The 47,591-nt window shown below is 43.9% G+C and carries 42 protein-coding genes, 1 tRNA gene and 2 pseudogenes; 24 read left to right on the forward strand and 21 right to left on the reverse strand.

Features of this window, described 5'->3' with window-relative positions:
* Positions 1–122: 122 nt before the first annotated feature.
* The 9 genes from asnB to ilvN all read right to left on the reverse strand — a co-directional run bounded on the left by asnB (position 123) and on the right by ilvN (position 12,932).
* Positions 123–2,072 (reverse strand): asparagine synthase (glutamine-hydrolyzing), encoded by a 1,950-nt coding sequence (gene asnB / locus ABF638_RS15235; protein ID WP_435023568.1) that lies wholly within the window; start codon positions 2,070–2,072, stop codon positions 123–125.
* 245 nt (positions 2,073–2,317) lie between these two features.
* Positions 2,318–3,538, reverse strand: coding sequence for an O-antigen ligase family protein (locus ABF638_RS15240; RefSeq protein ID WP_435023570.1), 1,221 nt, complete (start codon positions 3,536–3,538; stop codon positions 2,318–2,320).
* Complete coding sequence (locus ABF638_RS15245) at positions 3,519–4,667, reverse strand: glycosyltransferase (RefSeq protein WP_435023572.1); 1,149 nt, start codon at positions 4,665–4,667, stop codon at positions 3,519–3,521. The genes ABF638_RS15240 and ABF638_RS15245 overlap by 20 nt, the downstream gene beginning before the upstream one ends.
* A 108-nt stretch (positions 4,668–4,775) precedes the next feature.
* The gene (locus ABF638_RS15250) at positions 4,776–5,912 is read right to left on the reverse strand and encodes a glycosyltransferase family 4 protein (RefSeq protein WP_435023574.1); all 1,137 of its coding nucleotides are present in this window, start codon (positions 5,910–5,912) and stop codon (positions 4,776–4,778) included.
* A 22-nt stretch (positions 5,913–5,934) separates the two neighbouring features.
* Complete coding sequence (murJ, locus tag ABF638_RS15255; protein WP_435023576.1) at positions 5,935–7,296, reverse strand: murein biosynthesis integral membrane protein MurJ; 1,362 nt, start codon at positions 7,294–7,296, stop codon at positions 5,935–5,937.
* Between the two features lie 170 nt (positions 7,297–7,466).
* Positions 7,467–8,261 (reverse strand): hypothetical protein, encoded by a 795-nt coding sequence (locus ABF638_RS15260; protein ID WP_435023578.1) that lies wholly within the window; start codon positions 8,259–8,261, stop codon positions 7,467–7,469.
* Positions 8,262–8,316: 55 nt separating this feature from the next.
* A complete protein-coding gene (locus tag ABF638_RS15265) occupies positions 8,317–9,348 on the reverse strand; it encodes a glucosamine inositolphosphorylceramide transferase family protein (RefSeq protein ID WP_435023580.1) in 1,032 nt (343 codons plus the stop codon).
* A 48-nt stretch (positions 9,349–9,396) separates the two neighbouring features.
* Complete coding sequence (locus ABF638_RS15270; RefSeq protein WP_435023581.1) at positions 9,397–11,415, reverse strand: polysaccharide biosynthesis protein; 2,019 nt, start codon at positions 11,413–11,415, stop codon at positions 9,397–9,399.
* A gap of 998 nt (positions 11,416–12,413) precedes the next feature.
* Positions 12,414–12,932, reverse strand: a complete 519-nt coding sequence (ilvN, locus tag ABF638_RS15275) for an acetolactate synthase small subunit (protein ID WP_069069184.1) — start codon at positions 12,930–12,932, stop codon at positions 12,414–12,416.
* Between the two features lie 270 nt (positions 12,933–13,202).
* On the opposite strand from ilvN, the gene ABF638_RS15280 reads away from it, so the two are divergent.
* Positions 13,203–13,571, forward strand: coding sequence for a phospholipid-binding protein (locus ABF638_RS15280; RefSeq protein WP_435023584.1), 369 nt, complete (start codon positions 13,203–13,205; stop codon positions 13,569–13,571).
* 133 nt (positions 13,572–13,704) lie between these two features.
* Here ABF638_RS15280 and ABF638_RS15285 read toward each other — a convergent pair whose 3' ends face one another.
* From ABF638_RS15285 to ABF638_RS15295, 3 genes are all read right to left on the reverse strand, one after another.
* Positions 13,705–14,610 carry an alpha/beta fold hydrolase gene (locus ABF638_RS15285; protein WP_181929063.1) on the reverse strand — a complete coding sequence of 302 codons (906 nt, stop codon included), beginning with the start codon at positions 14,608–14,610 and terminating at the stop codon, positions 13,705–13,707.
* Positions 14,611–14,765: 155 nt separating this feature from the next.
* Positions 14,766–15,785 (reverse strand): (S)-8-amino-7-oxononanoate synthase BioU, encoded by a 1,020-nt coding sequence (gene bioU, locus ABF638_RS15290; protein ID WP_435023586.1) that lies wholly within the window; start codon positions 15,783–15,785, stop codon positions 14,766–14,768.
* Between the two features lie 258 nt (positions 15,786–16,043).
* Positions 16,044–16,667, reverse strand: coding sequence for a class I SAM-dependent methyltransferase (locus ABF638_RS15295; protein ID WP_435023588.1), 624 nt, complete (start codon positions 16,665–16,667; stop codon positions 16,044–16,046).
* 93 nt (positions 16,668–16,760) lie between these two features.
* Here ABF638_RS15295 and hemH point away from each other — a divergent pair, with 93 nt between their 5' ends.
* Positions 16,761–17,927, forward strand: a complete 1,167-nt coding sequence (gene hemH, locus ABF638_RS15300; protein WP_435023589.1) for a ferrochelatase — start codon at positions 16,761–16,763, stop codon at positions 17,925–17,927.
* A gap of 182 nt (positions 17,928–18,109) precedes the next feature.
* On the opposite strand, the gene ABF638_RS15305 is transcribed toward hemH, so the two are convergent.
* The 4 genes from ABF638_RS15305 to ABF638_RS15320 all read right to left on the reverse strand — a co-directional run bounded on the left by ABF638_RS15305 (position 18,110) and on the right by ABF638_RS15320 (position 22,013).
* The gene (locus tag ABF638_RS15305; RefSeq protein ID WP_069069179.1) at positions 18,110–18,661 is read right to left on the reverse strand and encodes a DUF4126 domain-containing protein; all 552 of its coding nucleotides are present in this window, start codon (positions 18,659–18,661) and stop codon (positions 18,110–18,112) included.
* 350 nt (positions 18,662–19,011) lie between these two features.
* On the reverse strand, positions 19,012–20,307 hold the full coding sequence (gene purB / locus ABF638_RS15310; protein ID WP_435023591.1) for an adenylosuccinate lyase: 1,296 nt from the start codon (positions 20,305–20,307) through the stop codon (positions 19,012–19,014).
* Between the two features lie 40 nt (positions 20,308–20,347).
* Positions 20,348–20,899, reverse strand: coding sequence for a DUF421 domain-containing protein (locus tag ABF638_RS15315; protein ID WP_435023593.1), 552 nt, complete (start codon positions 20,897–20,899; stop codon positions 20,348–20,350).
* Between the two features lie 97 nt (positions 20,900–20,996).
* Positions 20,997–22,013 (reverse strand): YihY/virulence factor BrkB family protein, encoded by a 1,017-nt coding sequence (locus tag ABF638_RS15320; protein ID WP_435023594.1) that lies wholly within the window; start codon positions 22,011–22,013, stop codon positions 20,997–20,999.
* A 329-nt stretch (positions 22,014–22,342) separates the two neighbouring features.
* Here ABF638_RS15320 and ABF638_RS15325 point away from each other — a divergent pair, with 329 nt between their 5' ends.
* Entirely contained in the window at positions 22,343–22,984 is a 642-nt protein-coding gene (locus ABF638_RS15325; RefSeq protein WP_435023595.1) for a type I restriction endonuclease, read from the forward strand.
* 214 nt (positions 22,985–23,198) lie between these two features.
* Here the strand turns inward: ABF638_RS15325 and ABF638_RS15330 are convergent, their stop codons facing one another.
* The gene (locus ABF638_RS15330; RefSeq protein ID WP_435023596.1) at positions 23,199–24,728 is read right to left on the reverse strand and encodes a YifB family Mg chelatase-like AAA ATPase; all 1,530 of its coding nucleotides are present in this window, start codon (positions 24,726–24,728) and stop codon (positions 23,199–23,201) included.
* 164 nt (positions 24,729–24,892) lie between these two features.
* On the reverse strand, positions 24,893–26,122 hold the full coding sequence (locus ABF638_RS15335) for a tetratricopeptide repeat protein (RefSeq protein ID WP_435023597.1): 1,230 nt from the start codon (positions 26,120–26,122) through the stop codon (positions 24,893–24,895).
* Positions 26,123–26,337: 215 nt separating this feature from the next.
* Here ABF638_RS15335 and ABF638_RS15340 point away from each other — a divergent pair, with 215 nt between their 5' ends.
* The 3 genes from ABF638_RS15340 to ABF638_RS15350 all read left to right on the forward strand — a co-directional run bounded on the left by ABF638_RS15340 (position 26,338) and on the right by ABF638_RS15350 (position 28,678).
* Positions 26,338–26,928, forward strand: coding sequence for a chromophore lyase CpcT/CpeT (locus tag ABF638_RS15340; protein WP_181928984.1), 591 nt, complete (start codon positions 26,338–26,340; stop codon positions 26,926–26,928).
* Between the two features lie 207 nt (positions 26,929–27,135).
* Positions 27,136–27,206: transfer RNA gene (locus tag ABF638_RS15345), tRNA-Cys, on the forward strand.
* 233 nt (positions 27,207–27,439) lie between these two features.
* A complete protein-coding gene (locus tag ABF638_RS15350) occupies positions 27,440–28,678 on the forward strand; it encodes a tyrosine-type recombinase/integrase (protein WP_435023599.1) in 1,239 nt (412 codons plus the stop codon).
* 60 nt (positions 28,679–28,738) lie between these two features.
* Here the strand turns inward: ABF638_RS15350 and ABF638_RS15355 are convergent.
* Both ABF638_RS15355 and ABF638_RS15360 read right to left on the reverse strand, forming a co-directional pair.
* Positions 28,739–29,378, reverse strand: a pseudogene (locus ABF638_RS15355) (ISAs1 family transposase).
* The gene (locus ABF638_RS15360; RefSeq protein ID WP_435023601.1) at positions 29,329–29,721 is read right to left on the reverse strand and encodes an ISAs1 family transposase; all 393 of its coding nucleotides are present in this window, start codon (positions 29,719–29,721) and stop codon (positions 29,329–29,331) included. The pseudogene ABF638_RS15355 and the gene ABF638_RS15360 overlap by 50 nt, the downstream one beginning before the upstream one ends.
* Before the next feature lie 98 nt (positions 29,722–29,819).
* On the opposite strand from ABF638_RS15360, the pseudogene ABF638_RS15365 reads away from it, so the two are divergent.
* A pseudogene (locus tag ABF638_RS15365) lies at positions 29,820–29,939 on the forward strand (ATP-binding protein); the annotation flags it as partial.
* On the opposite strand, the gene ABF638_RS15370 reads toward ABF638_RS15365, so the two are convergent.
* On the reverse strand, positions 29,918–30,223 hold the full coding sequence (locus ABF638_RS15370) for a hypothetical protein (RefSeq protein ID WP_435023603.1): 306 nt from the start codon (positions 30,221–30,223) through the stop codon (positions 29,918–29,920). The pseudogene ABF638_RS15365 and the gene ABF638_RS15370 sit on opposite strands and share 22 nt — an antisense overlap.
* A 332-nt stretch (positions 30,224–30,555) precedes the next feature.
* On the opposite strand from ABF638_RS15370, the gene ABF638_RS15375 reads away from it, so the two are divergent.
* The 17 genes from ABF638_RS15375 (at position 30,556) to ABF638_RS15455 (ending at position 47,553) form a co-directional block, all read left to right on the forward strand.
* Positions 30,556–31,026, forward strand: a complete 471-nt coding sequence (locus ABF638_RS15375; RefSeq protein ID WP_011316759.1) for an Hsp20/alpha crystallin family protein — start codon at positions 30,556–30,558, stop codon at positions 31,024–31,026.
* A gap of 45 nt (positions 31,027–31,071) precedes the next feature.
* The gene (locus ABF638_RS15380) at positions 31,072–31,494 is read left to right on the forward strand and encodes a DsbA family protein (protein WP_435023605.1); all 423 of its coding nucleotides are present in this window, start codon (positions 31,072–31,074) and stop codon (positions 31,492–31,494) included.
* A 242-nt stretch (positions 31,495–31,736) separates the two neighbouring features.
* On the forward strand, positions 31,737–33,626 hold the full coding sequence (dnaK, locus tag ABF638_RS15385) for a molecular chaperone DnaK (protein ID WP_435023607.1): 1,890 nt from the start codon (positions 31,737–31,739) through the stop codon (positions 33,624–33,626).
* A 189-nt stretch (positions 33,627–33,815) separates the two neighbouring features.
* Positions 33,816–34,589, forward strand: a complete 774-nt coding sequence (locus ABF638_RS15390) for a ChaB family protein (RefSeq protein ID WP_435023609.1) — start codon at positions 33,816–33,818, stop codon at positions 34,587–34,589.
* 277 nt (positions 34,590–34,866) lie between these two features.
* The gene (locus ABF638_RS15395) at positions 34,867–36,063 is read left to right on the forward strand and encodes an alcohol dehydrogenase catalytic domain-containing protein (RefSeq protein ID WP_435023610.1); all 1,197 of its coding nucleotides are present in this window, start codon (positions 34,867–34,869) and stop codon (positions 36,061–36,063) included.
* A 95-nt stretch (positions 36,064–36,158) separates the two neighbouring features.
* On the forward strand, positions 36,159–36,830 hold the full coding sequence (locus ABF638_RS15400) for a BON domain-containing protein (RefSeq protein WP_435023611.1): 672 nt from the start codon (positions 36,159–36,161) through the stop codon (positions 36,828–36,830).
* A 78-nt stretch (positions 36,831–36,908) separates the two neighbouring features.
* Entirely contained in the window at positions 36,909–37,562 is a 654-nt protein-coding gene (locus ABF638_RS15405; RefSeq protein ID WP_179075973.1) for a TMEM175 family protein, read from the forward strand.
* A 158-nt stretch (positions 37,563–37,720) separates the two neighbouring features.
* Entirely contained in the window at positions 37,721–38,560 is an 840-nt protein-coding gene (locus ABF638_RS15410; protein ID WP_435023612.1) for an aldo/keto reductase, read from the forward strand.
* Positions 38,561–38,748: 188 nt separating this feature from the next.
* On the forward strand, positions 38,749–39,585 hold the full coding sequence (locus tag ABF638_RS15415) for a YfdX family protein (RefSeq protein ID WP_179075971.1): 837 nt from the start codon (positions 38,749–38,751) through the stop codon (positions 39,583–39,585).
* A 216-nt stretch (positions 39,586–39,801) separates the two neighbouring features.
* Positions 39,802–40,797, forward strand: coding sequence for a YfdX family protein (locus tag ABF638_RS15420; protein WP_435023613.1), 996 nt, complete (start codon positions 39,802–39,804; stop codon positions 40,795–40,797).
* Positions 40,798–41,120: 323 nt separating this feature from the next.
* On the forward strand, positions 41,121–42,128 hold the full coding sequence (locus tag ABF638_RS15425) for a DnaJ C-terminal domain-containing protein (protein ID WP_435023614.1): 1,008 nt from the start codon (positions 41,121–41,123) through the stop codon (positions 42,126–42,128).
* Positions 42,125–42,442, forward strand: a complete 318-nt coding sequence (locus ABF638_RS15430) for a chaperone modulator CbpM (protein WP_435023615.1) — start codon at positions 42,125–42,127, stop codon at positions 42,440–42,442. The genes ABF638_RS15425 and ABF638_RS15430 overlap by 4 nt, the downstream gene beginning before the upstream one ends.
* Positions 42,443–42,486: 44 nt before the next feature.
* Positions 42,487–45,108: an ATP-dependent chaperone ClpB gene (gene clpB, locus ABF638_RS15435; protein WP_435023616.1), complete on the forward strand. Its 2,622-nt coding sequence runs from the start codon at positions 42,487–42,489 to the stop codon at positions 45,106–45,108.
* 105 nt (positions 45,109–45,213) lie between these two features.
* Complete coding sequence (locus tag ABF638_RS15440; protein ID WP_435023618.1) at positions 45,214–45,774, forward strand: HdeD family acid-resistance protein; 561 nt, start codon at positions 45,214–45,216, stop codon at positions 45,772–45,774.
* Between the two features lie 186 nt (positions 45,775–45,960).
* Positions 45,961–46,515 carry a hypothetical protein gene (locus ABF638_RS15445; RefSeq protein ID WP_435023619.1) on the forward strand — a complete coding sequence of 185 codons (555 nt, stop codon included), beginning with the start codon at positions 45,961–45,963 and terminating at the stop codon, positions 46,513–46,515.
* 47 nt (positions 46,516–46,562) lie between these two features.
* Positions 46,563–46,808, forward strand: a complete 246-nt coding sequence (locus ABF638_RS15450) for a hypothetical protein (protein ID WP_435023621.1) — start codon at positions 46,563–46,565, stop codon at positions 46,806–46,808.
* Between the two features lie 430 nt (positions 46,809–47,238).
* Positions 47,239–47,553 (forward strand): transposase, encoded by a 315-nt coding sequence (locus ABF638_RS15455; RefSeq protein WP_435023622.1) that lies wholly within the window; start codon positions 47,239–47,241, stop codon positions 47,551–47,553.
* Positions 47,554–47,591 lie beyond the last annotated feature (38 nt).

Below are 47,591 nucleotides of genomic sequence, written 5' to 3' on the forward strand. Positions count from 1 at the left end.
GATAAATCGCCGTCTCTACAAGGATCAATCTTTCGTCTTGACGGCGATTTATCGCGTCTCCTGTCTTAACCGAACCGTATTGTGACAGCCCCTACCAGTTAGCTTTAATTACGCCGACTTACTTAATGGTTTTCTTCTAACCACGCCTGAAACATCAACACATCCCACAAATAATTTTGCCAGTCTTGCTCAGATGAAAGATGTTCTGCCCATTTTTGGCGAATCGGCTGCGGATTCAAAAATCCTTGTTGCTGTAGCCGATTTTCATCTAGTAGGTTTTCAGCCCAGTCTCGTAAAGGAACGCGCAACCAACTATCAATCGGCATCCCAAACCCCATTTTTGGGCGCTCAATCAAGTTTTGAGGTACATACTTATACAAAATCTGACGCAATAGCCATTTACCCTGACCATTACGGATTTTCAGAGACAATGGTATGCGCCAAGCTAATTCCACTACGCGGTGATCTAAAAATGGTATTCGACTTTCTAAACTCACAGCCATGCTGGCTCGATCAACCTTGACTAGGATATCGTCTGGGAGATAATTCACTGTGTCAAGGTACATCATCTGGTGAATGAAATCGGGTAACTGCGATAATTGTTGGCGATCGCAGTAGTTCATCAAAGGCTTTAAACTATCTACTACTAATCCTTCTCGCTCCTTCCAATGAGAAATCATTTCTGTGTACAAAGCTTGGGCATCAGGAACAGCCAAAATTTCCGCAATCCAGTGCAATTTATCCCCAGGAGTAGGTTGCTTGAGTTTACTTGGTAGCAAGTCTTGAAAGTTAGCCAAAGCACAATTCCAAGTTTGAGGCGATAAGCTAGACAGGGTACATGCAGCAGTCTGGCGCAAGGTTGGAGGTATCCAGCCAATCTTTTGCCAAGTGCTGTCACCCCAAAAATAGCGTGTGTATCCCGCAAAGAGTTCATCGCCACCATCCCCAGAAAGGCTAACTGTTACGTCCTGTTTCGCAAGCTGGGATATTAAGAAAGTCGGAATTTGGGAACTGTCAGCGAAGGGTTCATCATAAAGTGTCGGTAGCTTTGGGATAACAGCAAGTGCATCTTTTGGGGTTACATAAAGTTCTGTATGGTCTGTACCTAAATGCTGTGCTACTGCTTTGGCATAATGTGCTTCATTGTAACTATCTTCATCAAAACCGATGGTAAATGTTTTCACCGATTGGTTACTTTGAGCTTGCATTAAAGCTACTACTGTGGAGGAATCAATCCCTCCTGAAAGAAAAGCTCCTAGTGGCACATCTGCAACCATCCGTAGTCCGACTGCATCTTGTAATAACGCCTCCATCTGTGCAACAGCTTCCATTTCCGACCCGGTGAAGGGTTCATTAACACCGAACTCAGCGGCTTTGATTGCAAACCAGTAGGGCACTGGATTGGGATGAGTATCCACGCCGTTCCAAGTGAGGATGGTTCCCGGTGGTAACTTATAGATACCTTCGTAGATTGAATAGGGTGCAGGAACGTAGTTATTTCGGAGATAAACCGCTAAAGCATCACGGTTGATTTTTGCTTGGAAAGCGGGATGAACTTTCAAAGCCTTTAACTCGGAACCAAATAGAAAAGTTTGGCCCATCCAACCATAATAGAGAGGTTTTTCACCCAAGCGATCGCGCCCTAAATGCAAAATTCGCTCTTGACGATCCCACAAGGCAAAGGCAAACATCCCATTAAAGCGCCCAATTGCCTCATGTAACCCCCACTGACTAAAACTAGCCAGCATCACCTCAGTATCAGAACGTCCCCTAAAATGATGGCCTAGTGATTCAAGTTGACGCTTTAACTCCAAAAAGTTATAAATTTCGCCATTAAAAACAATTACATAGCGACCATTCGCAGATATCATCGGCTGATGTCCTTCTGGCGAAAGGTCTACAATCGCCAGTCGTCGATGCCCCAAAGCCATACCTATCTCTGCATCAACCCAACTCCCGCCATTATCTGGCCCTCGATGTAAAAGCGTGTCTGACATCTGCTGAACTATGTAGCACAGTTCATCAGAGTTGACTTGTCTAGAGATATTCCAAAAACCAGCAATGCCACACATGGAATTTTAGCCTTCCAATTGAGTTTTTTTGTAAGAATTCAGCACCCAAGAGATCCTGAATTCTTAGAGGTTGTTTGAAAAGTGTTTCACTGTGACTTTAGGCACTTTTTGATCCCCCCTAACCCCCCTTGCAAAGGGGAGAACCGGAATCAAAGTCCCCCTTTTTAAGGGGGATTTAGGGGGATCTAAAATTTTTGATACCAACAAGATAACTTTTCAAACATCCTCTGACATTTTTTTGATTTTCATGATGAATTTCCTACTTTAAATCTTTGCTCTAACTCACTCGCCGCAGTCATAGCAGCCATTAATGAAAACATGATTAGGATGTAGCGTTCTTCTAAAATATTATGGCTAAATAGCCCCCAAAGAAGAATAAAAGCAGCAAAAGCCAAGCCAATATATTTAGTTTCACCGTGGGCATCTTGTATTACTGCATATACTAATACAGGTAAAATCAAAGCACCTAAAAATCCGTGGTCTGCCATGTAGTATAAATAGATATTGTGTGTAGATATGTTCATATTCCAGGTTAAAGTTGAAGCAATTCCATTACCAAAAATTGGATGCTCAGTAAACATCTGCCAAGCTAATTGAGCTACTTCTAAACGCGAATCAGCAGAATCTTCAGAATCAGAAGTTGAAACGTTTTGGAACCATGAAATTCTTTCAAGAGAGTTTTGACTCAAGCTCAAATTTCGTAATAGTTCTTCTGACCATTGTGAGCCTAAACTAATAATTATTGTTCCTACTCCCAACACCCAATAAAGTAATTTATTCAGATGCAGTACACGGGTGATAGTAAAAATAATAACTGTAACTAACCAGCCAAGAATAGCTCCTCTAGAAAATGTCAACAGCACCCCAATACCGATGATAGATACGAAAGGTAAACGATATATTGGTTGCAATAGACTCACACTAAAAATCATGCCAAGTACTAATGCAGCCCCATCATTATTGGGATTTAGATAAAATCCGGCAGACCGCCCACCAGTACCTAATGAATTAAATGCAATTGGATTAAAAAACTCATAAATGTTGTTGAATACAGCCATTAATACTGCAATAAAAATTGCCCATCTAGTCCAGAGATGAATATTATTATTTTTGGAGAAAATCAGGGACATTATTATGATAAATATCACTGACAAAATTCTTTTCCTTAATTCTTCAACAATAATTTCAGTAGGTATTGAAAATAGTATGAACCATAAACAAGAGACAACGAGAAAACCAAGACACCAAATAATTACAGGGCGTGGGATGTATTTTTTATTTGAAAGAAGCAATGGGGTGGAGGCAATACCAAAGAAGATAATCCAATACAACGGAGGTTGAGAGAAGATTCCTGATGTATACAAATAAGAATTAATTTCTGTGAAAAAAGTGAAAATAGCAACTATTGCCAGGGCACATTGATAATAAAATAGTAAATCTATTTTTTTACTTAGAGATGAATTCATGAGATAGACCAAGTAAAGCTGCTTCGGTTTTAAGGGCTAATTGAGCTACTGAGAAATGGTCAATAATTCGCTGTCGAATTTTGGTGCGATCGCACCCATAAATACCAATAGTTTCTATCAGCTTTTTCATAGCATTTTTCAAAGCCTCTGGATTTTTAGGAGGTACTACTACATCGATATCACCAACAATCCAAGCAGAATCACCTACATCTGTCACCACACAAGGTACACCGCAAGCCATCGCTTCTCCAATTACATTGGGGAATCCTTCTGTATAGGATGAAGAAACAACAATATCTAGGGCATTGTATATTGCAGGCATATCTGTACGCGCTTTTACCCAGATCACTTGATCAGAAATACCTAATTTATTAGCCAGTTCGTACAACTCCTGTGCATATTTTTCTGAGCCACTACCCACACAGACGAAACGGATATCCTGTCTCTCTTCAAAGAGTAATGCTGCTGCTTTAAGAAATGTGGGATGGTCTTTTCTTATATCTAGTCGCCCCACTAAACCGATTAAAATAATGTCTTGATAAATTCCCCATGAGCTTCGTATTTTTATCCGATCTTTTTGATCAGGTTTAAATAATTCGATATCAATACCATTAGGAATTACCGTCATCTTGTTAGCAGGAAATCCATGAGTGAGGTAATATGCTCGACCAGCATAAGAATTAACAATAATTAGGTCAGCAAAGCGAGATAAAAGACACTCTAACTGGAAAAGCAAACTACCTAACCAATCGTAAAAATTAGGTTCTACGTTAGATGAGCGTATTCCCCAAATCATGCGGGTTGAGGGAAAAAAAGGCTTCAATAAGATAGTGATTAAATTCGGTATTCCAATATATCCATGCAATATATCAGGATGTATACGTTGAAGATGCTGAAGAAGATCCCAAAAGAAGCCAAATAAATGCCAGCGCCCTTTTTTATCCAAACAGATTATAGGTATTCCATTATCTTTTAAGTCTTTATCTAAAGATAATAAACTACTAGGGTAAAAGCATAAAACAGTTATATCAAAGTATCGTTTTTCAAGAGCTTTTGCTAGTGTTACTAATTGTCTTTCGGCTCCTCCATAGTTAAGGTCACGAATGAGGAATACAATCTTTTTTTTCATGTATTTGAAAATATAAATTAGTTGCTAAATCTGGAAAACCTCTCTCTAAATCTCTCTCCTTTTAGGAGAGAGACTTTGAATTTCCCCCTTCCCGCGACGAGTTGGGGGTTAGGGGATTAGGTTTTTCATCGGCTTTTCCATACGTGAAAAGTCAGTAATAACTTCAGCTAACACTTCTTCCCACATTCCCATAATTTTCTCTACGCTAAATCGTTCGATTATTTCTGGCGCACGAACAGCTAAAGATTTCCGTTGTTCTTCATCAGATATCAGTCGTTCCATTGCTGCGGCTAATGCTGACACATCTTCATTTGGAACCAAGATGCCATCTATGCCATCACGAATAATCTCTCGTGGGCCACTGGGACAATCTGTAGAGATGACTGGTAATCCAGATGCCATCGCTTCGCAGAGGGCATTAGGAAAACCCTCAAAGCGGGAAGACATAACAAAAATCTCCGCTTGCTGCAAAAAATCATAGTTATTTTTCACCATTCCAGGGAAATAAACGCGATCGCTCAATCCAAGTTGGTTACGCAAAGATTCCAAGTCTGGGCGTAGTTTACCGTCTCCCAAAATTGTCAATGTCCATTCTGGATAACGATTATTCAGTTGTGCAAAGGCTTGCAGCAGTAAATCAAAGCCTTTCTCTGGGACAAAGCGTCCCATTGCAACGAGCGATCGCTCTCTTAAAACTTTGTCTGATGATTGTTTTTCTATCGGTGGTAATACAACCATATTAGGGATAATACAGCTATTATTTTGTAGCTCTAATGGGAAACAATCTCTTGCTCTTTTAGTTTGAAAAACAATCCGATCTGCAAATGGATAAGTCTGTTGTCGTAGTTGTTTCCAAGCCCCACCTAAATAACTTTTTATTGGATTACTACGTTCAGATATCACCACTGGTATATTCAACCATCGCGTTGTTAATAAAGTGATCGCATTAATTTTAGACATGAAACTAATCACAACATCTGGTTTGCTGTTGATAATTGCATTCCGTAATGTTCCGATGCGGTTCAAATTATTATAGATACCAATAATCGCATTGGGAGATTTACTAGCGATGCCTAACGGAGTGTACAGAACACGACTATCTAAATCAAATTGGGATATTTTATTATCATCAAATGTCAATATAGTAATTTGCCATCCCTTGGCTGCCCAGTAATTTGCCATGATTGACATGACACGTTCTGCACCACCATAAGTCAGTGAATAAATAATCAGTGTTAGTCTCATTTTTGTAAATAGTTAATTATTTTCAATTTGCTGAAAAATCTATTAGTTTTTTATTGGCAAAATAGGTTAAAAAGAAGAATGAGAAAATATAAACACAAGCAGTAGATAAAGCGATACCTGTAACACCCAACCATTGCATAAACACATAATTCAGAAAAATATTGATGCTTAAGTTACAAGCAGAACCCCACATCAATATATGATTTAATTGCATTGCAGAAATTAACCTAACAGCCAAAATTCCTGCGACATAAAAAGGTATTTGTAAGGCAAATGAATTTTGGATTTGAGCTACTAATTGAGTATCGTTAGCTGTAAACGAACCTCTTTGAAAGAGTATCTGGACTATAGACTCAGAAAATATAAACAAGAATCCTGCCAGTAAAGTAGTCGTGACAAAAATGATTTGCATATATCGCTTAAGTGTGCGATGTGTACCTATCCAATCCTTAGAAGCTACCATTTTGGAAAAATAGGGAATCACAGCAGTACTTAATGCTGTGGTAGCTAAAGATATCGGGAAGGCAATGAGCTTGTTACCGTAACTCAGTGCTGCTACACTACCAGGTGATAGCATTGCTGCCATAGATTGATCTACTAGATTTGTACTACACATCAGAAAGCCACCTGCAATCATTGGGAAATACTGGCTAACAACCTGACGTAGATGAGTATCAAACCCATACCATTTGGGAAGCCATGAAATGCCTTGTCGGTGTAGTGCTGCTCCTAAAAGAGTTATTTCTACTGCTGCACCGCAGACTAACCCCGCTGCTAAAGCGAAAATACCCCAAGATTTGAGCATTAAGAGCAATAAGACGCTAATAGTTGGAGTGAGAATAGGTGACAAAGCTGCTAGAGCAAAACGCTCTCCTGCGTTCAATACAGCGCTCCAGATGATAATAATCCCACTTAAGAGAACAAAAGGTGCGATCGCACAGAGCAAATGAAAAGTCATATCTAACTTTTCGGGACTGAACCCAGCAGCAATATATGGTAAATACAGGTGGGCGCTAGCTAGCATAACTATTGTCGTGATTCCTAATAGTCCCAAACCGCTGATTGTGGCTCCAGAGAAAAGCCTTTGGGCTACTTTTATACCTTCCTGCTCTCGTACCTGCATATAGACGGGTATAAGAGCAGTATTAAAAGAACCAGCAACGACATTAATGATAAAAGAAGGAACCAACAAGGCAATTAAAAATGCATCTAAGTCGTCTCCAGTACCAAATCTTTGAGCAACCACCAATTCTTTACCTACAGCCGCAACTTTCACCAATCCTGTTAATAAACCAACTATCATCGCTGCACCAAAAATTTGGCGATTGATAGAGCCGCTAGTCAGTTGCTTCCAGTAGTCAACTAAGCTTTGCAAACGCCACATTTTCATACCGTATTGGGAAGAATTTAGGGATTTCCAAGAAATAAATTATCCAATCTTGTGGGGTGGGCATCTTGCCCGCCTTTGACTATGGGCGGGCGAGACGCCCACCCCACAATAAATAGTTGTATATTTTTTATTTGGGAGTCCCTTAGAATTATTCAATCCGAAATCTAAAATCTAAAATTCGATAAGCGTAATAAAGGTAATTGAGATAAACTCATATAAATTTTCAACAAATGTAAATATAGTTTGCCCTTGATTGTGATGCCATTAATACAGTTAAAATTCTTGACAATTTCTCCACCAAATTTTTCTTTAAACTGATTAATACCTAATTTCTCCTGATCAGTGTTTCCGGTATACCAGCCTCCAAAATCATAAACGGAAATTCCTAAATTTTTAAATCTCACTATATCTTGCCAGTGGTGGTAACGATTCGCTCGTCCTAAAATCGATTGATAGGAAGTATCATTACTATTTTTAAGTGAAGCAGAATGCAAAAGGCGAACTCTATTATTACTACGATAATAAATGTGCCAAATTAAAGATTCTCCATTTTGTAACTTGATCCGGGAAATATCAATTGCGCCCGCATCTACACGATTTTGTAGCTGATTTCTATTAATCTTAGATAATCCTTTTTGAGAAGCAAAGGAATCATAAAAATCAGAAACTTGGTTGATAATATCAGAGTTTATATCCTCAAAATATTCATAAACAACCTGGTCTTTTTGCTCTGCTCGACGAATCTTATATCTATCATTGCTACTAATACTTTCCCATAGTTCATCCTGACTTTTAGTTAGGGCAATTAATCTTGTATGAAATTCATCAGACTGACCACCTTTAATAGGCTGTATCCATTGCCTATAATGGAGTACATCTACATTACTTAATTCTGGTGGATCTTCATCAAACCAGACTTCTCCTACTGAAAAGATAAATTTCTTTGTAACAATCAACATCTCTTTTTTCCTCACTTGATGATGAGAATTCAATTCATTAATACAGTAAAAATTCTTAATTATTAACCTTGAAACGAGCATTTATCCGTTTTTGCAAAATTGCTAATATTGAATTTTGTTTGATAACTAATCTATCTCGCTTTCCATCCACACATGCTATCCATTTATTTGTACCAATTTTGTGAGGATCAATATGGTGCATACCTATTTGATTCCAACCCATTCCACTTGCTTTGATCACTGGATTTCCTTTAACTGCTTTCTCTTGATAACTTGTCGTTGTCAGTTCAGTGATTTCAAATGCTCGAACTTTATTCCCATAAATACGCTCACAATCTTGGGTATATCTAATAATTTTGTCATCGAGTACTACAACTCTACCGGCTGGTCTTGTGTTGTTTTTATTTCCCTCAATAACAGGACTTTTAGGATGCTCAATCCAGCCACCTGTCAAATCTTGAGAATAATAAAGACGCAGAATATTCCGGTCTTCTGATGTTGCAGTCAATAGCCACCACAGATTATTGTATTGAAAAATACTAGGATCTACAAAATCTTTGTTATCAAGTAAGGTTTTGATAAACGTCCATTTTTTTGGGAAATTAGTTGCTTTATATAAACGAATAGAATCGGCTTGAGAAGTTTCTGGAATCATATAGTATTCGTTTTGAAATTTGAACACGTATGGATAAGATAAGTGAAACGGTTCATCAAGTACAATTTGTTGGTAATTCCATTTATATGCATCGTTGCTAGTTGCTAATCCGATTACTCCTTTATTTTGAAAACTATTTAGTACTTCAAAAAACATATACCAAATGCCATCCTCACAAACCATAAATGGGTCAGCAACAAAGTGAGCGGGGACATCTGTGATATCCTTAGCAGTCAAAACTGGATTACTGATTTTTTCTGGACAAGCAAAATCAAAAAGAGATTCACCTGTATAGATTCCAATTGACCAGTCACTTCTTCTTGTGACAAAAGTCTTGGCTATATTTTTAATTCCAGTCAAATATCTATCGTTAACTCTAGAGAATTTATCCAATGCTTGTAATCTACTATTAGTTTGATAGTTTTTGTACATATTTATTCTTCTACCTTCCATTTTAAATTTGTCATTGTTGTACCCTATTTACGGTTTTACCTGTGCCAGTATTCTGACAGAAGTATTGCTGGGAATATTTGCTGCCGCATAACTTTCTAAGTGTTTTGGTTTATATCCTGGCACTAGTTCTTCAAGCAAACGCAGAATAAAACTCGTATCGTTTTTAGCTGCTGCTTGACATAAAGTCGCTACAGTAATAGACAAATTTTCTGGAATCATCTTACTAGCATTTTTTACTACTAACAGTTTTTCGTGTTGGGTTGGTTCATATTCTTCTCCAGGAATAAATAATTCCTCAAATAACTTTTCACCTGGACGTAAACCAGTAAATACAATCTCAATATCTTGGTTAACTTCGTATCCTGAAAGGCGAATTAGTTCTTTAGCTAAGTCAACAATTTTCACAGGTTTACCCATATTCAACATTAAGACTTCACCACCACGACCAAGTACAGTAGCCTGCAAAACTAGTTGAACGGCCTCTGGAATTGTCATGAAATAACGACGAATCTCTGGATGGGTAACGGTTACTGGCCCGCCTGTTGCAATTTGTTTTTTAAAGGTGGGAACTACACTACCTCGACTACCTAAAACGTTGCCAAAGCGCACCGTAACGTAAGGCTTACCACTTTCTCTTGCGGCTTGCAGCACTAACATTTCGGCGACTCTCTTACTAGCACCCATAACATTAGTAGGATTAACTGCTTTGTCTGTAGAAATCATCACGAAATGTTTCACATCATATTGCAGTGATAGTTCTAGTAAATTTTTTGTCCCCATGACATTGTTGGTGATTGCTTCTACTGGATTTAATTCCATCAGAGGGACGTGTTTATGAGCCGCAGCGTGAAAAATTACATCAGGTTGGAATAGCTCGAATGCATGTTCTAATCGAGACTTAAAGCGAATATCTGCAATAAAAGTGGAAATACGAGGAGTGTCTCTTGAAGATTTACCCTCATTTTCGATAACTTGAATAAGTTGTTCTAGTTCTTGTTGGATATTGAACACAGAATTTTCTCCATGTCCTACAAGGATCATTTCAGCAGGATTGCATTTAAAAATTTGGCGGCAAAGTTCGCTACCAATTGATCCACCTGAGCCTGTGATCAGTACTGTTTTACCTTTGAGAAATTGAGCAACTTGATCAATATCTATTTGTACAGGTTCTCGTCTGAGTAAATCTTCAATTCGTACATCCCGAATGCTGTCAACTCGCACACGACCATTGAGGATTTCATGTATGCCTGGTAAAGTGCTAGTTTGAGTTCCAGTTGCTTTGCAAATATCTAGAATTTCCCGAATGACTCTACCTGTAACTGTAGGCATCGCAATGATAACTTTATGAATTTTGAGAGATTTTAAAACATCAGGAATTTGATAGCGATCGCCTACTACAGGAATGCCACGTATATATGCGCGAAACTTGCGCGGATCATCGTCAATAAAAGCAACGGGATGAAACCCTAATTGAGGATTTCTTTGCATTTCTTGTACAAGAGAAACGCCAGCATTGCCAGCACCAACTATCAACACACGGTCTTGTGGCTTAAATACTGTACGTTGCTGGCTGATTCTTTCTACAATCCGAATACTGAAACGCAAACCACCAATAAAAAGAAACGAAAGTAAACCGTCGATTAATGGTAGTGATTGTGGCAGTTTATCCATTGCTAAATACGGTATAAATCGCATAGCATCAAAGAATACAGCTTGAACTATTACCGCAATACCTATTAGCACAGTTATATATAGAAGTTCTTCAATACTGGCATAGCGCCAGTAAAGTCTATAAAAACCAAAATTCCACAATACAGTTAGTTTGACTGCTAAAAAAAGTATTGTTGCAATTCCTAGTCTTGCTTTATACTCTTGAATGGAAAAATTGCCATTTAAGCATAGATTGAGAGCAAAAAAGGCTGTAAATGAAAAAACAATAGTATCAAAAAGAAACAAATGTTTGTTTTTTAAATCTAGCAATTTTATCAACAAGCTGCTAATTAATTTTTGAGGTAGCCAGTGAGAAACAAATAATAAGCAATCCATGTATGTAAAAGCCTCCAAGATAATTTAAGTAAGTAATCATCTCAATTAATTAGAAATATTCCAAGTTTTTCTAGACAAGTAAATATAGCCAGTTAACACTATTTTAAAAATGTTGTCACTGTCAATCTACCCTATGAATATAATCGTTTTAGGGAATTTTAACCTGTCACATTTTACTAAATCAGCATTAGACTATTAATGTCTATAAATAGCTTCTATAAATCAATACATTTTAGTTAATGATTATTTTTATATCCTTCCAAACATGTTGCAAATAGCTCGATTCTGTATTATTTTGTTCAATGAGTTATTGTGGTTAAATCAAACATTTTAAATCAAGCAATAGCTATGTTCACTACTATTAGGAATAGTATAGAAATCATATTTAATTTATGGAAAAATCTCAGTTGTCTTGTAGGGTGTGTTAGCAGAGCGTAACTCACCACAATATTGGAATGATGCCGTACTCTCAGCGATGACACACTCTACGTGTATTTCAAAAATCAAATACTAGTCCTATAGCTGTTGTTAATGTTTTATCTTTCAAAGCTTTTCCAGATTAAATTTGCATAATTAGGGTGGACAAGATGCCCACACAAGAGTTATATAAATTTTAGATATGCAAACTAAATGTGGTTTAGCTTATTAACTTTGTAGCAGTTTTTTATTAGTCGCGTCATGCCAATTTGGCGTAACTTATGCATATAAAAAGACATAACCGCATATGCTTAATTGTATGCTAGTAGTTATTGTTACTTCTCTATTGATTTAAACTTGCAAAAGTCCCTGATCCCCCTTAAAAAGGCTTGCTCTAATTCCCTCCTTTTTAAGGTTAGAGAGAATCAAGTTTTAACCCAAGCGTATTCTCTTAAGGAAGATATTTATTTTTTTCAGTTCTCAAAGCAGAAGTCATAGTAACAATTGCCACTATGACTTCTACTGTGTTTGATTTATGTGGTTGCTGTTGAGTATTTCTGAGTCTTGATTTAAATTCCCAACTAAACCTTTGCTTCCAAAGATTTGAGTAACTCGGTATTCACGCCCGACTCACGAGTTAGGGCAATTTTGCCAGTGCGGGCAATTTCTTTCAAACCAAATTTTTGCAACACCTGCACGATCGCTACCATTTTACCTGGATCTCCCACAACTTCTAAGGTGAGAGAATCTTCCGCCACGTCCACGACTCGCGCCCGGAAAATCTGAGACAGTTCGATCACTTCTGAGCGATTGCTGCTACTAGCATTGACTTTCAAAAGCATCAATTCCCTCTCGACGCAAGGAGTTTCGGTAATGTCCTGTACTTTTAGGACATTGACTAACTTGTACAGTTGCTTGGTGAGTTGCTCGATAACGCGATCGTCACCAGGGACAACCATCGTAATTCGGGAGACTCCTCCTTGTTCAGCAGGGCCAACAGCAAGGCTTTCAATATTAAAGCCGCGACGCGCAAATAAACCAGAAATGCGGGAAAGAACACCCGCCTCATCTTCTACAAGAACCGAAAGAGTATGTTTCATCTTCGCCAACAGAGGCTAGAGCAGGAATTGAGTAACGCAGACACTAGCTAAGGGCTACGCTAGAGGTACTACCGCACTAAATTGTTAGTGCGACCTTCTATTTTAAACTTAATGGTTGCACTCATTGCATTCTCTAAAGAGAAATTGGACAGAAATCATACTCCAAGCATGAATTGAATGGAATGTATATCTTTTCATTGGCAGATGCCGAGCTTCTGTAAAACTTTTATACTTACGTTTAATGAGTCTCTAATTAGGAGAAAAGTTTATATGAGTTGGTTAAAAAGACTGTTTGGAATGGAAAAACCTCAAAATGCACAGGTAAATCCGACTGCACAGGCCATACCGCAAGCTCCAAGTACTAGCGTTGCACCTACTGCTACTCAATCTATACCCCCAGAACGTCTGGGATTAAACGGGGAATACGACCAAAGTGGGTTGGCAAAGCGGGTAGCGTTGGCATTTGATGAAGATCCCCAACTCGATGATGTTAACACCCTTTGGGTAGCTCAAACGGGTAGCACTGTAGTGTTGAAAGGTAAAGTTCCCAGTCAAGAAATTCTTAATAAGATGGTTTCTGTGGCTAATTCTGTGCATGGCACTACAGATGTTGACACTAACCAAGCCACGATTGGCTAGGTGTCAAAGAATTTAAAGGTATTAGTGATGCGATCGCTCCCATTGCATAATATTTAGGGGATATTAGAGAATAACCAACGGTTGGCGATGCCTGCGACGGGCTTCTCTACGAGACGCTACGCGAACGCCTACGCTAACCCATCTTCTCAATCCAATCTAAAATAGCTTGGTTGACTTGTTCTGGACATTCATCATGGGGACAATGCCCTACATCCTCTAGATTCAGCACTTCCAGTTTCTCGTTGTACTGGGCAAATTGGCTAGCAAGGGCTGGCGGAACAAACCGATCTTTTTGTCCCCAAATTAACAGCATCGGAATTGTTAAGGTTGGTAACACTGTCTTGACACTGGGACTAAAATTAATTCCGATCGCAGCTTTGAACAAAGCACTAAACGCCCTAGCAGAACCCCGGTCTTGGGGAGGCCCTGCTAAAATTTCGATCAGTTCATCGGTAATCGCCTCTGGGTTAGCGTAGGCGAGACTAGCCCAGCGGCGCAGCACGCCAGGACGGCGCACGAAGTTAAACACAGGTTTAAGTATCAACGGCGAAGCGACAACATTTTTAATTGCTCTGACGAGTGGGCGCAGCACAGGAGGAATTGCTTCTTGTTCTAATGACGGGTCGGGTAAACTCATCATCACCATACCCCGCACCATATCAGGATGGGTGGCAGCAGCGGCCATAGAAATCAGTGAACCGTTGGAATTACCTATTAATATTGCCGGTTGACGGATAAATGTTTTCCAGAAGTCGTAAACTTGCTCTACCCAGAGTTCAATGCTGTAATTAGCTGCGGCTTTTTCAGAAGCGCCAAAACCCAGCATATCGATGGCGTAAACTGTGTGATGCTCACCCAACACCTCTAAATTATGTCTCCAATGACCAATGGAAGCACCAAAGCCATGTAACAGAATCAGAGGTGTTGTATTGTGGTGATTTTGGCTAGGGCGAATGTAAGTGTAGCGGGTTTGCCAGCCGTGCCAAATCCAATCTCTTTGATTACCAACTCGTTCCTGCCAGTGTAGCGTAGTGGTCACACTTACCTCCGATTTATCAGCGTTGAAATCCCATTATTAAGAATTGGGGATTGGGGATTAGGGATTGGGGATTAGGGATTGGGCATTGGGCATTGAGCATTGCTTATTCCCAGTCCCCAGTCCCCATTCCCCATTCCCCAGTCCCCATTCCCTATTTACTTAACAAATTGCGGCATAATTTCGGCAGCGGTGAAGATTCCATAGATGCCGCGTTGATGCAATTGTCTACCAGCTTTGAGATAGCCGAAAGCAGGGCCGCAGACATTTGCTGCCATGCTGGTTTCATCTCCAAGAGTAAAAGTATGGGTAGAAATTTTCCCTTCAAAGGTACGTCCTGTTACCTTCACATTGGTGCTGAGGGGCTTTTTGGGATTGCGGGTATCGACTACACCACCAACTGTAACGCGATCGCGCCCCACTATCCCTGCCACTTCTAACATCACATCATCAGCATGTTCCATATTTGTCAATGTCAGCACACCATTAGTTTTATCTAGTAGTGCTTCTACTTCGGCGTCAGTCATCGCCCTAGCAGTTTCCACTGTATAACCAGGCATGTGGCCGATGTCCTCCCGAACGGTGGCGCGGTAAGCTTCCCAGTTAGCAATTCCCACCCCAAAGGTAATTTCAACTTGATGAATTTCGGCGTAGCTTTGGGCGGCTAAAGCTGCTGCTGCTGTTAGTAGTCCAGGTGTAGCACCACATCCTGTCATGTAGGTAATCCCAGCGGCTTGCAGTTCCTCTTTCATCGCGAGGAGTTGTTCTACAGCAGTGGTGCGTTTAATCGCATCTACTAATACTCCACGCCAACCAGATTTGATAAACTGCTTGGCGACAGTGGGAATAAAGTCATTTGGCAGGTTGGGTAAAGCCAAAAAATACCCATCTACTTCAGCTATTTCGATTAAATCCTGAATACTTTGATTTGTTAAAGTACCAACTGGCTCTAAATAACCCACCGAACCTTCGGATTGATAGGTTGCAATGGATGCCTCAGTATTTAAACCGTCAGCAGCATAAGCGTAGCCTTTTTGATCTGCTGCTGCGACTAAAATCATTTCCCGTTTGCCAGCAACTACCTTGGCGGCTGCTTGTCCGAGTCCGCCGAAACCCAGTACTCCCACGCGTATCGCTGGTGAAATATTTAGAGAATTTTTGATTTGTTCAGAATTCATAGTCAATTCGTTAAGTTGAATCAAAAGGCTTTGACACTCTGCATCCCAGCTTCCGGCTTTTAACTGGTGGCTGATGGCTGATAGCTCAAAGCTATAGAGATTAATTATGATTCATTATCCTGGGTTCTTTGGCTTGATATTGCAGATATTTATCTGTTTCTTGACACTCTCCTGGCTCAAGCCACGGAAATTCTTGGTTTAACGAGTCCACAATGAATAAGTTAGCGTTTGCACAAGCCTATACAAACAAATTATCCTTCACTTCTTCGCCTGTATTACTTGTAAACTACCACCTGCATATAAAGTTGGCTTACCCACTTCAAAGCCAGTCTTAGTTAACAACTCAGCTAAATCAGTTTTGAGCAATTCCCAAGCTGTTTCCGTCTCAAACAACCACAAAAACATTGATACCCCAGGCCAAAATATCGGATTTGTCGGAGCATGAAAATCCACTAGCGTAAACACCCCTCCTGGCTTTAGCACCCGATAAATTTCATTAATAATTTTTCGTAATTGCTGAGGCTGCATTTCATGTAATGCAACACTGGTATGCACCACATCAAAGAGATTATCTGCAAATGGCATCTCCTCGGCAAAAGCTTCTATATATGAAGCTGAGGGTACATTTTGCCGCGCCCGTTGTAAAGACTTGGGTGAGGCGTCTAACCCTGTTACATTTTGTGAAATTTTTACCAAAAATTCCGTCGTTTGACCACTGCCGCAACACAAATCTAATATCTGAGTATCTGAGTGAATTGTTAAGCCTTGCAAAGCAAGTTGCCGAAAACGGGTTTCACCACCTACACTTAAGGCTGCTAAACGAGAGATACCATCATATAACCACTGATAGCGGTAACTCCAATCCCTTAAAATTGTTGCCATTGCATATTTCCTTGCTATTAAGCTTTATATTTAATAAAGATATATTGTTAACATTAGTAAAAAACCTGAAAAGATTGGGGGAAAGTAACTGCTATGGGTCGTGTAGGCGTCTTATTACTCAATCTCGGTGGCCCCGATAAGCTAGAGGATGTCGGGCCGTTTTTATACAACCTATTTTCCGATCCGGAAATTATTCGCCTACCATTTCGCTGGTTGCAAAAACCCCTAGCCTGGTTTATTGCCACGCGGCGAACCAGAACATCTCAAGAAAATTATAAGCAAATCGGTGGTGGTTCACCATTGCGGCGGATCACAGAAGCCCAAGGTGAAGCTTTAAAAGAACAGTTAGGTTTTCTGGGGCAAGAAGTTAAAATTTATGTGGGAATGCGTTATTGGCATCCCTATACAGAAGAGGCGATCGCACAGATCAGCCAAGATAACGTAGAACACCTGGTAATATTACCACTATATCCCCAGTTTTCTATCAGTACCAGTGGTTCCAGCTTCCGGCTTTTAGAAAAGCTTTGGCAAGAAGACCCAAAACTTCAACCGATTGATTACACCGTCATTCCTTCTTGGTACAAACAACCAGGCTACCTGCAAGCAATGGCGCAACTCATAGCCCAGGAACTTGAGCAGTACCCTAACCCGGATGAGGTTCATATATTCTTCAGCGCTCACGGCGTTCCAAAAAGCTACGTTGAGGAAGCAGGCGACCCTTACCAGGTAGAAATTGAAGAGTGTACTGCGTTGATTATGCAGACACTCAATCGGCCCAATCCCCACACCTTAGCTTACCAAAGCCGTGTTGGCCCAGTAGAATGGCTCCAACCCTATACTGAAGATGCCCTCAAAGAACTAGGCGCAGAAGGCGTGAAAGATTTGGTTGTCGTGCCTATCAGTTTTGTCTCAGAGCATATCGAGACACTACAAGAAATCGATATTGAGTATCGAGAAGTAGCCGAAGAATCAGGAATTCACAACTTCCGCCGCGTACCGGCTCCCAATACCCATCCAGTATTTATTAATGCACTAGCCGAATTAGTGATTGATGCGCTGAGAAACCCCAGTTTCAAGCTTTCCCAAGCTGCTCAAATGAAAAAAATGGTAAAGATGTACCCTCAAGAGCGTTGGGAGTGGGGTCTGACGACTAGCGCTGAAGTATGGAATGGTCGGATTGCTATGCTCGGTTTTATTGCCTTAATCATCGAGCTAATTACTGGTCATGGCTTCTTGCACATGATTGGAATTTTGCAATAAAGGGCATTGGGCATTGGGCATTGGGCATTGGAAAAATCTTCCTTTGTCCTTCCGTTTGCATAGCGTCTCCGTTATAAAAAGTTTTGTACCCCGTTGGGGATGACATAGCCATCAAAGGAAGCCTGATTTTTAGACTTCTCTGCTTGCCCAATGCCCCATGCCCCATGCCCCTGCTCCATGCCCTACGCCCTACGCCTTGTACCCTTGTTATACCAGCCATACCACTGTTTAGCACTACGAACTGCAAACCAGAGCAGTATTAAAGCAATTACTCCTCCTTGCCAGGGAGCATCAAAGGCAAAAAGCACTAGAGCAATACACAAGGTATCTTGAAGAAATACTGCCCACAACGGTAAGCCACGTAACCGATAGAACCAACCAACTTGGACTAACTGGAGTACCAAAGCTAGCAAACCCCCAATTATGGCAATCAGCCAGTTTGGCGTTGCTGTTGCGGTAGCTACTCCTAACCCCATAATTGCGCCCACGAGGGGAGACATGAATAACTGAATCAGTTGGAGCAATCTTTGCCCCCATAGCTTTTTTGAGACTAATAATTCAATTAATGACCAACTGGTGAGGCAGCCTAATAATATTGGTGGAGAAATGTGGGATAAAATTGGAACTTGTGACCACAAGTTACTACCCTGCAATAGTCCAATAATTAGCAAAGGTATGCCTATTCTCATTCCTGCTGCGGCAGATGCAGAAAGTGTGGCTAGGATTTCAATCATCAAAGCACTGGTAACACTAATAAATAAGTAAGTATTTGTTGTGTATACTACCCACTATGAGCAATAATTCCAGCATCAAACAAATTGCAATACTAAATTTTGTTGGTATCTTTATATAGGAATCTGCTTTGATTTTTGAACTTACTTGCGTGGGTAGGCAAGAAGGCAAGAAGGCAATAGGCAAGAAGGCAATAGGCAATAGGCAATAGGCAAGAAGACTTTTTGAGTTGTAAGGTGTTTTTTCAAAAATCAAATAAGAGTCCTATATATCTTTTTTTGTAATATCTGCGTATTTTTTAGGTAACAAGTTAGTAGTAAGCGCTTAAGCGCTCACTACAAGCAAATTAATCCTAAATACCTAATCGTTGGTAAACTTCTTCTAAATGCTGGAGATGTTGCTGGGGGTCGAAACACACCTCTAGTTCTTCTGGAGACAACTTTTGAGTAACACGCGGGTCTTTGCTAATCAAGTCTTGGAAATTGCCTTCTGGCTTGTTCCAAGCAGCGTGAGCGCTTTCTTGAACGATCGCATAAGCATCTTCTCGGTTGCTTCCCTTATCTATCAAAGCCAGTAGCACTTTTTGACTGAACACAACACCGCCGTAACAGTTGAGATTCCGTTTCATGTTCTCAGGATAGACCAATAGGTTTTTCACCAAGTCGGTTATTTCTGACAACATAAAGTGGGTCAAAGTGCAAGCATCTGGCAAAATTACCCGTTCTACAGAACTGTGGGAAATATCCCGCTCATGCCAAAGAGCAACGTTTTCTAAAGCTGCACCGGCATGACTTCTGACGAGTCGTGCCATTCCCGTCAGGCGTTCCGAACGGATGGGGTTGCGCTTGTGTGGCATTGCTGAGGAACCTTTCTGACCTTTGGCGAAAAATTCTTCAACTTCCAGAACGTCTGTTTTTTGCAGATTGCGAATTTCTACAGCAAAGCGTTCGATGGATGCGGCTAGCAAAGCTAATTGTTGCACGTAGTCGGCGTGGCGATCGCGGGAAATAACTTGGGTTGAGGCTGTATCAGGTTTGAGTCCGAGTTTTTCGCAAGCGATCGCTTCTACACGGGGTTCAACATTGGCATAAGTTCCCACCGCACCAGAAATCTTACCCACAGCGATCGTTTGGCGGAGTATTCTCAGGCGTTCTTGGTGTCGCAACACTTCTGCTAACCAACCAGCTAGCTTGAAACCAAAAGTAATCGGTTCAGCGTGAATACCATGCGATCGTCCAGCCATCACTGTATGACGATGTTCCCGTGCTTTTTGGCGAATTACCTGAATCAAATCTTCCAGACGTTGCAATAATAGATCCAGGCTGGCAACCAATTGCAATGCTAAAGCCGTATCCAAAACATCCGAACTAGTTAAACCCAGGTGAATATAGCGTCCGGCATCACCAACATATTCATTGACATTTGTCAAGAAAGCGATGACATCATGGCGGACTACAGCTTCAATTTCCAGTACCCGCTTCGGGTCAAAATCTGCCTTGGCTTTAATTTCCTCAACTGCCTCAGATGGAATGTAACCAAGTTCAGCTTGAGCCTCACAAACAGCAATTTCGACTTCCAGCCAAGTTTTTAGTTTATAGGCTTCACTCCACAGATTAGCCATTTCGGGCAAAGTATAACGCTCAATCACAGTTCGGCACAGAATACAACCGTCATATTCTACAGTCTAATTAATGTAGATCACTTTTTAATGCTACTTTTTGCTGAGGGACGGAGCTAGTTTTTGCATCCGACATGATGATACTAATCCTGCCGTCAGCTTCCATATATGCAAACTTCACATCGGCTATAAATTCTACACCTTGCTGACGTAACTTGCTCATCAATTCATCATCTGTAATTAACTCTCGTTGCAAATGACGCTGAATCATCCGACCATTTTTTACCAATAGCAGTGGTGGCTGATTCATAAAACGTTGGAATTGGGGTATTTTGTAGCCTAACCAGTTCAGCAAGTAACTCCAAAAAATCACAGTTCCTACCAGGATAGCACCCTCAGTAATCGATGTATAATTACTTGCCATAGCATTTTGAGCAGCTTCAGCAAATAGCACAACCACGAGTAAATCAGTGATTCCTAGTGTTCCTAGTTGTCGGCTAGGAAGCACACGTAGCACCGAGAACAGCGCTAAATAGACCAGCGAACCACGGATAATCAACTCAAAGACGCTGATGCTAGGAACAAAAATTGCCTGCCAATTGATAAAAAACCATTTTTCCATTAGCACTGATTTTCTCCCTGGTTCAATAGAATTCTGGAAAAAATCCAGTATAAGGTTATTTACGTAAAACAGGCTTTAAGCCAGGGTTTGAGACTGATTAAAATCGCTGATTTTTTCTTCTCTGTTGTAAGCGTTTGGGCTTTCTAAAAGACTGGAATAAACGATTCATAAAGCGAGAAAATGGCTTTTTATTAGTTGATGATTGCCCTTTTGGAGCCGTGCCATTATATTCCGTGTTATCAGATATAGGGATGGCGTGTTTAGTTGGGGTTATGCCGCTGCCGTATCTTCTGGAATAAACTTGAGTAAATTCAGCACCGAAGAAAAGAATCTGTGCGGCATAGTTAACCCAAGCTAAGATTACTACCAGTGAACCAGCTGCACCATAAGCTGAACCAAAACTGCCATTACCTAAATACTGTCCTAATAAAAATCTCCCAATGGAGAATAAAAAGGAGGTGAGCATGGCTCCAATTAAAACATCACTCCAAGCAATTTTGACATCTGGTAGGACTTTAAAAATGAGTCCGAACAGGAATGTAGTGATGGCGAAAGAGAGGATGAAATTGAGAATCTGCCAGATAAAATCAAGACCTGGGAGCAAGTTGCTAAAATATGTTACTAATGCTGCTAAGGCCGTACTAATTACCAGAGAAACTAAAAGTAAAAAACCAATACCGATCACCAGTGCAAAGGACAAAAAGCGTAGGCGAATAATGTTAGTTACGCCGCGTCCAGGTTTCGGTTTCACTTCCCAAATCGTGTTAAGGGAGTCTTGTAACTCAGTAAATAAACCAGTAGCACCTAAGAGCAAAACTACAACACTAATAATGGAAGCGATCGCTCCTGTTTGTGGTTTGTTAGCATTGTTAATAGCTGTTTGGATAAATTCTGCGCCATCTTGGCCGACTAAACCTTGAATCTGTCCGACGATTTGACCCCTTGCCGCCTCTTCTCCAAATACTGCCCCTGCGATCGCAATTACAATAATTAGCAATGGTGCAATAGAAAAAATTGTGTAGTAAGCCAACGCCGCCGCTAACCGTGAGGCTTTATCCTCACTCCATTCTTTAAACGTCTCTTGGAAAAGCTTCCAAATTGCTTGCAAATTCATCCAATCAGTCTCCTTTTAGGGGATGTTGCTTAGTCCCTGATATATTGGATACTGATTGACTGGGTGGTGACATCCTCCCAAGGGAGTTTGTGCAGCATTCTGGAGGAGGAATTTAGAATTTTATAGGGACAGGACAATGCGATGTCTACGACAGGCGTAGCTGCGGCGATAATAAAGATGACTCTGTTGGCGAATTGCAATCGCTATCCTCAAAGCCTTGAGATGTCATAGCGCCTCACGCCAAAAATTGTGGTTTAGATGAATTCGCCAACAGTCTCTAAAGATGGGCTGATAGTTGATATAGCAAAGCATATTTTTACCTAGAAGCAATGACACAGACCGCAGCAATTACAGAAGCGATTACCACTTTTGAGGATGCAGAAAATCGATTTGGTTTTGTCCGTGTTGAAAACGAGCAATTTTTCCCAGAGTGGTATGAGGGATTGTCTGAAATTACGGAAGCGGAAAAAGCCTCTGTGGATGTCGTGCGTCGGAGGTATCTTTATCACCGTGCCGGAGGTGATTTACTAGAAGGGACAGTCATATTGTTGTTGGTGTCACCAATACTTGCACTTTCTGGATTTTATGATCCTCCTTTCAGAATTAAGGCTGAATCATCCGTGGCACTCATGCTGAATGATGGCGAGGAGATACTGCGGGGACGGATTGATGTTTTAGTGTTACAAGATCAATTATGGGTGATGGTGTTGGAGTCGAAAAAAACCACACTCTCAGTTTGGTCGGCTGTACCACAAGCCCTAGCTTATATGATGGCTAACCCCAATCCCAGTAAACCTGTGTTTGGGATGGTGACAAATGGAGACGATATTTTATTTGTCAAAGTGACGCAAACAAATATACCACAATACGATTTGTCAAGAGTCTTTGCTCCGTTTGCATCCGCGAGAGAACTGTACGCCGTTTTGCAAATTCTCAAGCGTATTGGTCAGTTAATTTCTCCTACGTCTTAGAGGTTGTTTGAAAAGCCCTGATGTAGAGACGGCGATTTATCGCGTCTTCAAAGACCAATTATCTACACCAAGAACCCTTAACCCAGGCGTATTGGTTTCTAATACCAATTAAATTAATGATTGCAACACATCCTTGGGTAAAGACGCGATTCATCGCGTCTCTACAAATGGTCTATTTGTGGCATTCTTTTTTCAAATTGGTATAACCAATCTTTCATTGCATTCTGTCGATTGTGCGATACTGAATCGCTTCCGCTACATGATTAGTTTTTAGTTCATCTTCTGCCGCTAAATCTGCAATAGTCCGTGCTACTTTGAGAATGCGATCGCTAGCTCTTGCCGATAAACCTAATTTTCTAATTGCTACTTCTAATAAATTCCGACTAGCATCATCTAGTTTGCACCATTTCTGGAGATGACGACTTTGCATGTGGGCATTACAACGCAGATTTGCTTCTCCTTGAAAGCGGGTAATGGCGCGATCGCTTGCTTGTTGAACCCGTTCGCGGACTGATATTGATGTTTCTCCCGTCGGTTGTTGGGTAATTTCTTCTGGTTTCAAGCGATTCACTGCAACTTGTAAATCAATTCGATCCATCAATGGCCCAGAAAGCTTGGCCCAATATTGCTCGCGTTGGCGGGGAGAACAAGTACATTGTTGGATGGTATCGCCATAGTAACCGCATGGACAAGGATTAGTACTCGCCACCAAAGTAAATTGTGCAGGAAACATTACCGATAATTTGGTGCGGGAAATTGTGACGTAGCCATCTTCTAAAGGTTGACGCAGAAATTCTAAAACATCTCGTTTAAATTCTGTCAACTCGTCTAGAAAAAGTACACCTCTGTGAGATAATGAAATCTCTCCAGGACGAGGGAAGCTACCACCACCTACGAGAGAAGGCCCGGATGCCGAGTGGTGGGGACTGCGAAAAGGGCGATCGCGTACCAATGAACCACGATTTTTCAGTAAACCAGCCACCGAATGAATGCGAGTCACTTCCAAAGATTCGGCAAAGCTCAAAGGCGGTAAAATTCCCGGTAAGCGCCTTGCTAGCATGGTTTTCCCACTACCAGGTGGCCCGACAAAAATTAGATTATGCCCACCAGCCGCAGCAATTTCTAAAGCACGACGCGCGTGAGCCTGTCCTTTCACATCATGCAAATCTGCGCCAGGGTAAGATTCTTTTGTGATCTCCGTTGTACTATCCATCTGTACAGGTTTGTAACGCCCCGGATTATTTAAAAAATCCACCACCTCAGACAAATGTTTGCAACCGAAAACAGCCAAGCCTTCGACTACTGCCGCTTCTTGGGCATTATCAGCAGGGAGAACTAAACCGGCAATTCCCATCTTTTGGGCTGCTGCTGCGATCGGTAATACACCAGCCACAGGGCGTAAGCTGCCATCCAAAGAGACTTCGCCCAAAAATAGATAATCCCCCAATAAATCAGCGCTAACTTGCTCAGAAGCCGCCAAAATTCCCACACTAATAGGCAAATCGAAACAGGGGCCTTCTTTGCGTAAATCTGCCGGAGTTAAATTAATTACTATTTTTCGCATCGGAAAGGCAAAGCCAGCATTTTTCAAAGTTGCTTTGACTCTTTCTCTTGATTCTTGAATCGCTGAATCTGGCAGTCCCAAGACAACAATTCCCGGTAATCCCCCTGACACATCGACTTCCACGCCTACTTTAACGGCATCGATGCCCACAATTGATGCACTCCAGACTCTAGCAAGCATTTCTTATATAAGAGTAAACCTTTCAAATCTCTAGCAAATGAGTTGGTAGATTGGCATTAGTGAAACCACATAGACGATTTCTCCACTTACCGCTTGCAGCAAGTGTAGGCTTCCCAATTCATTGGTAGTCTTTGTTTGGCAGTAGTGCCAAACTGTAGTATCAATTAAAAATTTGCTTTCGAGAGTTTTTCAATTTGTCCGGTAAAGTATGCTTCCTCATGTTTGAGTTGTTGCGCCAGTTCTAGCCCTTTTTGAAAAGCTGTTAGTGCTTGCGGAAACTCTTTGCGTTCTAGATACAATTGCCCAATTTGGTCATAAGCTTGCATCATTCCGTAAAAGTTGGCAGCTTGTGTCTGTGTCTGCACAAGAATTTGGCTAGCCTGCAAAGCCTCGTCTGTTTGTCCTTGAGAACGGTACAGCGCAATTAACTTCTGCAAAGCTTCACCAGCACGAGCATACTCCTGTAATTGCCAAGCAGTGGTATAAGCTTCTTGATAATTGTTAAAAGCTTCTAGCAGTAAGTTAGGATCTTTCTTGGCTAGAAGTTCGTAATCTGAGGCGATCGCTAGTTTTAATTCTGGTATTTCAGTAAGCTTATTCTCATTGACATAAATTTCTACTAGTTTATTAAGTACATTCAATGATTGCTGTGGTTGTTGGCTCTGCTCGTAGATGTAAGCTAGTCGTTGCAGATATGTTACCTCGTTTACACGTTCACCTTGGGCAGTAGCTAAACTCAATAATTCTTCGTAGATTGGCGCAGCTTTGGGATAATCAAACCAACTCAAATGCAGTTCTCCAATTATTTTGAGGGTTTCTACTACGGCTGTTGTATCTTGTTGCTGTCGTATTACTAGCAAAACTTGGTCGTAAGCTTCCAGAGCTAGTTTAGGCGATCGCACATTTTGGTAAGCTTGACCTAGCGATCGCCACAATTCTAAATCAATTGAAGCAGTTGTTTTCTGAGATTGGGCCTGCTTTTGAATCGCTTGCAATCGTTGAGTAATATATTGTACTTCTTGTCCGTCATTTTGATTCCAAGCGATCGCCCCAACTCGTGATAGTGCTTGCACCTCTGTTAATGAACCAAAAAATCGCCGCAAACGCAGTTCCCGGTTCCAAATTTCAAACGCCCCTACCTTATCCCCTGCTTGCAGTTTCGCCGCAGCTTCTTGATTTAACGCATCTAACGCTGGCTCTAACTTTTGCCGTTCTTGGAGAGTTAACGGCTGTTTATCTTTAGGCGATCGCGGTAGCAGTGGATCAGGTGTGGTAATCTCAAGAGGACTAGGAGGAAATTTATCCGGTGGTTTGGGCTTCTTACTCTGTGCCAGCGTCAAGGAACTGCTAAAGAGTATAGTGGCAGTAACGATTACAATTAAGCGCCTGAGCATGGGTACTTTACTTTGCCTTGAGTTGGTTACATAAGGTAATTCTACGATTCATCTAAAGCATCCTGATTTTCTACAGTTAGAGCATCCATCTTATATCTAAGTTCAATAATTGCGTAGGCAAAGCCGGCCAAAGGTATCGCAGTCGGGATTTTTGAGTCGAGAAAGTGTCAAAATAATTCTAGATAATTTTTAAGCAACTAGTTAATCGTTTTGTAATGACTCATTCCACTGATATCGCCACCTTAGCCCGCTGGATGGCAGCTGACTTTAGCAATCAAGAACAAGCTTTTGAAAATCCGCCTTTTTATGCCCATATCCGCGTCTGTATCCGTCCTCTTCCCTTGGAATTGTTCTCAGGGGTAAGTTTGTTTCTCGAACAAGCTTATGATTTTATGCTCAATCAACCCTACCGGATGCGGGTAATGAATTTGATACAGGCAGAAAACCATATTGCTATTGAACACTACACCGTTAAAGAAGAACAAAAATTTTACGGTGCATCTCGTGAACCCGAACGCCTCAAAGAGTTGTCTGTTGAGCAATTGGAAAAAATGTCAGGTTGTAACATGATTGTAGAGTGGACAGGTAAGAGCTTCAAAGGCAGAGTTGAACCTGGTAAAGGCTGCATAGTTGTACGTGACGGCAAAAATACTTATCTGGATAACGAATTTGAGATTGACGCTAAAGAATTTTTCAGCCTCGACCGGGGAAGAGATTTAGACACCGACGAACGTCTCTGGGGTTCTATCGCCGGCCCCTTTCACTTTGTCCGTTGGAGTAATTTTGCCGATGAAGTAAAAGTTTAAAACTCATAACTCTAATCTGCTAAGAGTTTTTTGTGCAGATAGTCAACCCGTCATTAGGATTTTCTAGCGATCGCCTAAATACTACTAGAAACATCCAGTTAACCCACTATCTCTAGCTCAGAATCCTATGCTATCATGGTTTAACTAGCGCCCAATGCCTACTAAAATATCTTAAAAAGATTAGAGTAGTTCCGGGAATCCCGCTGTGGCGGCATAGCCAAGTGGTAAGGCAGAGGTCTGCAAAACCTCCACCCCCGGTTCAAATCCGGGTGCCGCCTTTAAATAAATATAATCATTACAGGGCTTTGAAGCCCTTTTTTGATGGGAGTTGTAAGGCTGGTTTCCAGAGCCTTACAAGATTTTTGGGGTAATTTTGGGTAGTTTGGGGAAACAACTGGGGTAAAACTGGGGTAAATATGTAAGGTAAAGGTGTTTACCCCAATAGACATTTCTGGGGTAAAACTGGGGTAAAGTGGAAAAGTAAAAATGTTTACCCCAGTTAATTAAGCTTATGGAGCCTAAAAAATCTCAAAGTATTGCCAGTCGGGGTTCGGTGCAGATAAAGAACTCTAACGGCAGTCTCCAATTAGTTTTTTCTCATCCTATTATTACGCCCACTGGAGAGCTAAAAACCAAGCGTTTCTATCTTTCAACAAGGCACGATGATACACCTTTTGGAAGACATCAAGCATCGGCTTTGGCGACAAAAATCCAGAGAGATATTGACTATGGAGAGTTTGATGCCAGTTTAGTTAAGTACAAACCAGCAGCGTCATTAAGCACCGTTACCCCAATTACCCCAATTACACCTTCACCTAAACCCCAACCAGACTTGGGAGAATTATGGGAAAAATACACTGAATTTAAAAAACCACAGGTTAGTCCTTCTACTTATGCGGTTGACTACCGCAAGTATCGCAATCACATTGCTAAGTTACCAACTAAAACTTTAGATGATGCGATCGCAATTCGAGACTATTTAGTTGCACATCTCAGTGCTAATGCAGCTAAACGTACTTTGACAAATATAAATGCTTGCTGTGATTGGGCACTCAAGAGCCAGCTAATTGAATCAAATCCCTTCCCAAGTATGGCAAAAGATATCCAAATACCGAAGTCAGAATCGGCAGAATATGAAATTAATCCCTTTACTAAGGAAGAACGGGATAGCATAATTCAAGCGTTCGAGGAGAGTAAGCTCTACAGCTACTATGCTCCTTTAGTAAAATTATTATTTTTTACTGGATGCAGACCATCCGAAGCGATCGCTCTACAATGGAAGCATATCAGTGATAAATACATTACCTTTGAGCAAGCAATTACCATCAGTACTAAAGGGTTAGCTCTGAAAGATGGATTAAAAACCCAAAGCCAAAGACGTTTTCCGATTAATAATCAGCAACGTGAAATTTTAAACTCTATCAAACCTGAGAACTCTAACCCAGATGATTTTATCTTTAAAAGCAAGAAAGGTGGCATAGTAGACTTTGGAGATTTTCTCAATCATGCCTGGAAAGGTTACAAAAATCATCATGGTACACATATAGATGGAATCGTAACTCAACTTGTAAAACAGGGTGTAGTCAGCGAATATCGCAAACCTTACCAATGCAGGCACACTTTTATTACTCTTTGCCTTGAAGCTGATATTGATGCGAAGGATGTAGGAAGGTGGGTTGGTAACTCTCCAGAAATTATTTACAAGCATTACGCAGGTAATAAACGTAACCTACAGGTGCCAGAACTATAAATTTGTTGAATTAAAATATAGGCAGGGTTAGCGCGTCTCAAACCCTATTGACAGGGGGATTTATGGCAGAGGTACTGAGTTTGAGAGAGCCGCAGCTAACACAGAAAGCATATAGCGATCGTTCATAGCTGCCCGTCGTGATTTTTGGCGAATACTGCGACGAAAAGACGATTCTCGCTCTAATGCATTAAGAGCAATGCGACGTAGTAAAGCAAAGTTTTGTGGACTGTGTAAAGAACGAATTCGGCATTCAACAAGAGTGGAAGGTAACATCCAATGTCCAATGAACAGAATTTTCTATTCCCCAATGCTGTCGAATTGCACTAGCAATCTTGTTTGCATCATTAATAAGGCTAGTAATGTAAAATTGTACTTCGTGTGTTGTTTTATTCCAATGCTGAATCGAACGTACTACCATGACTATTGTTTTTAGTCCTCCCCATAAATCTAGTTGATAAAGTCCAGGAATCTGCGACACAGGTACGGTGTAAACTGTACGTTTTTCGATGCGGTAATGTCCTTTTTCAATACGTTGACTAATACCGATATCAATATCTTTAAATCCAATGGATTGTGCTGCCTCAAACCAATTTTTTACTTGTTGATGGAGTGTTGGGTGATTATCTTTCAGACTCAGAATATAATTCGCATTAGCTGCAATAATTTTCTCGGCAATCAATTTCTGTGAACACAAAAGCATCAATGGTAATGATGCAGCCAGAGATGTCTAATATGTCCAATAGTGCTGGAATTGCAGTGATTTCATTTGATTTAGAACTGACCTTTGTTTGTCCCAAAACTAAACGATATTCACTCGACCAGGCACTCACTGTGTGCAAGGCTTTTAGTTTTGATTCTCGGTTATAAGACCCTCTATGAGTTTTGCCATCTATAGCTACTACTTCTACTCCCAATTTCTCAACCAAGGATTGAACCCACTGCCGAAAACATTGCTCAAATTCTTTTGGGTTAATTCTTTCAAATACCCTCCTAAAAGTATCGGGGCTGGGTATTCCCAATGGTAGTTCCAAAAACGTTTTCAACCACTCTTGTTTACTTTAGCGACGTTCTTCCCCTATGGGGGATATTTTTGGGTAGTGAGCGAAGACCACGACCATGACAACCGCACCGAACTACGGTGCGTCATACTGGAGGGGCTGGACTAGGATTAGCCATTGCACAGGCGATCGTACAAGCTCATCAAGGCACGATCCAAGTACAGAGTGAGCTAGTGGTCTGTCAATTTGCTATTTGTGGATAAAGACGGTTGAGACGGATACGGGCATCCGCTGTTGTGAACCGATTATTGAGGAGACTGGGTATTGGGGAGCCAGTCGCGTGCAAAGAGAAGTGCGGTCTTTGGGAGACACTGCGTTGCGGTGAGGCACTTGCTGTCTTGGCGGTTTCCGTCGATAGCAAAGTGCCGAACCCGGAGGGAGGTTCCCTCCGTTGTAGCAAGTGTCGTCTTTGCCCCTTCGGGTGACGCTCCTGCGTCGCTAACGCTACGAAGATCGGAAGTTTCAACTCGACGGGAACCGGAGCCACTCCGGTCTTGGGGTCTCCCCAAGTGGAGGATGTGGCATCCAAGACTTGAACTTCCTCACCAAATGGAGCAACTTCGGAGGGTTTCCCCCGTTGAGCGAACTGGCGTAACTGAGAAAGGTTAAAGGGAAGTTATTTGTTTTTCCCCTTACAATTTTGCCTTGTCCCAATCCCCAATCATCATAATTTCCTCAGAAAGTCCTTAGATTTCTTCTCTATAGTGTCAACAGAGTTCAGCACTGGCATGATAGCAACGCTGTTTCAGCGACTGACAAAACCCAGTCTAATGCAGAATTCTAAACACTCAAGTATAGATCATCAGGAGACTTAAAATTATGGCACTCGTTCGTTGGGAACCTTTCCGAGAAGTTGAAAGTTTGCAGCGGCAGTTAAACCGCTTGTTTGATGAAATAGCACCGACAGGTCGTAGAGAAGAGGAAGGCATTGCCTTTATTCCCTCCGCAGAGATTCAAGAAACCCCTGATGCGGTTCATCTCAAGGTAGAAATTCCCGGTGTAGACCCCAAAGACCTAGATGTGCAGGTATCGCCAGAGGCAGTATCTATTTCCGGTGAGCGCAAGTCAGAAATCAAAACGGAAGAAAGAGGCATCACCCGCACCGAATTCCGCTATGGCAGGTTTCAGCGCGTAATTCCGTTGCCTACCCGTGTCCAGCACGATCAGGTGCAAGCAGAATACAAAGATGGCATTCTCAAGCTGAGGCTGCCCAAGGCTGAAGAAGATAGGAACAAGGTTGTGAAAGTAAACTTAGGTGACGGGCACAGGGGCAACGGGCAAGGGCAGTGACGCAATGTTTTCCAAAGCACTCCCTTAAGAGCAGGAGGTGACAACATGATCACAACAGCAACAGGCGAACTTAGCCTCCCAGTTAGCGATGCCTTCTCTTTCAGAGACGCTAGCGCGAACGGCACACCTGAAAGTGAACGCGACCATATCCGAGGGTCAAAAAACGCACCCGTCACCCTCGTGGAATACGGCGACTATGAGTGTCCCTATTGCGGTCGTGCCCATTTCATCGTCAAAGAACTCCAGCAGTTGACCGGGGATCTCATGCGCTTTGTCTACCGCCACTTCCCGTTAAGCAGTATGCATCCCCACGCCGAGCAGGCAGCAGAAGCAGCAGAAGCCGCTGGGGTGCGAGGTAAGTTCTGGGAGATGCACGACCATCTCTTTGAACATCAACAGGCGCTTGATCGCAAACATCTAATAGAATATGCCGCTAACCTCGGTCTTGATGTGCCAGCCGAATCCTGAGTGCTAAGGAGCCAGGGGCAGAAGGTTCAAGGATAGATTCTTCCCTCTGCCAAAAGGTCACAAGCCCACGCCAGTTTGCTCAAGTCGGGAAACCCTTACTTTCAGAAGCCGTTGTTAAATCCCCTAAATTTATTTATGGGGATTCCCATTCTGCCCTCTGCCTTCTTAATACCATTTATTCAACTTGTCCTGAATCCAGACTATCAATTTTTTATCCCAATCTTTGAAGGAGGTTGTTAACGATGGCAAAAATCGTTGGTATTGATTTAGGAACTACAAATTCCTGTATAGCCGTAATGGAAGGTGGACAACCCATCGTCATTCCGAACACAGAAGGCGGTCGCACAACTCCGTCTGTGGTTGCCTACACCAAGAAGGGCGAAAAACTTGTCGGGCAAATTGCCAAGCGCCAGGGTGTAATGAACCCAGAAAACACCTTTTACTCCGTTAAGCGGTTCATCGGGCGCAGGTATGATGAAGTCACCCAAGAGGCAAAACAAGTTACTTACAAAGTGGCACGTGACAGTAATGGCAATGTCAAGCTACACTGCCCCGCTCTGAACAAGGAATTTTCACCCGAAGAAATCGCGGCTGAGGTAGTCCGCAAGCTGATAGATGATGCCAGCACATATCTGGGGGAACCAGTGAGGCAAGCGGTAATTACCACCCCTGCCTATTTCAATGACTCTCAACGGCAGGCTACCAAAGATGCCGGTAGAATTGCCGGGATTGAAGTTCTGCGAATTATCAACGAGCCAACGGCGGCTGCCCTCGCTTACGGACTTGACAAGAAAACTAACGAAACTATCTTGGTATTTGACTTAGGTGGTGGAACGTTTGACGTGTCTATCCTAGAAGTGGGTGATGGTGTGTTTGAAGTGAAAGCTACCAGTGGCGACACCCACTTGGGCGGTGATGACTTTGATAAGAGAATCGTAGACTGGCTAGCAACCGAATTCCAGCGTAACGAAGGCATCGATCTGCGTAAAGACAAACAAGCCCTGCAACGCCTCACCGAAGCAGCAGAAAAAGCCAAAATTGAACTGTCAGGCGCAACACAGACGAACATTAACTTACCTTTTATTACCGCAACCCCGGAAGGCCCGAAACATCTAGATATGACCTTAACGCGGGTACAGTTCGAGCAAATGTGCGCCGACTTGTTCGATCGCAGCCGCATTCCTGTCGAACAAGCTCTGCGCGATGCTAAACTGAGTCCCGCAGATATTGACGAAGTAATCCTAGTGGGTGGTGCAACTCGAATGCCGGCTATCCAGCAACTGGTGCGGCAGATAATAGGCAAAGACCCACACCAGGGTGTCAACCCGGATGAAGTCGTAGCAGTGGGTGCAGCGATTCAGGCGGGTGTGCTTGGGGGTGAGGTAAAAGACGTACTGCTCCTAGATGTCACGCCGTTGTCGCTGGGTGTTGAAACTCTAGGTGGTGTGACGACCAAGATTATTCCGCGCAATACCACTGTCCCAGTGAAGAAGTCTGAGGTGTTCTCAACGGCGGCTGACGCACAAACAAACGTAGAAATCCATGTTCTGCAAGGTGAACGCGAAATGGCATCCGACAACAAGAGCCTGGGAACCTTCCGACTAGATGGGATTCCTCCAGCTCCCAGAGGTATGCCACAGATCGAAGTTACCTTTGACATTGATGCTAACGGGATTCTGTCAGCAACTGCCAGAGAAAAAGCCACAGGTAAAGAACAGTCCATTAGCATCACAGGTGCGTCTACCCTCGACAAATCTGAAGTCGAGCGGATGGTGAAAGAAGCCGAGCGCAATGCGGAAGAAGACCGTAGGCGGCGCGAACAAATTGATACCAAAAACATGGCAGATTCTGTTGCCTATCAAGCCGAGAAACAACTTCAGGATTTGGGCGACAAAGTGCCACCAGCAGACAAGTCCCGCGTGGAAGGCTTAATTCGAGACTTGCGTCAGGCAATTGAGCAGAACAACATCGATCGCATGAAGTCCCTCACCAACGAAATTCAACAAGCCTTGATGCAAATCGGCACTGCGGTCTACTCACAAGCAGGTGCATCTCCAAACGGTGGTACTTCTACAGACCGTCAAGGCGGCGGTGAAGATGTCATCGATGCAGACTTTGTGGAACAAAAGTAACAAGACGCAGCGAGCAGTCCGTTGCTCTGGTTTTCAGAGTTAAAAGAACTGCTTTAGCGAACCTGCGTGCGTCACCCAGAGAGAGGATGACGCAGTGAAATTATCAAATACTCTCTTCCTATCCCCGCGTCCTTAAATCTGCGCCACATTTCGTGATGTTATCTAGTTTTTTAATTTGGAGTAATTTTTATGACTTCTACATCTGAAAAAACCGCCCTCAAAAGTGTCTCTGCTATCTTCAAAGATGAGAAGAAGATGCAAGAAGTGGTTGAGCGTGTAATCGATCGCGGTATTCCCAAAGATCACATTTCGATTATTGGTCGCAATTTCCACGCTGAAACTCGCATCTCCGGATTTGTGACTAAACAAGATGTGATCTTGGATGGACTCGCCACCGGAGCGATTTTTGGATCGCTGTTTGGTTCTCTGTTGGCTTTACTTACGGGTGTGGGTGTGTTGTTCATTCCCTTTTTGGGAACCGTAGTAGCAGCAGGCCCTTTGGGAGCAGCATTATTAGGAGCGGCAGGCGGTGCTTTATATGGTTCCTTGGGAGCAGGCATTGGAGCTGCCTTAATCGCAATGGGTATGCCGGAGGACAAAGCTGCTATTTACGAAACACGCCTGAAAGCAGGTGAGTTTTTACTGGTCGCGGAAGTGCCACAAGAACAAGCAGACGAAGTTGTCTCACTGTTAGAAAGTGCGGGTGCGGAAGAAGTCGCTATCACTGACATGAAGATTCCCCGTCAACCAAAAGGTGAACTGGCAGATAATGAGCAGATTTCACCAGAAATTAGAGCAAATCTGTCGGACGACGCGCAAAAAACTTTTGTTGATACCTACAATCGGTCGTTCAGAGAAGCCAATGGAAAAGATAATGCCTTGACGAAGGCTTGGGATCGGGTCAAACAGGTGTTCGATCGCGACGAAAAAGGCACTTATTCCAGGTCTAAAGTCAGATCGTAAATTTCCAGAGTTGCGATCACCTACGGTGGGGCGTAGCCCATCGCGACGAACAAGGCACTTATTCCAGTCACAAAACAACTTAAAAAACTAGGAGAACCATCATGAACTGATATCACCGACTCCTTAAAGGGCTGCAAGTTTTGATCGTGGGCTTTCTTTTTTCCTCCCTTGAGTACTTGTGGCAGCCAATGCGATGTTGTTGCGCCCCGTGAAACTAGCTGAGGGGGCCTGAAATGAAATTTAGTAGTTCAAACCATAGAAAGAGGATGAACAAGCTATGGTAAGCAATCGTGGAGTAGTCTATGTGGGTCCTCGGAAAGTCGAGGTTCAAAGTATCGACTTCCCAAAACTAGTTGACCCTCGTGGCAAGAAGTGCGAGCACGGTGTCATTCTCAAGGTGGTCACCACGAACATCTGCGGTAGCGACCAGCACATCTACCGGGGCCGCTTCGCCGCTCCAGAGGGGATGACGCTGGGTCATGAGATTACTGGTGAGGTCATCGAGGTGGGCCGGGACGTGGAGTTTATTAAGGTCGGCGATCTCGTCTCGGTTCCATTTAACGTCGCCTGCGGCCGCTGCCGCAACTGCAAGGAGCGGCACACCGACATTTGCATGAACACCAACCCTGACTTCCCGTGCGGAGCCTACGGCTTCAACCTGGGCGGCTGGCCAGGCGGGCAGACCGAGTACCACATGGTCCCCTACGCTGACTTCCAACTGCTGAAGTTCCCCGACAAGGACCAGGCGATGGAACGCATCCATGACCTCACCCTCCTCTCGGACATCCTGCCCACGGGCTACCATGGGTGTGTCATTGCGGGAGTTGGAACGGGCTCCACGGTGTACATTGCAGGGGCAGGACCGGTGGGTCGGTGTGCCGCCGCCAGTGCCCGCCTCCTAGGGGCCTCCGCCATCATCGTCGGGGACGTGAACCAGACCCGATTGCAGCTGGTGAAGAAGTCGGGTTACGAGACTGTGGATCTGACGCAAGACGTGCCGCTGGCCGATCAAATCGAGTCGATCCTTGGCGTTCGCGAAGTGGACTGCGGGGTGGACGCCGTGGGCTTCGAAGCCCACGGCCATGGGAAAGACGCTGGCGAGCAGCCGGAGGCTGTATTGAACGACCTGATGTCGGTGGTTCGCTTCGGCGGGGGAATGGGCATCCCTGGCATTTATACTAGCTCCGACCCCGGTGGTCCCACGGACCTGGCTAAGCAGGGGAAGTTGATCCTCGACTTCGGCAAGGCATGGATCAAGTCGCAGTTCGCCATGTGGGGGCAGTGCCCGGTGATGAAGTACCACCGACTCCTGATGCAGGCCATCCTCGGGGGCCGGATGGACTACCTGAGCGAGGTCACAAACATCGAGTTCATCTCGCTCGACCAAGCACCAGAGGCGTACCGGACATTCGACCAAGGGGCACCGAAAAAGTTCGTCATCGACCCGCACAACAGCACCAAGAAAGCTGCATAGAGCAGGATCATCCTGTGGCAGAAGCAGGTGTTAGAGCCTTTGAAATGAAGTTTAGCAGTTTTAAACCATAAGAGTAGCTCAAAGGAGAAACAACCATGACAACTGCAACCGCAACTCGAACTGACGAGGAAATCCAAAAGGATGTGCTGAATGAGTTGAAGTGGGATTCCCGCGTCCAGTCTACCGAAATCGGCGTGGCCGTCAAAGACGGTGTTGTTACGCTCACAGGCTGGGTCGATTCCTTTTACAAGCGCTGGGCTGCCGAAGAAGCTGCCCACCGCGTCCGTGGCGTACTGGCTGTGGCCAACGACATCGAGGTTCGGCTGCCGGTCTCTGCCGAGCGCACTGACGCCGACATTGCCGCAGCCGCCATTCATGCGCTGGAGTGGGATGCCGGCGTGTCCATCGATAATCTCGACGTCACGGTCTCCAAGGGCTGGGTCACGCTCAGGGGTGTGGTCGAGTGGGAGTACCAGAAGCACGATGCCGAGCGGGTTGTCCGCCGCCTGAAAGGCGTCAAGGGGGTGACCAACTTGCTCACCATCAAGCCCCGCGTGTCGCCGTCGGAACTCAAGCAGAAAATTGAGCAGGCGCTGGTGCGCAGCGCGTCGGTCTCCGCGCTGCGGATCACGGTCGAGGTGGAGGGGAGCAAGGTCATCCTGAGGGGGGCGGTGCGCTCCTGGGCTGAGAAGCAAGAGGCGGAGCGGGCAGCGTGGTCGGCACCAGGAATCACCTCGGTGGAAAACTGGATCACGATCTTGCCCTAAGCCTGACCGTCAGAACGGCCGCCTCGACTGTCATCGAAGCAGGCACAAAGGTATGGTGGAACACAGAATCAAGTCACTATGCAGAAATCACGAGCATCAGCGGAGTCGGACACCCAGCGGATTGAAGCGTTTAGCGATGCCGTGTTTGCCATTGCCATCACGCTGCTGATACTGGAAATTCGCGTGCCAGAGTTGAACTCTACGGAGGGAACAACCAACACACTAAGTCTTGCCTCAGCATTATTCGTATTGTGGCCGTCCTACTTCGCCTACATTTTCAGCTTCGTGGTAATTGGAATTTTCTGGGCAAATCATCACTACGTCTTCCAACTCTACGAACGGAGCGATCAAGTATTTAAGCTGTTCAACCTCTTGTTTCTGATGTGTATTTCGTTTCTGCCGTTTCCAACGGCGGTCCTGGCTAGATGCATTACTGACGCACAGCAGCTGCAAACCGTAGTCGTCTTGTATGCGTTGGTATTGTTCTTATCAGTGTTGACATGGCTGCTCATCTGGCTATATGCCAGCCGCAATCATCGATTGCTGAACAGAAATCTCGACGGTCGATTCATCGCTTACCTCACCCGCATGTACATATTAACTAGCGTGTTGTACTTCTTAGCGCTTGTGCTGTCGTTGTGGAACGGTATCGCCGGATTGGTGTTATGCGTGGGATTGACATTACTATACACGCTGCCGCCGAAAAAGCCAGTGTATCGTAGCGGCGCATAAACGTGAGATCTCCTGAGGACATCAGGAACGAGCCTGAGGATGGAGAGTGAGGATCGCATCGGCGCGTTCGCGCAGCGTACACAGAGTGTAATCGCGCAGTGTACACGAAGTGTAATTGCTAACTTGCAAAAGAAAAGAATCTAATCAGGAGAACAAGCATGGAACAGCGTCGGTTTGGTTCCACAAAGCGTGAGGTCGCGGTGATCGGTCAAGGGACTTGGTACATCGATCGCTGTGATCGCGCCTCCGCAATCGCCACGCTGCGTCGAGGTCTCGATCTCGGCATGACCCATATTGACACCGCCGAGATGTACGGCATCGCCGAGGAAGTGGTCGCCGAGGCGATCGTCGGGCGACGCGATGAGGTCTTCCTGGTCTCCAAGGTACTTCCCGAGAATGCCTCTCGGCGCGGGACGATGGCGGCTTGCGAGAAGTCGCTTGCTCGCCTCAAAACTGATCGACTGGACTGCTACCTCTTGCACTGGCGCAGTCAGCACCCGTTGGAGGACACAATTGCCGCCTTCGAGCAGCTTCAGCACGAGGGGAAGATTCTCTCCTGGGGAGTGAGCAACTTCGATCTGCCCGACCTTGAAGAGTCCCGGGCGATCGCCGGCGAGGGTCGTTTCGTCTGCAACCAGGTTCTTTACCATTTGAAAGAGCGCGCGATCGAGCATGCCGTGATTCCTTGGTGTGAGAAGCATGGCGTCGCCGTGGTCGCCTACAGCCCGTTCGGTCACGGGCACTTCCCAGATCCGCACACGACCGGAGGCCGCGTGCTGCAAGAAATCGCCGCCGCGCACAACGCGACCCCTCGCCAGGTTGCGCTTCGGTTCCTAGTGCGGCGGCCCTCGCTCTTCGCAATCCCCAAGGCCTCTAGCCCAGATCACGCAGCCGAAAACGCCGGGGCTGGGGAGCTCCAGTTGACCGAAGCCGAGCTTGATCGCCTCGATAAAGCTTTCCCGCCCGATCCCCGTCCCCACGTGCTTCCAATGCTGTAGCTCGCCTGCAACCAACGAAGAGGCAAGGGAGCAGTCCGAGTGGAGCAGGGGAGAAGCCTCTGGTACAAGACCAAAGGAAAAACTAATGGGCTAGTGAAGGCTTAGAAGTAGATCGAACAATTGTTTGATCGCGATGAAAAAAACACCTATTCCAAACCCAAAACAAATTAACAAACAAGGAGAAGATTATGAACTCTCAAACATTGAATCAGCTCGATGCTCGTAATCAGCAAGAGATTGACAACGAGAGACAAAAGGCAACAGATGAAGCTCAAAGATGCGTAGATCAAGAAGCAGTTTCCGCGCTCAAAGAAACTCGAAATGCAATTAATGCCATTAACCAGAAAAATACTCAAGAAGCACTTCAAGCTTTAGAACGAGCAACAGGAAAACTTGAAATTCTAGTAGCACGATACCCTGAACTGGGTTTTGTTCCTGTGTCGGCTCAAGTAAATATAATCGATCTTGCCCCTGACAATTCTAATGAGATTGAGCGAATTCGTAATCGAATTAAGAGTACTGTGAATGGGGATGATTTTCGTACTGCTCGTCAACTGTTGAACAGCCTGGTGAGTGAGATTCGCACAACAATCTTTAATCTGCCACTAGAGACATATCCTGATGCCATGAAGGAAGCAGCCCGGTTATTGAACGAAGGTAAAACCGATGAAGCCAAAACGGTGCTGCAACTTGCCCTCTCAACCCTAGTGGTGACAGAAGTTGCTCGACCCCTACCGCTGCTTAGAGCCGATATTGACATAATGAGTGCAGTTGCTATAGCAGACAGCGATCGCGAAAGAACGCTGAGGTTGCTGGAAGATGCTCGCAACCATCTCAGGTTGACTCAACAATTGGGCTATGCCAAAGGCGATCCTGAGTATGCAGAACTTGAGCAGGCAATCCAAGATATCGAGCGGCAAGTTAGGGCAAACGAGAGAACCGCAGACCCATTGAGTCGGCTCCTGGAAAAATTCTCTAGTTTCTTCAAACGTATATCCGGAACCGCCCCCGCCCAACCAGCTTAATGAAGGCAGAAGGCAGGTGGTCACTGAGCGTAGCCGAAGTGAGACAGGAGGCGGGAAGAGGATAGGGAGATAGGGAGCAGAGGAGATAGGGAGAATCAAGGGTAATTTTAGTCTTTTCTCCTCCGCTCCTCCGCCCCCCTGCCCCTCTGCTCTTCTTGCCCCTCAGCCCCCTACCTTCTTCAATCCAGGTGCAAAACAAGTTTATAAACCAGGAGAATGATCGTGAACCGATATCACAGATTCTTTAGAAGGCTGCAAGTCCTGTTCGTGGGTATTCTTTTTTCCTCGCTTTTATTCATCGCTCCCGTTCATGCAGTTAGCTCTGCTGCGGTATCTCCTGAAAGATTGAATCAGCTTGATACTAGTCTTCAGCAGGAAATTGACAAGGAGAGGCAACAGGCAACAGCTGAGGCTGAAAGTAAACTGGATCGAGAAGCGATCGCCGCAATCGAAGAAACTAAAAAAGCGATCGCCGCCATTGAGCGGGGAAAGACTCAAGAAGCAATTGCTGCCCTAGAACGAGCAACTGGAAAAATTGACATACTGGTGGCACAATACCCTAAACTAGCTCTAATTCCGGTGGCGGCTCAGGTAGCGATAATCGATTTTGCCCCTCAGGATTTTAATTTGGTTGACCGAATTCGCAAACAAGTTAAGTCTGCTGTAAATGCAGAAGATTTTCCGGCGGCTCGCGAACTGTTGAACAACTTGATGAGCGAGATTCGCACGGCAATCGTCAATCTGCCATTAGAGAGATATCCAGATGCTACCAAGCAGGCAGCTCGGTTGTTGAACGAAGGCAAAATTGATGAAGCCAAAGGCGTGCTGCAACTTGCGCTCTCAACTTTAGTGGTGACAGAACAAGCTCGACCCCTGCCGCTAGTCAAAGCCCATACCGATCTAGTGACTGCGGTTACTTTAGCAGAGAAGGATCGTGACGCAGCACAGAGGTTGCTAGAAGATGCTCGTACCCAACTCAAGTTAGCTCAAGAACTAGGATATGCCAGAGGCGATCGCGAGTATGCAGCATTTGACAAAGCAATTAAAAATCTAGAGCGGCAAGTTAAGGCACGTGAGAACACAGCAGGCGCATTTGCCAAGCTTCAAGAACAATTCTCTAGTTTCTTCAACCGAGTATCCGAAGTCGTCAAACCAGGTGATTCCTCAAATAGGGCAGAAGCCAGGAATGAAAGGGAAAAGGTTAAAGGGTAAAGGGAAATGGCACGCTTGAAAAGCGTAAATCTTTGGTATTCCTGGCTTTTGGGTGTGGGGTGTAGGGTGTGGAGAATTAAGAAGATGTTGAACTCCTTGACGCAGTTGCATTCAATTATCTGAAACACTACACCCAACACCCTACCCCCAACACCCTGCCCTGACAAGGTTTCACTTTTTCTTCGTGCCATTCGGGTAAAGGGTAAAGGCATAATAAATTACATTAATATTACTTTCTTGCCCTTTTCCCCTTACCCTTTCCCCCTTACCCCTCATCTTCCTCATGCCCCTGCCCCCCATCTCGTTAATCTCAAGAGGTGCTGATGGTTGCAGCAACCGATTTCAAAGATTATTACCAAATTCTCGGTGTCAGTAAGAACGCCACTCCGGAGGATATCAAAAAAGCCTACCGGAAATTGGCACGGAAATATCACCCGGACTTAAATCCTAACGATAAGCAAGCGGAAGCGCGGTTCAAAGAAATTAACGAAGCTAATGAAGTGCTGTCCGACCCGGAAAAACGCCAGAAGTATGACCAGTATGGTCAGTACTGGCAACAGGCTGCGGCGGGTGCACCTCCACCCAGAGGGGCGGGTACACAAGGTTATGACTTTAGCCAGTATGGCAACTTTAATGATTTCATTGATGAATTGCTGGGAGGGTTAGGTCGCAGTGGCGGTCGTACAAGGCAGCGCGGAGCTAATTATCGCACTACAACAAGACCAGAAGGATTCCGGGACTACGTAGATTTTGGGTATGCAGAAGACCCATCCAGCCGCTTCACTGATGTTCCCGCACAGGATACGGAAGCGGCGATCGCTCTCACTTTCTCTGAAGCGTTTCACGGTACACAGAAGCGGCTACAAATTGATGGAGAAACTATCACTGTTCGCATTCCGCCGGGAGTAAAATCGGGAAGCCGCATTCGAGTCAAAGGCAAAGGACAGATGAGTCCTTTTAGTCAACAACGCGCTGATTTGTATCTGACAATTGAATTATTGCCCCATCCTTTCTTCAAATTTGAGGGCGACAATCTTGCTTGTGAACTACCTGTCAGTCCAGAAGAAGCAGTGCTTGGCGCACAAATAGATGTTCCTACGCCCGATGGCAAGGTAACGATGACGATTCCGGCCGGTGTGGATTCCGGCCAAGCACTGCGGCTACGTGGCAAGGGCTGGCGCGATCCAAAAGGCAATCGTACTGCTTTGATTGTGCGGTTAAAAATTGTGACACCCAAAGATTTGAGTCCCCAAGAAAGAGAGTGCTATGAAAAATTGCGACAAGTCAGTAGTTTTAATTCCCGTCAAGGCTTAGAAGAGGTGCGGTTATGAGTTCTAACCTGAGTTTGTCTTGCGTGGTGTGGTCAGAAACAGGCGATCGCCTCTATAGTTTCGAGCAAGTCGCTTACCTCACCCAAACCTCGGTTTTATTACTAGAAAGATTTGCCCGCCTGGGATTAATTGAACCTGTAGGAATCATGCTGCGCCGACAGGATATGTTTCGCGTTGTGCAGATTCAAAGGTTGCACCGCGATCTGAACTTGAATTGGGTCGGAGCAGCAATAGTGCTAGATATGGTAACTGAAATTGCCCAACTCAAGGCGCAACTGCGTGCCTACCGTGCTGAATTACAAATTCGTAATTAAGAGCGTTAACAAAATAATTTATTTCTCAGCTAAGGAGCACGATTATGCAACCAACCAATCCCGAGCAATTTACTGAAAAAGCCTGGGAAGCCCTTGTTCGTACTCCCGAAATTGCCAAGCAGTTTCAGCATCAGCACATTGAGAGCGAACATTTGATGCTAGCGCTACTGGAACAGGAAGGACTCGCCAGTTCTATTTTCAACAAAGCTGGGGTGAATGTTCAAAAACTCCACGAGCGCACTATCGACTTCATCAACCGTCAGCCCAAAGTATCGGGGGCTAGCAGTGGTTCGGTATACATCGGACACAGTTTAGAGAGGCTGCTCGATCGCGCCGAACAATACCGCAAAGAGTTTGGTGATGAATATATTTCTATTGAACATTTAATACTTGCCTTTGCCAAAGACGATCGCTTTGGTAAAGGGTTGTTTCAAGAATTGGGACTGGATGAAAAAAAACTCCGCAACATCATTCAACAGATTCGAGGGAGTCAAAAAGTGACAGATCAAAACCCGGAAGTTAAATATGAAGCGCTAGAAAAATACGGACGCGATTTAACCCAATTGGCACATGAGGGCATACTCGACCCAGTGATTGGACGAGATGAAGAAATTCGCCGCACGATTCAAATCCTTTCTCGTCGGACTAAAAATAACCCCGTGCTGATTGGTGAACCCGGTGTCGGTAAAACAGCAATTGTAGAAGGATTAGCGCAGCGCATTGTCAGTGGTGATGTCCCGGAATCATTGCGCGATCGCAAACTAATAGCTTTAGACATGGGTGCGTTAATTGCCGGAGCCAAATACCGGGGAGAATTTGAAGAACGCCTGAAAGCTGTCTTAAAAGAAATCCAAGAAGCACAGGGACAAATCGTCTTGTTCATTGACGAAATTCACACTGTAGTTGGTGCGGGTGCAACACAAGGATCGATGGATGCTAGCAACTTGCTCAAGCCAATGCTTGCTCGCGGCGAATTGCGCTGTATTGGTGCCACCACGCTAGATGAATACCGCAAGTACATTGAAAAAGATGCGGCTTTGGAACGTCGTTTTCAGCAGGTGTATGTCGATCAGCCCAGTGTGGAAGATACCATCTCAATTCTGCGCGGTTTGAAAGAGCGCTACGAGTTACACCACGGCGTGAAGATTTCTGATAGTGCGTTAGTTGCGGCAGCTACTCTGTCTGCGAGATATATTAGCGATCGCTTCCTACCCGACAAAGCTATTGATTTGGTGGATGAAGCTGCGGCTAAACTAAAAATGGAAATTACTTCCAAACCAGAAGAATTAGACGAAATCGATCGCAAAATTCTGCAACTGGAAATGGAGCGGCTGTCACTGCAAAAAGAAACAGACAGTGCTTCCAGAGAGCGGTTAGAACGCATAGAGAGAGAACTTGCAGAGTTAAAAGAACGCCAAGTTGCTCTCAATGCTCAATGGCAAGCAGAGAAGCAAATTATCGATCGCATTCGCCAAATTAGACAAGAGATTGAGCGTGTCAATGTAGAAATTCAGCAAGCCGAACGCGATTACGACCTCAACCGGGCAGCAGAACTGAAATACGGCAAACTCACTGAGCTGCAACGACAACTAGAAGAAGCCGAAGCGCGACTAGCTCAAATCCAGACTAGCGGTAAATCTCTGTTGCGCGAAGAAGTCACCGAAGCTGACATTGCCGAAATTATCTCCAAGTGGACGGGTATTCCGTTGAGCAGACTGGTTGAATCGGAAATGCAAAAACTTTTGCATCTGGAAGAAGAGCTACATAAACGTGTGATTGGTCAGGAAGAAGCTGTAAGAGCTGCTGCTGATGCAATTCAACGTTCCCGTGCTGGGTTGGCAGACCCGAATCGTCCCATTGCCAGCTTTATTTTCTTAGGCCCGACCGGGGTGGGAAAAACAGAACTGGCAAAAGCTTTAGCGGAATATCTGTTTGATACCGAAGATGCACTGGTGCGGATCGATATGTCCGAATACATGGAGAAACACACTGTTGCCCGTCTCATCGGTGCGCCTCCAGGTTACGTGGGCTATGAAGAAGGCGGACAACTCACCGAAGCGATTCGCCGCCGACCTTATTCTGTAATTCTGTTTGACGAAATTGAGAAAGCTCATCCTGATGTATTCAACGTCCTGCTGCAAATCCTGGATGATGGTCGCCTAACTGATTCTCAGGGACGCACAGTAGATTTTAAAAATACGATCGCGATTATGACCAGCAATATTGGTTCAGTATACATTTTGGATGTGGCAGGAGACGATAGCAAGTACGAACAAATGCGCGATCGCGTCATGGAAGCAGTGCGAGAAAGTTTCCGCCCCGAATTCCTCAACCGCATTGATGAAATCATTATCTTCCATAGCTTGCGGAAGGACGAGTTGCGCGAAATTGTCAAACTACAAGTGCAGCGTTTAGAGGAGCGACTGCGCGAGCGTAAACTCTCGCTCAAAATCTCCGACGAGGCTCTCGATTGGATTGTTCAGGTCGGTTATGACCCAGTTTACGGTGCTCGTCCCCTGAAGCGGGCGATTCAGCGAGAACTAGAAACTCCGATTGCCAAAGCGATTCTACGCGGCGAGTTCCACGAAGGCGACACAATCTACGTCCATGTGGAACACGAACGACTGGTGTTGAAGCGCTTATCACCTGAACTGGTCAATGCTTAGAGGGGGCAGAGGAGCACAAGGGAGAGATAACTCTTGGAAAGACTTGGGTTAATCGCGTCTCTCTTTCAAGATTTAACAACATATCAAAACATTTTTGGAAAAGCTATGACTTCTGAAGATTTTAGAGAAACCAGAACAAATTCAGTATTGGCAACTGTCTTAGGTGTTTTGATGATTCTGCTGGGAATTGCAGCGATCGCAGAACCATTTATTGCCACTATTGCCATCACAATCGTATTCTCCTGGACTTTAATTATTGCTGGTATCGTCCGAATTGTTCATGCATTTCAATCACGTCACAAACGAGGATTCTGGACAACACTAGTAGTTGGTATTCTATACGTAATTGGTGGAATTTTGTTGATTAGCAACATCTTCGGTGCTGCACTCTCTCTCACCTTAGCTTTTGGATTTATCATTTTTATTGAGGGTGTATTGGAGGTGATTGCAGCATTTGAAATGCGTCGAGATCCAAACTGGGGTTGGGTACTATTTAGCGGGATCATGGCTATTATTCTAGGGATTTTTATTCTCTATCAATGGCCTGTCAGCGCAGTTTGGGTATTGGGAGTATTTGTAGGGATTAATTTTTTGTTGACGGGTGTTTGGATGATCATGCTTTCATTAGCTTCTCGTAGTCTTCCTGACCATAGGGCAAGAGTTTAAAGCAGTTATCAGTTATCAAAGTTTGAGTTGGGGTCTAAATCTCCAACTCAAACGTAGCACGCAATAGTGGTGAGGAACTTTGACTCCCAACTGAAAAACAGTTTACTGTTAACTATTTACTAATTTGTTGAAATAACTTTCGGTTTTATTGGTGAGCTAGTGCAGCCTCACTGAAATAAGGATAATATGATTACAACAGATAACAAGCACGCTGTTGGAGTATTTACTAACCGTAAAGCAGCGGAGCAATCAGTTAATGAATTGAAAGCCTCAAGCTTTCCAATGGAAAAAGTTGCGATTTTTGCAAAATTTGCAGATCGCATAAATCCTATTGGCGAAGTATCAGTCAGTTCGCGTATCAACAATCAAAGTGTAGATACAACTGGAGCAGTTGGTGACGCTTTAACTACAAGTTTTTGGGGAAGCGTATTAGTTGGTCTTAGCAGTTTGGTACTTCCTGGCGGTATTGGAGTAATAATTGCAGTCGGTTCGGTTGGAACAGCATTCATTATCAGTGTAGCGGGTCTTGCAGTTAGTACTATAGCCACAAATCATTTAGTAAAGGTGCTAGCTAGTTTAGGTATTCCTGAAGACCGAGCTAGACGTTATTGCGATCGCATCCAGTGCTGTGAATATTTACTAGTACTAAAAGGCAAAGATGAGGAGATTCAAAATGCTGAAGTCATTTTGAAGAAGCATGATATTAACTATTGGGGTATCTATGAGCTACCACAGGTTTAAATAAGCCTTCTTCATTGTCCTGATGACATCTATACTAAGATATAGATATGGAAGAAATTATACAAGAGACTATAAGGGATTTGGCTCTAATTGCGATTGGTATAGTTGTCTCTTGCCGAGGCTTGAAAACCATGCCGGACAAGGTATATCGCATTTTAGTGTTTCTCATCGATATGGTCTGTATCATTTTGGGAATTGCTGTCAGTCATTGGATTGAAAAACTGTTGCTGTTCATTCTTTGGTTAAATTCAAATCCCAATCCTAACAAACCTGAATATCAAACTCTCACTTGAATAAACGAACTGACGTGCAGAAAAAGCGATCATAATCTTGCATTACTACCAGTAACTTTGGTATTTTGCGAACTAGCCCGGACGTTGTTGTAATCCCCTACAATATTGGCTCATCAGGATGAATATCCCTATTCTGTCACTCTCGGAAAACAATAATCGAAGCAAGATTCTGAAACTTTGATTGAGCCAAGCTTTGAACCTTTATTTTCTAACAGTAACTAAAATTTGTAGCTGAACCCTGAAGATTAAAGCTCTGAAAGGCTTTCAGCAATTGGCTTCTCCCAAAGTGACAAAACAGGGATGAACCTATCCCACTAATACCAGCAATATGATAATCTGCTGTTGATGAAGGTAAATTGTATTAGAGTATGGCTGGGCAATTTGTTCGCGTAGGTTCCGAAGAAAAGGATTAAACGACCTGGAATAGAAGTTGTTTGAAGATATATTCCCCAAGGAGTCAAACAAGAAAGGGCGGGGAATGCCCCATGCGCCGTTTCGTCATGTAGTTAACACCTTACTGTATGTATTGATAACAGGATGTCGTTGGTGTGATGTTCCCAAGGGAGAAATATGGACATCAAAAAGTGCAGCGCACAGATGGTTGATGCGTTGGGAGACAGACGGAACGTTAGAAAGTTTACAAGCACGTACACTAGGAATTGCTCAAGAGAAGGGTTTAATAAACTGGAGTTACGATGCCGTGTTTTTGTATACAAATATTGTAACTGCCAATTACTACTTTTGAAGTATCAATTTATTGAACAACTAAGACTATTGAAAGAG

It is taken from the genome of Nostoc sp. CALU 1950 (assembly GCF_051172895.1).
GTDB lineage: Bacteria > Cyanobacteriota > Cyanobacteriia > Cyanobacteriales > Nostocaceae > Nostoc > Nostoc edaphicum_A.

Bases quoted from the DNA above. Each gene is read 5' to 3' on its own strand.
- ABF638_RS15245 (WP_435023572.1), bottom strand. From the start codon at position 4,667: ATGAAAAAAAAGATTGTATTCCTCATTCGTGACCTTAACTATGGAGGA.
- ABF638_RS15430 (WP_435023615.1), top strand. From the start codon at position 42,125: ATGAGTTCTAACCTGAGTTTGTCTTGCGTGGTGTGGTCAGAAACAGGC.
- ABF638_RS15330 (WP_435023596.1), bottom strand. From the start codon at position 24,728: ATGCTTGCTAGAGTCTGGAGTGCATCAATTGTGGGCATCGATGCCGTT.
- ABF638_RS15340 (WP_181928984.1), top strand. From the start codon at position 26,338: ATGACTCATTCCACTGATATCGCCACCTTAGCCCGCTGGATGGCAGCT.
- ABF638_RS15400 (WP_435023611.1), top strand. From the start codon at position 36,159: ATGACAACTGCAACCGCAACTCGAACTGACGAGGAAATCCAAAAGGAT.
- ABF638_RS15325 (WP_435023595.1), top strand. From the start codon at position 22,343: ATGACACAGACCGCAGCAATTACAGAAGCGATTACCACTTTTGAGGAT.
- hemH (WP_435023589.1), top strand. From the start codon at position 16,761: ATGGGTCGTGTAGGCGTCTTATTACTCAATCTCGGTGGCCCCGATAAG.
- ABF638_RS15380 (WP_435023605.1), top strand. From the start codon at position 31,072: ATGATCACAACAGCAACAGGCGAACTTAGCCTCCCAGTTAGCGATGCC.
- ABF638_RS15395 (WP_435023610.1), top strand. From the start codon at position 34,867: ATGGTAAGCAATCGTGGAGTAGTCTATGTGGGTCCTCGGAAAGTCGAG.
- ABF638_RS15270 (WP_435023581.1), bottom strand. From the start codon at position 11,415: ATGGATTGCTTATTATTTGTTTCTCACTGGCTACCTCAAAAATTAATT.
- ABF638_RS15260 (WP_435023578.1), bottom strand. From the start codon at position 8,261: ATGTTGATTGTTACAAAGAAATTTATCTTTTCAGTAGGAGAAGTCTGG.
- ABF638_RS15250 (WP_435023574.1), bottom strand. From the start codon at position 5,912: ATGAGACTAACACTGATTATTTATTCACTGACTTATGGTGGTGCAGAA.
- ABF638_RS15350 (WP_435023599.1), top strand. From the start codon at position 27,440: ATGGAGCCTAAAAAATCTCAAAGTATTGCCAGTCGGGGTTCGGTGCAG.
- ABF638_RS15405 (WP_179075973.1), top strand. From the start codon at position 36,909: ATGCAGAAATCACGAGCATCAGCGGAGTCGGACACCCAGCGGATTGAA.
- ABF638_RS15390 (WP_435023609.1), top strand. From the start codon at position 33,816: ATGACTTCTACATCTGAAAAAACCGCCCTCAAAAGTGTCTCTGCTATC.
- ABF638_RS15320 (WP_435023594.1), bottom strand. From the start codon at position 22,013: ATGAATTTGCAAGCAATTTGGAAGCTTTTCCAAGAGACGTTTAAAGAA.
- bioU (WP_435023586.1), bottom strand. From the start codon at position 15,785: ATGAATTCTGAACAAATCAAAAATTCTCTAAATATTTCACCAGCGATA.
- ilvN (WP_069069184.1), bottom strand. From the start codon at position 12,932: ATGAAACATACTCTTTCGGTTCTTGTAGAAGATGAGGCGGGTGTTCTT.
- ABF638_RS15415 (WP_179075971.1), top strand. From the start codon at position 38,749: ATGAACTCTCAAACATTGAATCAGCTCGATGCTCGTAATCAGCAAGAG.
- ABF638_RS15425 (WP_435023614.1), top strand. From the start codon at position 41,121: ATGGTTGCAGCAACCGATTTCAAAGATTATTACCAAATTCTCGGTGTC.
- ABF638_RS15335 (WP_435023597.1), bottom strand. From the start codon at position 26,122: ATGCTCAGGCGCTTAATTGTAATCGTTACTGCCACTATACTCTTTAGC.
- murJ (WP_435023576.1), bottom strand. From the start codon at position 7,296: ATGTGGCGTTTGCAAAGCTTAGTTGACTACTGGAAGCAACTGACTAGC.
- ABF638_RS15265 (WP_435023580.1), bottom strand. From the start codon at position 9,348: ATGTACAAAAACTATCAAACTAATAGTAGATTACAAGCATTGGATAAA.
- ABF638_RS15280 (WP_435023584.1), top strand. From the start codon at position 13,203: ATGAGTTGGTTAAAAAGACTGTTTGGAATGGAAAAACCTCAAAATGCA.
- ABF638_RS15240 (WP_435023570.1), bottom strand. From the start codon at position 3,538: ATGAATTCATCTCTAAGTAAAAAAATAGATTTACTATTTTATTATCAA.
- ABF638_RS15315 (WP_435023593.1), bottom strand. From the start codon at position 20,899: ATGGAAAAATGGTTTTTTATCAATTGGCAGGCAATTTTTGTTCCTAGC.
- ABF638_RS15410 (WP_435023612.1), top strand. From the start codon at position 37,721: ATGGAACAGCGTCGGTTTGGTTCCACAAAGCGTGAGGTCGCGGTGATC.
- ABF638_RS15305 (WP_069069179.1), bottom strand. From the start codon at position 18,661: ATGATTGAAATCCTAGCCACACTTTCTGCATCTGCCGCAGCAGGAATG.
- ABF638_RS15445 (WP_435023619.1), top strand. From the start codon at position 45,961: ATGATTACAACAGATAACAAGCACGCTGTTGGAGTATTTACTAACCGT.
- ABF638_RS15295 (WP_435023588.1), bottom strand. From the start codon at position 16,667: ATGGCAACAATTTTAAGGGATTGGAGTTACCGCTATCAGTGGTTATAT.
- clpB (WP_435023616.1), top strand. From the start codon at position 42,487: ATGCAACCAACCAATCCCGAGCAATTTACTGAAAAAGCCTGGGAAGCC.
- dnaK (WP_435023607.1), top strand. From the start codon at position 31,737: ATGGCAAAAATCGTTGGTATTGATTTAGGAACTACAAATTCCTGTATA.
- ABF638_RS15440 (WP_435023618.1), top strand. From the start codon at position 45,214: ATGACTTCTGAAGATTTTAGAGAAACCAGAACAAATTCAGTATTGGCA.
- asnB (WP_435023568.1), bottom strand. From the start codon at position 2,072: ATGTGTGGCATTGCTGGTTTTTGGAATATCTCTAGACAAGTCAACTCT.
- ABF638_RS15420 (WP_435023613.1), top strand. From the start codon at position 39,802: ATGATCGTGAACCGATATCACAGATTCTTTAGAAGGCTGCAAGTCCTG.
- ABF638_RS15375 (WP_011316759.1), top strand. From the start codon at position 30,556: ATGGCACTCGTTCGTTGGGAACCTTTCCGAGAAGTTGAAAGTTTGCAG.
- ABF638_RS15450 (WP_435023621.1), top strand. From the start codon at position 46,563: ATGGAAGAAATTATACAAGAGACTATAAGGGATTTGGCTCTAATTGCG.